Origin of the sequence: Candidatus Fermentibacter sp., from assembly GCA_030373045.1 — a bacterium.
Classification (GTDB): domain Bacteria; phylum Fermentibacterota; class Fermentibacteria; order Fermentibacterales; family Fermentibacteraceae; genus Fermentibacter.
Map to the genome: position 1 here is coordinate 1 of JAUCPW010000039.1, position 41,615 is coordinate 41,615.

Here is a 41,615-nt window from a genome sequence, read left to right on the forward strand (position 1 = left end):
TCCAGCACGGTGAAGCGAACCGTGCTCCGTATCCCGTCCGACCTCCCGACCGCCAGATAGACGCCCGGGGAAAGCTCTCCGGGCTGGATATCGTGATAGCCCGCCTGGTACCCGGCCGGTCCTGTCCGGAACACCACCCGTCCCGCGAGATCGTACACCGAGAGTTCCACGGTCGCCGCCGACGGGACGCCGAAGGTGATCGACAGCGCTCCGTGGGCTGGATTCGGAGAGACCGGAAGGACGGTGAAGGAAACCGGCGGCTCCTCCTCCGGGGTGCCGAGGTTGTTCCACGATATCGTGACGTCATAGAGTACGGGGACGACGCCGGAGACCGTCCTGGAGAGTATTGCCCTGTACTGCACGTAGCTGTCGCAGTCCTCGAGAATGCCGGAGAGGCTGCACGGGGTCGCGATCGGACCGGACCACTCCCCCATGTCTGTGAAATCGTCGGAGGACCTCACCTGGAAGGAGACGGACGTGCCGGACGGGGTGACGGCCGTCCATGTGATGCCTGTCCAGTCCGGATCGCAGCCGACATAGAGGATGCTGGATTCGAGCGATGCCTCGACGGAACCGCCCAGCAGCCGGAACCACTTGAGCGAGCCCTCGTACAGATCGCTGACGAGCGCATCCTCGATGCCGTCCGAGTCCATGTCTCCCGTGCTCACGAATGCCACGCCAGTCGGCTGGACTTTGAAAGCGTGCCAGGAGGAGCCGCCGTTCCTCACGATCACGCTTCCATTTTCAAGAGACATCTGCCGGGAACCGCATGCCGCATCGGCGTCGCCATCTCCGTCGAGGTCAGCGGCGGCGATGGATCGCGGCATGTCGATCAGCCCATAGATGAGGTGTTCCTGCCAGGAAGCTCCCTGGCCGTCCAGGTTCTCGAACCAGAGCATGTCGTCGTACTCGACATTATTCGATACGAGATCCATGTCGCCGTCGTCGTCGACATCAAGCACCTCGACCCTTTGCGGGTCGGACGTAGCGGATACCGTATTCATGGCCCATATATCCGTGTCACCGTTCTCGTACCAGCACAGGCATCCATATCTGGCACCCGCAAAATCAGGGTCTCCGTCGCCGTCTATGTCACCGACGGAACCGCCGAGGCATCCCGTCGAGTTGAGCGTTTCCAGATCCCAATCCAGCCCCGATCCGCCGAGGTTCACAGCGATGTAGAGCGGATCGGTCGAGTCGCCGAATAGGATGATATCCTGATCGCCGTCAGGTTCGACATCGACCGTTGCGAATTTCGGCGTCCAGGGGATCGTGCCGGGAAAGCCGTGGTCGGACCATGAACCGCCCTGCCCGTCCTCGTTCTCGAACCATAACAGGTAATATGCACCCGCACTGTTGCTGAACAGGATGTCCTGATCACCGTCGCCGTCCAGATCGGAGCAGGTCAGGTCCGAGGACATGGTTTCATAGCAGATGTAATGACTCTCCCATTCCGAGCCCGAGCCATTGTTCTCGAACCAGTAGAGCTGATCGTAGCCCCCGAAGCCGTGTATGAGATCGTTGTCTCCGTCGCCGTCCAGATCGCCGGCTACGGCTTCTCCATACCCTCCGCCACTCGGGAACACCGTATGCTCCATCATTTCAAGAAGGCTGACGTATCCTGACTGGCACTGGCATTCCGGCGAGCTCTCGGAATAGCTGTCGCCCCAGGAGCCGACCGGCCCCGGGACACCCGGGCCTCCGATCCATGATGTCTGGGTTGCCGAATCGGCGAATGCCGGTACAGCCAGGAGCAGAAGCGGGATGCAGATGGCGGATGCTGTTCTCATGGCGACCCCCTTGCCTCGAGAATTGCATGCAGGCCACATTCCGTCCCGATGATAATTCGTCGGTTGCACGGGTGCAAGAAAACCTCCGAAGGTCTGGCGCCATGCGGATCCGCGCTCGATATTCGAAGCGAGGTGAGAAATGGATCTGCTGATCCCGGTTGTATTCCTCGCGCAGTCCGTCACCATGGACGTCTACCCGGCGCAGTGGGCGGGATGGGTTCCCGACAGGCTCCTCTCCTCGGGCGACGAGATCACGCAGGACGTATCCCTCCCCGGGCTCCCGGCCCTCGTCGCGCAGACGGGCGTCCCGCTGCTGCGCTGGGGCGGCATCGCGGCCGAGTACTGGGACTGGGAGGGGTTCGGGTACGAGGGTGCATCCTACGTCGACTACTTCGGGTCGGGCATCGTCGTCGTCCCATCACCGTGCAGCATCGACGACATCCTGCAGTTCACGGAGGAGGCGGGCGCCGAGCCCGTGCTGACCGTCAACCACCAGATCGACGACCCGGCAAAGGCCGCGCGGCTCGTCGAGTACTGCAACGGAGGAACCGGGACCCCTATGGGCGCGCTGCGCGCGCAGCGAGGCCACCCGGAGCCATACGACGTGACGCTCTGGTGCATCGGGAACGAGCCGGACATAGCCGGCGGCACCTATCCGACGCCGTTCGGCACGATGACCTTCTACAGGCACTTCGGGATCCCCTTCGAGAGCTGGGGCTGGACCGACTCGGTGTTCTGCACGCCCGGCCAGTTCTCGGATCTCGTCGGAGAGTACGCAGACGCCATGAGGGCCGCCTCGCCCATCCCCATCGAGATCGGGGGCCTCTCCCTCTCGGGCGACCTGTCGTGGATCGGGCCGGTCATGGGGCCGAATGCATCATCCGTCGACTGGATGGACGCCCACTACTACCCCGTCTGGGTCTGGGAATCCGACAGCACGATGTACCACGACCTGCTCTGGAGCCCCGACAGCTCCTCGATCCCGCTCGAGGCCCGCTATTCACAGATAAGGGCCACCCTCGACGCAGTGCCGGGGTGCGCCGGCATCCCCCTGTGGATGATGGAGTACAACGTCGCGGTGATGGCGGAGGACCCGGCCTGGTGGAACTACCTCGACGGACTGGTCGTGGCCGACTGCATCGGGCACCTTGCCCGTGCAGGCGCCCCCGCTGCCGCCGTGTACTCCATAGCCGAGGGCACGGAAGGCGAGTTCCCGCTGTTCGGGCAGATCAGGACGGACACCCTCTCGGCCAGGATGGGCGCCCATGTGCTGAGGCTCTATTCGGAACGATTCGGGGGGACCCTCGTCGAAACGGACTGCGCGGCTGCGATGGAGCACGGGCTCGAGGCCTGGAGCAGCCTGACGGGCGATGGATCGGTGTCGGTCATGGCCCTGAACCGCGACCTGGATGAGCCCGTGGAAGCCTCGGTCGAGATCCATGGATGGGTCCCGGGGACCTCGTTCGAGGCGTGGTCGATAACATGCGATGCATCTCTGGAGGCTCCCTGGAACGGCACGTCGGGCATCCGGTACGAAGGTTCCTTCCCATGCGGCGCATCCGGCATCGACTGGACGTTCCAGCCGGCATCCGTCACCTGCATCGTAGTGCACCCGACGGCTTCGGTGGAGGACGACGGGTCCGATGCCGGGGCCATGCTGCGCGTGCTTCCCAACCCCTCGTGCGGTTCGGTGGATCTCGCATTCGCCGTCGAAGCGCCCGGCACTCCCCTCGTCGACATATACGACAGCTGCGGCAGGCTCTTGACCAGGCTCCAGGGGCAGCCTGTCGACAACGGAGCATGCGTGGTGTCGTGGGACGGGCTGCAGGCCGATGGCAGCCGCTGCCCTGCCGGAGCCTACAGGGCAGTTGCGACCCTGCCGGGCGGAAGTGTCGTCACCGGGGAGTTCGTGCTGCTGGACTGACCACGGAGAGATCCCGACAGTACTCCCCTGCCGTCAGATCATTCCATGACGGTGAAGCGCACGGCCTCCCGGCTGCCGCAGGCCCGTACGACCGCGTGGTACACGCCCGGAACGAGATCGGCGAACCTCACGGAGTGCCAACCCGGCGTGTATTCCGCTCCGGTTTCGGAAGCTGCGATCCTCCCTGCCAGGTCGAGGATGGTCACGTCCGCCCGGCCTCCCTGCGGGAGCCCGAACTCGATCGACATAGTCCCTGACGATGGATTCGGCGACACCACCCTGAGTTCCAGCCCCGCCGGGGGCTCCTCCTCCGGGGTGCCGAGGTTGTTCCACAACACGGTGACGTCATTCAGGAGCGGCGTCTCATCCGGCTCGGAGGATGCCAGCAGCGCCCGGTACTGCAGGTAGCTGGCGTTGTCCGCGAGGATCCCGGAGAGGCTGCAGGGTGCACTCAGCGTGCCCGACCAGGCTCCCATCTGGGTGTGGTCGTCCGATGCCCGTACCTGGAACGATACCGACGTTCCCGAGGGTGTCTCCGAATTCCATCCGATGCTGCCCCACCCCGGATCGCATCCGAGGTAGAGGATGCTGGATTCGAGCCATCCGCTTCCCGGATAGACCATGCTCCACCACTTGATCCAGTCCGGTGGGTACATCTTGCTGAATGCCAGTGCATCGGCTGTCCCGTCGGAGTCGATGTCGGAGGAGAGGACTACGGCTCTCGAGGAAGGGTCGAGAGTCGTCCCGATCCATCCCGTCCCGCTGTTCTCGTAGAACTTCAAGGGATCCTCGAGGTAACCCGCTCCGCAGATCACGTCACCGTCGCCGTCGCCGTCGAAGTCATCAGCGGCGACGTATTCAGGCAGTTCGAGGGTGGCATCGATCGTGTGCTCGTTCCACGAAGTGCCCGATCCATTCGCGTTCTCGAACCAGAGGACCTCGTTCTCGTTGACGGCCGTGGTCACCAGGTCCTGGTCGCCGTCCGCGTCGATGTCGCAGGCATCGACTCTCTCGGGATAGTTGAAGGTCGCTATTCCGCTTTTTGCCCACGAGTCGAGTCCGTCGTTCCTGTACCATCGCAGTTCTGCCTGCCAAGGTGACGTTGCGGCGAGGTCAGGATCTCCATCACCGTCGATGTCTGCGATGCAGCATGCCTCGCATCCTGTGGAATGGAGCACGTGCTCGTTCCAGAGAAGCCCGGACCCGTCGAGGTTCTCGAGGCATGTCAGATGGTTGTATTCGCCGTAGCAGTTGATCACATCGATGTCGAGATCCCCGTCGACGTCGGCCAGAGCGGAGTATCCTGGAGGAATGGCTGTATCGGAAAGGTCGTTGTACGACCACGAGAGCCCCGAGCCATCAAGGTTCTCCGCCCATCCCAGGTACACCGCGTCGCCTGAGACGAACAGGTCGATGTCGTTGTCCGAGTCCATGTCTGCAGCTTCCAACGTATTGGAGTACTGGTAGATCTCGGTCAGTGCAGGCACGGAGTGCATCGCCCATCCCGTGCCCGAACCCGCGTTCTCTAACCAGTACCCGTTGCCGCCCTCGTCTATCGCTGCCACATCGATGTCATCATCGCCGTCCAGATCGCCGCATGTGAATGCCAGGGTGGCAGCCGGGTGGATCATGCATTCGGGATATGCGAGAGAGAGAACGCCGGGTATGGACGAATACCCGATCGACGGCGAGGATGACTGGAACGACTCCGCCCACCCGGGCGGCATCCCGACCGGGCCCGGGACCCCCTGGCCGCCCGTCCAGCTGGTCTGTGTTGCAGAATCAGCGCCCGCTACCGCTGCTATGACGAGGAGAAATGCTGGTATGGAGAGGATTTTCGATCTCATGACGCCCCCCGTCCTGAGAAGACCTCTTCGTCCATGCCCGTTACGAATGTATGCAGTTCCACCCAGAGGAAGGCAAGCGGGCGGCGATGGATGCCCCGGACGATGACAGGCGCCCGGACCTTCATATCTGCTCGATGGTTACGAATCCCCTGATGTTCGGAGAGACGGCGGCGGACAGGGTGCCGATTGCCGGTACCCGAGGAATGGAGACTGCATGAAAGGATGCGGCGGCGGCTGACTGGTGATCAGTCGCCGCCGCCTGCTCGAAATGGGATCAGACGCCGGGAACTGCTGCTACGAAGTCGTCGATCTCGGCGCGGACGGCCTCCACCTCGCCCCTGACCTCGTCCATCGTGGCCGTGATGGACTCACGGACCTCGACAATCCTGTCGCGGGCGGTGACGGCCTCGGCGCGGTAGACCTCGAGCTCCTCGAGGATCGAGGCGACCTCGGGGTCGAGGTCGTTGAGCTCGCGCAGCTTCGCTGCGGCATCGTCTATGGCCGCCAGCTCGGGCAGCAGCGTCTCGAGATCGGCGACCGAGGCGCCGATGCCGTCGAGTTCGGTGGCCATCTCCTCGAGCAGTGCCACCCCCGGCACGTCGATTTCAGGCATCTCGGGGACTTCGGGCACCTCCGGTACCTCGGGGGTTCCGGGGACGCCGAAGGAAACGATGGCGGACACGAGCAGTGCGAAAGACAACACGGACCTCCCTCCATGGATTACGGATGCAATTCATCTCGCCGGAGGGAGGGCAAGTCAAGTGTCTAGTCGATGATCACGAAGCGCCGGGACGCCCTGAAATCCCCCGTCACCATCACAGCCGAATACACTCCGGGAGGAAGATCCCCGATCCCGATGCTGCTGCCGCCCTGCGCGTACTCCTGCGGCCCGCGAGAGGCAACCAGCCTCCCCGAGGAGTCGAACACGTCGAACTCCACCGTTCCCGGAGCAGGCAGCTCGAAGGAAAGGAATGCACGGCCGTGCGCGGGATTGGGCGAAACCGGGTCGAAGGCGATGCCAGCCTGCTCCTCCTGACCTATCCCAAGGGGATTCCAGGTCACCTGGACGTCGAAGAGGACGGGAGTGACCTGTGGCAGGGAGTTTGACGTCATCACGATCCGGTACTGGAAATACCTCGTTCCCTGGGGCACTACGCCGACCAGGGAGGACGGACTCCAGAGTGTATCGGACCAGGTTTCCGGAGAGTATGGTTGGTCCGTCGCCCATACCTGGAATCCGATGCTGGTTCCCGCCGGCTGGTCTCCCGTCCATGAGATGGAAACCCAGTTATTACCGGGCCATCCGGCGTCCAGGATGGACGACGTCAGGCTGCCGCTCGAAGATCGTCCCGTCATGTCCCAGATCACCGAGTTCTCCGAGCCGGCTGCCATGAGGTCATCGCGCCCATCCGAGGTGAAGTCGGCAGCCAGGGTGGTCCGGGCCTCCGTCATGTCCGTCGCTAGCCATGCGGACTCCCATGTCGTCCCTGTACCACTCAGGTTCCTCCACCAGACGACATCGTTCGTCGGGGCGATGGAGGCTCCAGCCACATCGCAGTCACCGTCCCCGTCGAAATCGGACAGGGTGACCGAGTGGGCGTAGTTGAACCCGGTGCATATCGTGTGCTCGTACCAGGACTCCCCCGAACCGTCTGCATTGGCCCACCAGGTGATGAGTCCATTGTAAAAGTTGAAGGAGGTGCTCGCCAGGTCGATGTCACCGTCCCCGTCTACATCTCCGGCTGTGATGCTCCTGGGATCGATATACGTCGCATCCACGACATGCTCGCTCCACGACGTGCCCGAACCGTTGCTGTTCTCCCACCAGTGGATCTCTCCGTTCTCGTACGTGTAGGAGCGCCGGGTGGCTGCAATGTCGAGATCCCCGTCGCCGTCGATGTCGGCGAGAACTGAAGCCCATGCCCCATCGAAATCCGGGTCGACGGTATACCTCGACCATTCCATGCCCTGGCCGGTGTTCTGCCAATAGACAACGTCATCGGAGAGCTCGATGCATGTCTGGATATCGATATCACCGTCGCCGTCGACATCTCCAGCGTCGAGCGTCCTGATGTTGGATCCGGTGTTCGCCAGTCCATGAATGGTCCATGCCGACCCGCCCGATGAATTCTCGTACCAGTAGCTGTTGCCGGTCTCTGAGGCTGCCGCGACGTCGCAGTCACCGTCGGAATCGAAATCGCCGACCGTGAGGCCCTCCGGTTCGATGCACCCGGCTATCACATGCTCCATCCAGCCGGTACCCCCGGACAGATTCTCCCACCATACCACCGCGTTGATCCAGTTGCAGGAGGCTGCCGCATCAAGGTCTCCGTCTCCGTCGAAATCGGCAGCCCCGATCTGGCAGCAGCCCGATCCGATGTCGTACTGTCTCCCATGGCCGAGGAGAAGAGAACCAGGCGACCCCCACCAGTCGGCGGCGATCTCGTCTTTGAAGGAATCGTACCATCCCCCGACAGGCCCGGGGGTGCCGGGCCCGCCCGACCAGTCGGTCTGGATTTCAGAGTCGGAGAAGGAGAGAGTGGAGAAGAGAAGAAGGATGGCGGCTAGTCTGCCCATCGCGATCCCTCCTGTCTGTCTGAACACGAATGGATGATGACGGGTATGCCGCGAAGGGTCAAGGATATGGAGCTGATGACGAAAAGGCGGGGCGGCACTGGCCGCCCCGCCTGGGATCGTGCCGTGTTCCCGGTCTAGAAGGCCGACTTCACCTCGGCCCAGGTGGTTCTTTCGAGGCTGAGGGCGTCGTCGTAGTAGGTGCGGAACGTGTAGTCGAAGCCGGCGAACTGCATGAAGCCGGTGTTCGCGTAGACGCAGCCGTAGGGATAGGGATTCGCCGTGTCGCCGTTGATGCCGAGGGTCGTGTTCCCGGTGAAGACGAGGAAGTAGGTGGTTGCGGGAGTCACGGGAACGGCCGTCCAGAAGACGTCTACCCATTCGCCGGCGGTGCCCGTGGCGCTGGCTTGGGTCAGCATCGTGCCGCCGGCATTGGGAAGGTCCGTCCAGAGCTGGATCGTCACGTTGTCACTGGTGCCGGAACCCGAGTACAGCATTATGCCGGCCCCGGAGATGTTGGCATTGGTCTGCTGGAACGACTGCGCCAGGTCGTACTGTGCGAAGGCGGCCATGTAGACTGTGGCGCTCGGCTGGTTCTGGTCGATCACATTTGCAAAGGGCATGCAGATCGGCTGGGAGGACTGGGCCAGGTCTACTGCGGGCACGGCGGCAAGGCTGTGCAGTACGCCGCTCATGGTGGCGGGCATCTCCGCAGCCTGTGCCGGTATCGCCGTCAGGAACGCCAGGGCAAGCAGCACGAAGAACCTTCCGGAGTGCATCATGACCCCCTACTGTTGCGCCCGGTCAGGGGCTCGAGGCTGGCAGGCGGCAGACCGTCATGGCGCGCCGTCGACAAGCTGGATGCAAGATAGATACAAGCTCAGACGGCGTCAAAGGCCTGCGTGCCCGGCCGTCACTCTCCTGCCCGAGCCGGATGGAACCAGCCCCTGGTCCTCAGACAGATCCGCACGAGCATCAGCATGACGGGCACTTCGATGAGCACGCCGACCACGGTGGCGAGGGCGGCCCCCGATGACAGGCCGAACAGCATCGTGGCCGTGGCTATCGCGACCTCGAAGTGGTTCGAGGCCCCGATCATCGCAGCGGGCGCCGCGTCCTCGTAGCGCAGCTTCAGAAGACGTGCGAGCCTGTAGCCCAGCCAGAAGATGAGGTTCGTCTGGATGAACAGGGGGATCGCTATCCACAGGATCGTGAGCGGATTGGAGAGGATCGTCTCACCCTTGAAGCTGAAGAGCAGGATGAGGGTGATGAGCAGGGCTGCGATGGTGACCGGGGTCAGCCTGTGGAGGAATCGCTCGCGGAACCACCTCTCGCCCCTGGCCCTGATGATGAGCTTCCTGGAGAGGTAGCCCGCTGCAAGGGGAAGGGCAACGTATATGGCGATGGAGAGAACAAGGGCCTGCCAGGGCACGGGCAGGCGGCCGACACCCAGCAGGAACCCGCCCAGCGGACCGTACAGGACCAGCATGGTGAGCGAGTTGATGGCGACCATCACGAGGGTCAGCCCGTCGTTCCCCCTGGCCAGGTATCCCCACACGAGCACCATGGCCGTGCACGGCGCAATCCCGAGTAGGATGCACCCTGCGAAATAGCTCCTCCAGAGAGGGACCTGGAGCATCTTCACGCCGCCTTCCATCACCACGACGCCCGCGCCGTGAGTGGAGCCGATCGGCAGGTCCAGGCCGAAGGGCATCCTGACGAGATCGACGGCTTCGACTCCGATCAGGCCGCGGAAGAGCACGCCCAGGAACAGCAGCGAGATCGCATACATCGTGAACGGCTTGACCGCCCAGTTCACGAACAGCGTCAGCCAGACCGGTCTGCCGCTGCCGCCCGCCCTGACGACCGACGCGAAGTCGATCTTCACCATGATCGGGTACATCATGAAGAACAGGCAGACAGCTATGGGTATGGAGATCACGGGCGCCCCGCCCGCGCGGATCGAGAAGCCGTCGAGCCTCGCCGCCAGGTCGGGGGCGAGCCTTCCCAGCAGGATTCCCGCTCCGATGCAGAGCAGGACCCATACCGTGAGATACCTCTCGAACGGGCTGGACAACCGCCTCGCGTCATGGCTGGATGAAACAGTGGTCACGACTCCCCGCCCTCCTCGTCTCGCCGCCTCGACATCATCTGCCGCGTGAACCCGGCTGTTCGCGACCCCTCCTCTGTCTGCGGCGATGTCACAGCGCTTTTCGCAGAAGATAGATGCCGGCCAGGATGACCAGTGCGCCTGCGATGCGACGCAGCCCCGCCAGCCTGCCCGACTTCTCGTTCCAGTTCAGGAACCTGCACACCGCGCCCGAAAACGTGCCGGCAAGCAGGATGACGCCGCAGTGGCCGGCGGCGAAGGCTCCCATCATCCCCGCGGCGAATGCAGGTCGGGATGCCTGCGCAGCAAGGATCACCCCCAGGAGCGGAGCTATGAAGGCGAAGGTGCACGGCCCCGCCGCCGCGCCGAAGACGAGCCCGTACAGGGCCGCTCCGGGAAGGCCGGACCGTACCCTACCAGGCATCGTCCGCGCGGGAGCGGGAATGGTGAAGACCTCCACGAGGTTGAGACCGAAGAGGATCATCAGCACCGACAGGATGATCCCGCCGGTGTGTCCGATGTCCCCTGCTATCCTGCCGGCGCCCAGGGTGATTGCTCCCAGTGCGGCCACCGCAAGGAAGACTCCGCACGCGAAGGAGGCCGATATCCTGAAGGCCTTCTTCGTGGACGCCTCCGGCTCCTTCGAGATGTAGCCCACCAGGAGGGGGATGCTCGCGAGGTGGCAGGGGCTCAGGGCGATGCTCAGGACGCCCCAGAGGAGGGCCGCGACGAGCCCGATGAAGGGCGCCGGGCTTTCGACCGCCCTCCCCAGGCCTGTCAGGAACTCATTCAACGGGCTCCTCCGGGATCACGTCGTATCCCAGCTCGGCCCACGCCGCGACCATGTCCTCGGCGGACAGGACGCCCTCGTGCCGCCACAGCTCCTCCCCGGTTTCGGAGATGAAGATCTGGGTCGGGATGACCCTGATCCCGTACGCCTGCGCCGCGGTCTGGTTCTCGTTGATGTCGATGAACTCGATGTCTATCGTGCCCATGGTCATGTCGGCGAGCCTGTCGAGCTCCGTCATCATGGTCTGGCACGGGATGCACATCTGCGAGCCGAGGTCCACCACCTTCGGAAGGGAGGTCGTGACCGGCTCCTCCGGCGCCGGTTCCGGGCCCTTGCCGCCTTCCCGGGTCAGTACGGCCGCTGCCGCAAGCCCGGCTACCGCAGTCAGGATCGCGATCCTGCCGATCATCTTCATTTCAACCAGCCTTGATGGTATTATCTACCGTCTTCCGGAGAGCATCGAAACGAGCTCGTCGACCCCCGGCACCCGGCCCGTCACCAGCACCTCGCCGTCGACTGCGAGCGCGGGGGTCATCATCACGCCGAAGGCCATGATCTCCTTCAGGTCCTTCACCTTCTCGACCGAGACGTCCGTCATCCCGGCCCGTGCGACGGCCTCGCGCACGTGCTCCTCGAGCTTCGCGCACTTCGGGCACCCCGTTCCCAGGACCTGGATCCTCATCACGACCTCCCGTCAGCCCGCGATCGAGCCGTAGATCAGGCCGGTGACCGTCGAGAGCACGACCACCAGTGCCACATAGACCAGCGTCTTCCTGAAGCCCATTATGCTCCGGAGCACGAGCATGCTCGGCAGCGACAGGGCGGGGCCTGCAAGGAGCAGGGCGAGGGCCGGACCGCTCCCCATCCCCGATCCCATCAGCCCCTGCAGTATCGGAACCTCGGTGAGGGTGGCGAAGTACATCAGCGCTCCCGAGGCAGATGCGAACAGGTTGGCGGAGATCGTGTTCCCGCCGACCGCCCGGGCGATCCACGCCGAGGGGACCATGGCCTCGTGGCCTGGGCGACCGAGCAGGAATCCAGCTACGAGCACGCCGCCCAACAGCAGGGGGATGATCTGCCTCGCGAATCCCAGGGTGGCGTCGAACCACTCGCGGAGCTGCGGCCCGCCGGTTGCGGCAAGGAATCCCACCGCGCCGATCCCGGCCGTGAAGGCATAGACGGGCTTGCCGGGCAGCATCAGGGCCAGGACCGCCACCGGGATGCAGGCCGGCAGCACCCTCCTCCAGCCTGCCCCGAAGTCGACCGCCAGGATGACCGCGAGCAACAGCGCGAAAGCCGATGCGATCCACCACTTGATCCGGGCCACGAACACCCAGAGGGGTGCCGCCCCTTCGGGGCTCCCCCAGTTGGCGAAAACGAGGATGCCGACCATCGAGGCGAAGAAGAGGACGGTTCTCCACAGAGGCCGCACGGGAGCGGAGTGGCTTCCGGCCCTGCCTGTCCTGGCGAGCTCGGACTTCGACTTCCTGAAGAAAAGGCTCATGAGCAGGCCTATCACGATGCTGAAGACGACCGCGCCGATCGCCCGTGCGATCCCGATCCCGATCCCGAGGACCCTTGCCGTCATGACGATGGCCAGGATGTTGATGGCCGGCCCGCTGTACAGGAATGCGGCCGCCGGGCCCAGCCCCGCGCCCATCGTGTAGATGCCCGCGAAGATCGGCAGCACCGTGCACGAGCACACCGCGAGTATCGTGCCAGACACCGAGGCCACGCCGTAGGCCTTCAGCCGGTTAGCGCCCGGACCGAGGTAGGAGAGCACGGAATCCCTGTTCAGGAAGACGCCGATCGCCCCGGCTATGAAGAGGGCCGGCACGAGGCAGAGCAGTATGTGGAGCCTGGCGTACTCGTTGAGCATCGCGAAGGCTTCAATGAGAGACGCATCGAACCGGGGCGATCCGACGGGAAGGAACCATGCAGCCAGCACCAGTGCTGCGAGGAAGAGGATAGTGCGGAGGTCGCGCGTCATCCATCCGCCTCCCTGCCGCACAGGGGAGCTTCGCACTCCCCTCCTCCGAGCACCCTCTCCACGCAGGCGAAGAAATCGAGCACGCACGGCGCGGCGAGGGTGTGGTACACCCTGGTGCCCTCCCTGCGGTCGCGCACCAGCCCGGCGTTCCGCAGCTTCTCGAGGTGCCTCGACACAGTGGATATGTCGAGCCCTACGGCTTCCGACAGGTCTCCGACGGTCCTGCCTCCGCCGGCCAGGAGGTCGACGATATGGAGGCGGGCAGGATTCGCGAGCGCGGAGAGTATCGAGGCCCTCCGCCTGTACGCGTCGTTTCCCTCTGTCACGTCATCCGTCCCTTCTTGCTTTGTTGGGCAACTATGCAGATATTGCCGGGATGGTGCAACCCGTGCATCGTTCCTGCAGCAGTCAGTGAGGAGTCATCGCATAGACAGAGGAGGGTCGATGAAGCACCTGCTCACGGTTCCGATCCTGTTCGCGCTCGCCGGTGCGGCCGACGTGGTCGTCGGCAGCCAGGGCATGCCGTCCAGCGATCCCTGGTGCGGTTCCTGAAGCGCCCAGATGCACTACCAGGTGGTGGTGCTCGACAGCGAGACCAACGGCGCCATGCAGATAACCTCACTAGCCTGGCAGAGGGCGCCCAACGGCGACGACCAGGGACACTACTACGACGTCGAGATCTACATGGGTCTCTGCGCGGAGGACGTTCTCGGCTCCACGTTCGAGGAGAACTGGGTACCCGGGACGAAGACGCTCGTCTATTCAGGATCGGTTCTCGATCTGAGCGCGGCGGCCAGCGAGTGGGAGCCGGTGACCCTCTCCACCCCTTACTGGTATGGCGGCCAGCAGAACCTGCTGATCGACATCCAGTGGGCCTCGGCCAACACCTCCTACAGCTTCTATACCTGGAAGTGGGAAACTGGCGCGGCCCGCTCCGTGAAGGCCGGCAGCCTTTCGTCGGCCACCGGGGTCCTCTCCACGCAGATGTCCGAGCTGATGTTCACAGGCACGCTCGCGCTCGACGGGTCGACCTTCGCCGAAGTGAAGACCGCATTCGAGGAGGGCTTCTGATGCCCCGGCGGGTTCCATGGCTCCTCGTGACGCTTCTTGCAGCCATCCCGGCCGCATCTGCAACGCTGACCATCGGCTCCGAGGAGCTCTCGTCGGGCGAACCGCTCTGCGTCTCTTGAATCGAGTCGCTGCACTACCAGGTGGTGGTGCTCGACTCCGAGATGGGCGGGGCTTTCGGGATCGAGACGCTGTCCCTGAAGAGGCACAGCTCCGGCTCGACGCCGGCCGGCACGAACTACACCGACTTCCAGATATGGGCTGGGCTCACCGACTCGGACGTCATGACGTCGACCTTCGAGAACAACATCATCCCCGGCACCAGGACGCTGCTGTTCAGCCGCGACAGCCTCTACCTCGAGGCTCTGCCGGACTCCTGGATTCCGTTCGACCTGGACACGGCCTACTGGTACGGGGGAACGCACAACCTCGTGATCGAGATCATGTGGTCGGACGGCGAGGAGATCGGATCGGAGTGCGTGTACACCTGGCAGTGGAACACCGGCACGATGAGATGCGCCTCCGGGCCGTTCGCGGCCTCGTCGGGCAGCCTGACCAGCGTGATCCCGGTTCTGGAGTTCGACGGCGAATCGGCGCTCGAATCCGCCACCTTCGCGGAGATCAAGTCCGGTTCCTGAGCCGTGCTTCAGGATTCGCCGCTCCGACATCAACGTGAACCGCCTTGCAGCCTTTGCGCCTGACCGGGGTTCGCGTATGCTATTCACGTTGTGGTTTCACATCTGGAGGGAGCCGCCATGAGACATGCTGCTCTGGTGACTGTGATGGCAGCCTCGTTCGCCTTCGGCGCGGGCGGCATCCTGCTCGACCACCCGCTCTACATCCCGGGTAACGACGCACAGATCTCGTACGACGACGGATCTGCCTACTGGCTGTCCTGGTCCGGGCTCTACAGGGGAGTGTGGTTCCATCTCGACGACTTCGGTTACTCGGGCTGGGTCGCCACACACTCGGAACTCTGGTTCTACCACCATCCCTCCTATCCCTGGGACACCGCGAGCTTCTACAGCCTGCTCTACGACGGGGGATCCTCCGGCCCCGGCATGCTGTTCGACCAGACTTCCGTGACGGCCCTGCACTACGCACCCTGCATTGTCACCCTGACTCCTTCCGTATACTTCAACGACGACTTCTGGGTGCTCATGAGCTCCGAGATGTCCACCGGCGGATGGCCGTCGATCCTCGAAGACTACTCGGCAGGCGCGACGGACCACAGCTTGCAGAGCGACGACTTCTCGACATGGGAGCCGAGCCCCCATGGCGACTACTTCATCCGTTCCACCTGGTACGACGTGCTCGACTCGAAGACCTGGGGGGCGATAAAGGCCCTCTTCTAGGATCGGGAGATCACGGGCGCCTGCCGCCGGTTCTGCACCAGGCAGCCTTCATAGTCAGCCCTTCCTCGACCTGAGCTTGCATCCGCACTGCCCGCGCAGTTCGAAATCGGGGTCCTTCCTGACGGGAAGCCCGTCGCGTTCCCAGTCCACCATGCCGCCCGTGAGGCTCGCAACAGGCCCCAGCCCGGCTGCCGACAGCGCCTCCGCGGCAGCCCTGGAGTGCAGCCCGACCGAATCCGCGACTATGAGCAGCCTTCCCTGCGGCAGATCCCCTGCCCTCTCGGCGATCTCCCCCCTGGGGATGCAGATCACTTCGGGCACGTCGAAGACCCTGTAGCTGACCTCGTGCTCCGGCCTCATGTCGACGATCAGGGCCCCGGAACCCGAGGCCGCCTCGTAGGCCTCCCGGGGCGACATCGAAGCCACCGCCATGATCTCCTCCGATCGGTGCCGGCTCTCCCCGTGCCGATGACAACCGCCGTCAGATATGCCAATTCCCGGTCGGGGCGAGTACCCCTCGGAATGCACCGCTCCATGCTCCCGGCCTTACGGCAGGAGGCCTCCACCTCGGGGAGCGCTTGACAAGGCGGGCGGCGCCGGAGATCGTCCGCGCATCGATCCATTTCGGAGGTATCGTGGATATGCCTGCAGATGCGGGTGATGCCGTCCAAGGAACCGGAGGCGCCGGAGACGGTGAGTCGGAAGTGGATCTCGACAGCGTCCGGGACGGGATATGCAGGGCATTCTCGGGTGTCCGTCTCGGGGGCGGCGTGGGCCTCCGTGAGGCACAGGGCCTGGATGGCTACGAGGACGAGGCATCCCGGGCGGTACGCCGCCGGGATGACGAGAAGGACGACTGGCGGATCATCCGCCCGGCCGACCTCAACAGGTGCAACAGCAGCCTGAGCTTCTTCGACGCCGAGGGCATGAGGTTCCACCTCCCCGCATTCCTCGTGGCCGACCTCGACGGAGTCTACGAGTTCGGCATGGCCTTCCACCTGACCCATCTCGACTCCCACGGGATCGGGCAGTACTCGCTCCTCTCCACGGAACAGAGGGCGGCCGTGCGCAGATATCTCCAGTACATCTCCACCGAGGACGACTACGCTTTCGAGCGACCCGCCATCCTGAGGGCACTGGTCGAGTTCTGGACCTGAGGCCGCAGGGTTCCCCGGCTTGGTGAAGGCTCCGCGGAAATGTATTGTCGGGCGACGGGACCGGCCGATGCCCCGGACGGCCCCGACCGGCGCGCGCCGGACGGATCGAACCCTGGAAGGAACGTGGATGGACGATCTGATCTACCTCGACAACTCCGCGACGTCGTTCCCGAAGCCGCAGGTCGTGTACGACTTCATGAAGGAGTTCTACCAGTCGCACGGGGTGAGCCCCGGCCGCTCGGGTTTCGACAAGGCGCTGGAGGCCGAGAACATCGTCCACGGAACGAGGAAGCTGCTCACGGGCCTGTTCAACGGCACCGACCCCAACCGCCTCACGTTCTGCTACAACGCCACCGACGCCCTCAACAGGATCATCATGGGCATGCTCTCCAGGGGCGACCACGTCATCTCCACGAACCTCGAGCACAACTCGGTGCTGCGCCCGCTCAACCACCTCGAGCGCGACGGCGGCGTCGAGGTCACCTGGATCCCGTTCGACTCGAAGGGCTACGTCGATCCCGGCGACATCGAGAAGGCCTTCAGGAAGAACACCAGGCTGGTCATCGTCAACCACTCGTCCAACATCATCGGCACCGTGCAGCCAGTGGGCGAGATAGGCCGCCGCTGCAGGAAGGCCGGCATCTTCTTCGCGGTCGACGCCAGCCAGAGCGCCGGCGCCGTGCCCATCGACGTCCAGGCCATGTGCATAGATCTGCTGGCCTTCACCGGCCACAAGTGCCTGATGGGCCCCACCGGCATCGGCGGCGCCTATGTCGGCGAGGACGTGCCGGTGCGCTGTACGATCTTCGGCGGCACGGGCGTGCGCTCCGCGCAGCCCTTCCACCTCGACGAGTTCCCCTACCGCATGGAGGCCGGCACCCTCAACACCGTAGGCATTTCGGGCCTCAACGCCGGCGTGAAGTGGGTTCTGGAACAGGGCATGGACAGGGTCCACGACCACGAGATCGCCCTCTGGGACAGGCTGCGCCGGGGTGTGCAGGCCGTCGATGGCGTGACAACCTACTGTGCTGACGACACCGACAACCAGAATCCCGTGCTCAGCCTGAACATCCGGGGCTTCGAGGCCGGAGACGTGGGCACCATGCTCGACGTCGACCACGGTATCGCGGTGCGTACCGGGCTCCAGTGCGCCCCCAAGGTGCACGGGCAGCTCGGCACCGACAGGATCCACGGGACCGTTCGCTTCAGCGTGGGTCCGTTCAACACCGAAGAAGAGATCGACAAGGCGATAGTGGCGGTGCGTGAGATCGCGTCGCTCAGGAAGTGACCGAACACACAGACAGCCGGAGCAGCATATGGACAGCATCAGGATAGGCGACGCGGAACTGAAGGTCGACGGCGACGGGTTCCTGCAGGACCCGCGGCTCTGGAGCGAGGCGGTGGCGGCCGAGTTTGCACGGCTCGACGGCACGGGCGAACTCACTCCGAAGCACTGGGAGGTCATCAACTACATCAGGGGCTTCTGGAAGGAATCCGACATGGCCCCGACGGTGCGCGGCCTCTGCAAGCAGAGCGGGCTCAAGCTGCAGGAGCTCTACGGTCTGTTCCCAAAGGGCCCCGCGAGGGGCGCCTGCCGGATCGCGGGGCTGCCCAAGCCCGACGGCTGCGTCTAGCCAGGAGGATCTTCGACAGTCAGGGGCGTGAGGTCCGATAGCGGCCCGCGCCCCTGATCCTTTCCACCAGGTCCTCGCGAGGCACGGTCGAGATCGAGGCCACCTCGGCCGGGTCGAACCCCATGCACACCGCCAGGAGCTGGTTGTAGTCGAACACAGGCAGCGGGACGAACGAAGGGTCCTTCTTCGCGAGCTCGGCCTGCATCCTGTCCATGTGCTCGAGGCATGTGATGCACGAGACGACGATCATGCCGGCGTCGGTCTCGGCCCTGAGCGCCCTGAGCTTCCTGAAGGCGTACTCCGAGGCGCCCGCGAAGCTGCCCTTCACGAATCCCCCGGCCCCGCCGCAGCACTGGAGCTCGCGGCTGTAGGGCCGGACGTTCGCGCCGAGGGCCTCCACCAGGCCGCGCAGCATCCGCGGCTTTCCCGAGGATTCCTCGAATCCCACGATCTCGCTGGGGTAGAGGGTGTGGCAGGGGTACTGCACCACGGCGGACATCCCGTTCAGCGGGAATTCCAGGGATTCGCGTATCCTGTCGGGGCCGATGTCGTTGAAGAGCACGTCGGTGATGTGCCTCACCTCCGCGGTGCCGCGGAACTCCCTGCCGGCCTTCGTGTGCAGGAGACCCTGCACCTTCGCCTTCAGGGCCTCGTCCTCGTGCAGCCTCCGAAGCGCCATCCGCAGCGAGCTGTAGCACGAGCCGCACTGCGTCACCATCGGCACGCCCAGATCCTCCGCTATCGAGAAGTTCCAGGCGCTCACCGCGAGCGATGCGGTTTCGTCGGCGGAAGGGAACGAACCGAAGGCCGGGCAGCAGACGCTTCCCTCGAGGTCGGCCATCTCCGCGCCCAGCCGCGGCATCGAGAGCCTTATCGCGCGCTCCACGTCGGGCCTCACGGCCGGCACGTTGCATCCGAGGAACAGGCCGTACTTCATCCCGTCAGCCCCTGAACATGAATTCGTTGTTCTTCACCAGATCGGTCTCCCGCAGCATCTCGCGGAACTTCTCGAGCATCTCCGGGAACCTCGCGATGGTGGGCGGCACCTCGTCCAGGCCCACGGCGCGCCTCTTCTCGCGCACCCTGTCCACCGGCTGGGTGTGCCCGGTCTCGAAGATCTCGGCCACCGACGCAGGGATGAACGACTCGTCGTTCCTGGCCTGCCAGCGCCTAACCGCGAGGCATGCCTCGAAGGGCTTCACGCCCATCGGACACATCTCCTCGCATGCCGAGCAGGTGACGCACAGCCACGGGGTCTCGTCCTCGAGCAGGCTCTCCTCGAGACCGAGCAGTACCTTCCTCACCAGGTCGCGCACGAAGAGCGGGGGGCTGGCCTCGGCGGCAGGGCATCCCGCCACGCAGGTGCTGCACGTGAAGCAGTGCCTGATGTCGCCGCAGCTCTCCACCACCTCGCGCCAGAGCCCGGCGTTCACCTTCGAGAGGTCTATCATCTGAACTCCCCCGGCAGTCCGCGCAGCCGTTCGAGGCTGTACACCGGGCCGTCGGTGCACACGTAGGAACCGCCGATGCCGCACCGGCCGCACTTGCCTATGCCGCACTTCATCTTCATCTCCAGCGACAGGAATACGTCCGCGGGCGCCAGGCCCAGGTCCGCGAGCACCGGCAGCGTGTAGCGGATCATGGCCGGAGGCCCGCACACCAGCGCCGCCCTCCCCCCCAGAACGCTTTTAACTCCTTTAACTTTCTCGACGGCAGCGGGCACCGTCCCGGTCATGCCGGTCCATTCCTCATCCGCCCGGTCCACCGTCACGACCAGGTTCATGTCGTCCCGCGAGGCCCAGTCGCACAGGTCGTCCCGGTAGAGGAGGAGCCCGGGGTTCCTCGCGCCGTAGACCACCGTGATCCCTCCGAAGTTCCCGCGGTTCCCGGGGTGCAGGGCGTAGTTCGTGAATGCCCTGAGGGTCGAGAAGCCGAAGCCGCCGCCTATAACCAGAAGATCGCGCCCCGAGAGCTCCTCGACCGGGTAGCCGTTGCCGAGCGGGCCCCTGAGGCCCACGCTCTCGCCGGGCTCGAGGAAGTGGAGCTCGGTCGTGACAGTCCCCACGCGGGCAATCGTGAAATCGAGCATGTCGGAAGACATGGGCGACGAGGCGATCCCGAACGGGGCCTCCCCCACGCCGAGTATCGAGAGCTCCGCGAACTGACCCGGCACGAACCCGAAGGGCGCCGTGCCATCTGGGAAAGAGAGCGAGATGGTGCGGATCGAGCCGTCCTCTGTCTCCGTGACGCTCTTCTCCACCCTCATCGGGATCGGCGCGTACGGATTGCTCACTTCCCCCCTCCGAAGGCATCCAGGAGGAGCCTGATGTCGAGGTTCACCGGGCAGGCCTCGACGCATCTTCCGCAGCCCGTGCACCCCGGCATGCCGTAGCTCTCGATGCAGTAGCTGAACTTGTGCATCAGGCGGTGCCTGTACCTTTCGGCTCCCGTGGGCCTGGGGTCGTGCCCCGAGGCCTGCCTCGTGAAGGTCTTGAACTGGCACGAGTCCCATATGCGGCTGCGCACGATCCGGCCGTCCTCCTCTCCGTCGACGATGTCGAAGCAGTGGCACGAAGGGCAGATGAACGTGCAGGCCCCGCATCCCAGACACTTCGCGGTCAGAGCCTCCCAGCGCGGGTCGTCGAATGCCTTCTCCAGGCGCTCGCGCAACACGGCAAGGTCGCGGGGCTCCCCGGCCATCGGCGATACGGCGGGGTCGGGTACTCTCTCATCCGGGCTCTCGAGACCCGCTCTCCCGGCGAGCGAGGCGCCCTTGTCGGTGATGACCCTGACGATCCACCCCTCCCCCGAGGGCTCGAGCAGGATATCGGAACCTTCCCGAGAGAGCGGTCCGCCCCCGGTGGAGGTGCAGAAGCAGGTGGCGCGGGGCTCGCGGCACCCGATCGAGACGATCGTGAGCGCCTCCCTGCGGGCGGCATAGTAGGGGTCGATCCGGTCGCCGCCGGCGTAGACGCGGTCGAGAAATGCTATGGCGCGGGAATCGCAGGGCCTGGCCCCGAAGAGTATCATCGGTTCCGGTGCCGGAACGCGATCGACAGTGCTTCCGTCCGGCTCCACCGTTAGAAGAATCTCGGTCATAGGCGCGAGGATCTGCCTGGGCGGCCTGACGACGCCGGAACAGTCCAGCAGCGCCTCGGAAGCCGATCCGATCCGTCCGAAGGCCGCTCCGTCGCCCTCGGCAACGGGCGCGTACACGGTCACACCCGGCATGGCCAGGATACCTTCCAGCAGGCGGACGAGGGATTCGCGGCCTTGTACCATATCCGTCATTCCTGCTTCCGCCCGGGATCGAGAATGAAGTCCTGCGGATCCTCCATGGAGGAGGCCGCGAGGGGCTGCGGCGCGTTCTCGTCGAGGCCGGCCCTGCATCCGAAGAGCTCCGATACGTCGGAGGCGAGCCTGCGGTTCAGGATCGAAAGGTCCACCCCCGTGGGGCAGGCCCGCGCGCACGCCCCGCACTCCACGCAACGCCCGGCCAGGTGCATAGCGCGCATCACGTGAAAGGCCATGACGTCCTCCGGGTGCGCTCCCCTCCCCACCCATTGCGGCTGCGACGAGTCGGCGAAGCACGAGGCGCATGTGCAGAGCGGGCATGCGCTCCGGCAGGCATAGCACCGGATGCATTTAGCCATCTCCGCCTCCACCCGCACGCGTCTCTCATCGGCAGGAAGGGAGGCGAAGGCCTCCACGTCGGGGAAGCCGGGATCGATCTCGGCTACGGGGTCCCCCATGGGGATGTCGCAGACGACCGGATTCCGCTTCGCGCACAGCCGGCAGCCTGCGTGCAGCACCTCGTCGAGGGGGACCGACACGGGCCCGGGGCCGCCGTGGATGACAAGCATGCCGTCCGATTCCTCCACCGCCGTCACGCGGAGCCCCGGGAACCGCCTCGCGATCGCCCGCGGGTCGGCCATGCCGGTGCACGGCACGCCGATCACGACGATGTCGCTGCGCTTAAGGCGCCTCTCCTTGACGAGCTCCACGATCGCCCGGGAGTCGCAGCCCTTTGCCACTATCGCGGCCTTCCGTCCTGGTTCGAGATACTTCGCGAGGTTGTTTGCGCAGAATGCGTTCCACACCAGGCGCCCGGCGTCGGACGGGTCGGTGACGAGGCATGGCGTGGCGCGCATCGGGATGGAGCCCTGCTCGAAGCCTATGACGACCTCTGCCGAGCCTTCCGAGAGAAGCCGCGAGGCGGCCTCCGCGATCCGGGCAGACAGCCCCGCGCCGCTCACCGTGCGCCTCCCGCATTCCTGCGGACCGACCCCAGCTCGCGAACCCGTGTCGTGACGGTCTCGATCACCTCGGCGAACCTCCCGCCCTCGGAGGCGGACACCCACGTGAAGTGCAGCCTGCCCTCCTCGATTCCGAGGTGCCCGAGCAGGCGCGCCAGCAGTGCGAACTTCCTCCGCGCGCCCAGGTTCCCAGAGATGTAGTGGCAGTCGCCGGGATGGCAGCCAGAGACGAGCACCCCGTCGGCGCCACTGCGGAAGGCCGACAGTATGAAGAAGGGGTTGATCCTGCCCGCGCACGGCACGCGGATCACGCGTACCGAGGCGGGGTACTGCATCCTGCCCACGCCGGCCGAGTCGGCCCCGGCGTAGCTGCACCAGTTGCAGAGGAACGCTACGATCCTGGGCTCCCAGCCCGCGTTCGCGTTCGTTCCAGTCACGGCGCCCTCCGCGTCCCGCAGCCTATCATCGCGTGTATCTCGCGGTCGGTGAAACCGAGGATGTCAGCTGCGCCGCACCTGCACGAGGAGGCGCAGAGCCCGCAGCCCTTGCACAGGGCCTCGTTCACCGCAGCCTTTCCCTCGGCCTCGTCCATCTCGATGGCGCGGAACGGGCAGAGTGCTGCACAAGTGCCGCATCCAGAGCATTTCTCGGAGTTGATTCTGCAAACTGTCCCACCGGCCTCGATCGAATCCCGGGAAAGCACCAGTGCGGCCCTGGAGGCCGCAGCCCCAGCCTGTGCGATGCTCTCGCCGATCGTCTTCGGGCCATGGGCCAGGCCGCACACGAACACTCCCTCGGTGGCGAAGTCCACCGGGCGCAGCTTCACGTGCGCCTCCATGAAGAAGCCGTCCTCGTCGAGCGGTACCTTGAAGAGCCCCGCCAGCCTACCGGCATCCTCCGAGGGCGTTATGGCCGACGCGAGGCCCACGATGTCGGCGTCTATCGAAACCGTCTCGCCCAGAACCAGGTCCACGGCCGTGATCCTGACCCGCTTCTCGCCGCCTTCATCCACGATCGCGACATAGGGCCGGCTGTTTTCATCGTGCCTCAGGAACCGCACTCCGCGTTCGCGGGCTTCCGTGTACTTGCCCTCGCGGGCCCCGTAGGTGCGGATGTCGCGGTAGAGCACGTAGACGTTGATCGAGGGGTCCATATCGAGGAGTTCGAGTGCGAGCTTCACGGATTCGCTGCAGCACGTGCGGCTGCAGTACCGCCTTTGCTCGTCGCGCGAACCGGCGCACTGGATTAGCACCACGTTCCTCGCCGGCGAGACCAGGGGGCCGCGCCTGCCGATCTCCTCCTCGAGCTCGCGCAGGGTCATCACGCGCGGGTCTTCCCCGTATCCGAAGCCTTCGGCCACGCGCGTCCCGCCGCCCGATGCGATCACGGCCGCACCGTGGGCGACCTCGACCGATGAGCCGTCCTCGTGCCGGATCGTGGAAGTGAAGCTGCCCACGAACCCGCTCACGTCGCTCACCTGCGAGATCATGTGCACGGTGATGCGCGGGTCGGCGAGCACCCGGCCCTCGAGGTCGGCAAGGAATGCGCCGACATCGGAGCCGTCGAGCGTGGTGCGCATGGCGCGGGCGTTGCCTCCGAGCTCGCCCGAGCTCTCCACCAGATGCACCCCGAAGCCCATCCCGGAGAGCATCGCGGCGCAGCTCATGCCCGCCACCCCTCCCCCGACCACCAGGGCGTTCCTGTCGACGGGCAGCTCGGCGCGCGAAAGCGGCTCGAGCAGCCTGGCCTTCGCAACAGCCATCCCCACCAGGTCCACAGCCTTCGCAGTGGCCTTCTCCGGCTCGCCCTGGTGCACCCATGCGCACTGGTCGCGGATGTTGGCCATCTCGAACAGGTGCCGGTTGAGCCCGGCCTCCCTGAGAGTCTCCTGGAACAGCGGCTCGTGAGTCCTGGGAGTGCATGCCGCGACCACCACGCGGTTGAGCCGGTTCGCCGCGATGCTCTCCCTGATCCTGCGCTGGGTGTCCTGCGAGCAGGTGAACATGGCGTCCTCGGCCACCACCACGTTGGGCAGCCCGCGCGCCCTATCCCTCACCGCGGCCACGTCCACCACGCTGCCTATGTTGATCCCGCAGCTGCACACCCACACGCCGATGCGGGGCCTTGCGCCCTTCGCCGGCAGCTCCTCCGGATACTCCTTCTTCGTCGCGAGAGTGTTCCGGGAGCCCGACAGGAGGGCTGCAGCCTCCGCCGCCGCCGCGCTCGCGCCCGTCACCGTCTCGGGTATGTCCTTCGGGCCGGTGAACGCCCCCGCGGCGAAAACGCCCGGCACCGGGGTCGCCGACGGTGAGAAGGCCCCGGTTTCGCAGAAGCCGTGCTCATCGAGCGCGAGACCGAGCCGGGTCGCCATCCCGCGATTGGCGTCGCTCTGCACCATGCCCACCGACAGGACCACGAGGTCGAAGACCTCCTCGCGTATCCGCCCGTCCTCGGGATATCGCAGGATGAGGCTGCCGTCGGCGTTCTGGAGGATGCGGCCGGTCTCGGAGCGCACGAATCGCACACCATGCTCGTTCCTGGCGCGCTCGTAGTACCTCTCGAAGCCCTTGCCGTGTGTGCGGGCGTCTATGAGGAAGATCGACGTGCCCAGGTCGCCCGAGGCGTGCTCGCGCGCGACCACCGCCTCCTTGATCGCGTACGTGCAGCACACCGATGAGCAGTAGCCGTTGTCCACCCTGTGGATGTCGCGCGAGCCCACGCACTGGATCCACGCGATGTTCCGCGGCTCGCGGCCGTCGGAGGGCCGTACGAGCCTGCCGCGTGTCGGCCCCGATGCGCTCAGGATCCGCTCGAACGCGATGCTCGTGATGACGTTGGGGAACGTCCCGTAGCCGAATGCCGGGAGCCTCCCGGCGTCGAAGGGCTCGAAGCCCGGGCAGGCCACCACAGCCCCTACGGCGAGTTCGAGCGTGCGGGGCTTCTCGTCGAGGTCGATCGCCCCGGCGGTGCACTTCCTGGCGCACAGCCCGCAGCGCTTGCAGATCGCAGGATCGATCTGGAACGCGGGCGGATAGGCCTGCTCGTAGAGCCTGTAGATCGCCTTCCTCTCCCCCATGCCCGAGTTGAAGGCGTCGGGGGTCTTCACCGGGCAGACCTTCGCGCAATCCCCGCAGCCCGTGCACTTCTCGACCGAGACGAACCGCGGGTTCTGCAGCACGGTGGCCTTGAACGCCCCGGGCTCCCCCGCAAGCGAAAGAAGCTCTGCGTTCGTGATGATCTCCACATTGAGGTGCCGCCCGCACTCCACGAGCTTGGGCGACAGGATGCACATCGAGCAGTCGTTCGTGGGGAACGTCTTGTCCAGGCCTGCCATCGTGCCGCCGATGGCGCCCTTCCGCTCGACCAGGTAGACCTTGAAGCCCGAGTCGGCCAGGTCCAGCGCCGCCTGGATGCCCCCGACCCCTCCGCCGAGGACGAGTACGGCTCCGGTGGTATCTCTCGATGTCATCGGCGCCCGGCTCTCCTCAGCTATGGGTGTGTTGGTTTGCTCATCGTCCCGGAGCTTGGAAGATAGCGATTTCGGCCGGGATCGGCCCGGGCCGGAACCAGGTGGGTGGAACCATGCATCAGCTCTCTCAAACATGTCCGCCATGGGATTCGGATGCATGAAGCAGTCGATACGATGCACTGCTTTCACGATGCTGCGCTGAAGTCCAGCATTCCAGACCGCTTTAGCTTTCGGTCCCAACTCGACGGATAACCAGGATCCTCCTGGAGTGAGAACCGAGAGAAAATGCTGCTGTAGAGGGATGTACGCCTCTGGTAACCGGCTTGCAGGAATCATCCGGGAGTGGGACAGAGAGTAGGAGGAACGCCTACTCCATCACCACCAGCCGCTCCGAGGCCCGAGAGACCCCCGAACGAGCGACGACGAAGTAGACACCGGGCGGGAACTCCCCGAGAGCGACCTCGTTCCACCCCGCGTCCAGTTCCATGCCGGACCTGATCGAGACCTGCCGACCCGCGAGATCGTACACGGTGAGTTCGACCGTCCCGGCAACAGGCATTCCGAGGAGAATGAAGGCTTCCCCGTGCGCCGGATTGGGCACCGGTACCAGCTCGAACAAGGCAGGCGGGTGGTCACCGGCGATGCCCAGCGGGTTCCAGGTGAACGTGACTTCCTCGAGTACCGGCGTGGTGCCCGGCTCGCTCCGCGACAGGATCGCCCGGTACTGGACGAAGCTGTCGTAGTCATCCAGGATGCCGTCGAGTGAGCAGGGTACAGTCAGCGTGTCCGACCACTCCCCCATCTGGGTGTAGTCGTCGGACGCCCTGACCTGGAAGGTGACCGCGGTGCCGATCGGCGTGTCAGCCGTACATGAGAGGCCGAGCCAGTCTGCGTCGATCACGTAGACGACGCTCGAAACGAGATTGCCGATTGTCAGCCAGTCGTCTGGATCCCATTCGTTGGTTTCCGTTCCATCAGATACGACGAACTCGGCTTTTCCGTCGGAATCGAGATCGCAGCCCACGACTGCCTGAGGAAAGTTCAGAAAGATGTTGCTCTGCTCGAGGATCTCGACTTGCCAGGAGGTCCCCGCCCCGTTCATGTTTTCGAATACCCAGAGACCATAACCCCCTGAAGCGACGACATCCGTATCGCCATCCCTGTCGAAATCCGCCAGACAGGCGGAACTCGAGCCTTGGAAGCCCGCCGTGATGTCGCAGCCTACCCATGGTTCGCCAAGGTCATCCGGGTTCGACCGCCAGCGTATGTACGATCCCGGCCCCTCGGCTCCGAGCAGATCGGGATCGCCGTCGCAGTCGATGTCCCCTGCCTCGAGGATGGTCCCGATCGCATCGTTGACTATTTCATACCTTGCCCATTCGTCGCCGCCGTCCGTGTTCCTGTACCACGCCGTATAGTCACCTGCGCCGAATACGGCAGCGATGTCCTCCCAGCCGTCCCCGTCGAAATCGCCGCAAATCGCGTCGAGGGGACGCTCGATGGTCGAATCGACGGTATGTCTTGTCCAGGTCGTCCCTGGAAAAGGATTCTCCCACCAGACCACTTCGTCTGCCCACCACAGCTGCCCGACCAGATCGGGATCCCCGTCATGATCGATGTCGGACACATCGATGCTGCCCGATCCATACTCCGGGGAGATGTAATCTATGGTGTGACTTGACCATCCAGACCCGCCCGATCCATTCTCGAACCATGTCACGGCGGGTTTCCCGACGACGGCATCGCAGTCGCCATCCTTATCGAAGTCCCCGCAGTCGATCCCATACGTGTAGTTTTCGACGGTCGCGATCGCATGAACCGCCCACGCCCTCCCTGTTCCGTCGGTGTTCTCCCACCAGCTTATCGTATCGGTGAAATCATCGAGGACGATCATGTCCGGATCTCCGTCGCCATCCACGTCGCCAGGAACGGCATCGGTGAAACCGCCGGGAAACGCGCACACGAAGTACTGCGAAAGTGACAGCAGACCATCCTCCCACCAGATCGATCCGATCTCCGATGAGAACCTGTCAGTGAATCCCGTCAGCGGGCCGGGCTCTTCTGGCCCTCCGGACCAGTCGGTCTGCGTTGCGAATTCTGCGTGAAGTGGCATGGCGAGAAGGGTTAGAATGGCAGCGGCATTCCTCATGACAGTTCCTCCCCCCAAGGAATAGTCATACTGGATACTGAATAGCATGCCTCGGCCCGGGGGTCAACGGCTGCCCGATGCCACCCCCTCCTCCAGACCGCCCCTCCAGACCGCTTTAAACTTTCGATGCCTAACACAACTGCCTGCCAGAATCATCCTGGAGTGGACTCCGAGAGATAGAATGCTGATGTAAAGGGATTCACGGCCAACCAACCGGCTTGCCCGAATAGTCCGGGAGTTGGGACCGGAAAGTAAAAGCGGTCTGGGGTCAGCGCACGCGGTGGCCTACGCCTCCCGTGGAGCCGCCTGCAGAACCGGGATCGCCCACGCGGTGTCCCTGTCCGCCGGTGGCGCCTTCGTCGCCGCCCACCCTGGTGCCCCGGCCGGCCGCCGGACCCGTCACCGCATCCGCGAGGGCGCTGCGGAAACCCTGGATGTCAGCAGTGTACAGCACCATGTCGTTCAGGTCGGTCACCTCTCCGGTGCGGCTCAGGTCTATGGCAAAGCCGATCCCTTCGATGGTCTCGTCGCTCGTGCCCCAGGTGTTGACTCCGATGCAGTAGTAGAGGCCGTCGCGCTCGACCATGAGCGGGCCGCCGCTGTTGCCGTGGTTGAGAGCCGCATCGAGCTGGATGACCGGGATCCCGTCGAGATCCCGGAAGGCGCTGATGCGCCCGAAGGTTACGGTGCCCTGGTAGTAGGTGTAGTCGTCGGCAGGCGAGCCCGATGCGGCAACCTCGTCGCCGACGCCCAGGTCGTCACCCTCGTAGACGGGGACGATCGTGTAGTCATCCCCCTCGGCGAGGCCCGCCGCAGGAACAACCAGCACGGCGAGATCGACTCCCCTGAAGAACCCGCAGTAGCTCACCGGCGCCATCTTCCCCGACTGGAACTCGATCAACAGCCCGTACTCGGAGAGACCTCCGCTCCTTCCGCCGCCGGCCACGAGATCGTCGATCCCGAGGCAGTGGCGGTTCGTCACCATCACGAGGGAATCGCCGAGGACGCCGACCACGAAGGCCGTCCCCATCCAGCCCTGCGTCTCCGACGACCTGCCGGCGGTCTCGTAGACGCCCAGGATGGTTGCCGAGCAGCCCGAGAGCTGGTCGATGGTGAGCCCGGGCTCCTGTTCGTCCGCTGCCTGCCTGTCTGCAGCCAGCTCCTCCGTGGCCCGCCCGTCGGAAAGCCGCGGGTCGGGCTCGGTGCTCCTCGGGGGCCCGGCCCAGGATGTCGATGCAGCTAGGATAAGAGTGAACACGATCGGTGACATGCGAAGGATTGTGCGGTTCGACATCGACATCCTCCAGTCAGGGCGTTCCGTTGCTATCCATCGCAGATACGATGTGTCTGACGCGCAGGCGGGGCAAGGCTGCGGGAGGACTTCCCGAGAACCGTATCTCGAAACCCGTGCAGTCTTTCGAGAGACCATCGCCGTGGTTATCTTCACCGAGGCCTGTCAGAGAGGAGCCCTGGAATGGAAGGGTTCGGGATCGTCACTGCGGTACTTCTCTCGGTGCTCTCGCAGCAGCCGCCCTCCGAGAGCTCCCGCGAAGAGTTCTTCACCACGGCTATCGGCGGCCCGGGGATGACCGTCCGCACCACCGACGCCGAGATCCTTCCAGACGGCTCGATAGCTCTGGCGGTTTCGGCCGCTGCGGGCGACTTCTGGTTCGGGTATCCCTGGATCCTGCTGCTGGACGGCTCGGGCGGTGTCACATGGACTGACGCCTGCGGCGAGGCCGGGATCCCCGGCGTCTCGCGGGAGCTCGAGGCGGGCGGCTGGCTCGAGTTGCTGGCCGACGGTTCGCTCCTGCTGGCATCCTACGCCGAACCCAGGGCCACCGGCGTCGATGCGGAGGTCGCCGTACTGCACGTCACACCTGGCGTCGGCACGGAGACAGTAGCCGTGATAGGGGCAGATGACGAAAAGGCGTACTGGGCCATCGGCATGGAAGCGCTGCCGGGCGGTTCCTTCACTGTGATCGGCCGCACCTGCAGCACCGAGGACGTGCCCTTCGAGTTCACGGGCGACACCGCTGGAAACGGCGCAATACGCCTCGATACGTCGGAGGGCCTCTACTACTTCGTACAGGCCTTCGATCTCACGCCCGAAGGTACGGTCCTGGCCTGCACGGACTCGAACGAGGAATGGCTCGTCTCGATGGACGCCTCGGGGGACACGCTGATCGTCACGGATCCCGTTCCGGTCGGTTCCGAATCGTACTTCTCGATCCTGAGATGCTCACGGGACAGGATACTCCTCGCAGGCGCCCGGTACGGCTCCCCCTGGGTGGCCTGCCTCGACCTAGGTTTCAACACGATCTGGGAGACGACTCTGCCGCAGTTCCTGTCCGGAGTGCAGGGGATGTCCGAAGGCCCCGACGGGAGCCTCACGATATGCGGGTTCTATGCCGATCTCGAAGGCGTGGACGGCGGCGGGAACACGGTCCTGCCGGCAGTCTGCAGGCTCGACGCCTCGGGAGAAGTCGAGTGGACCAGGATGTACGAAGGCGTGGAGGGCCTCTGGATCAACTCGGTCGACACGGCGCCGGATGGCACGATCATCCTCGCAGGCAGCGCGAGGATTCCCGACGCAGACACATCTCTCGCCTGCGCCTGGGTGGCGAGGCTGGACCGGGACGGGCTCCTCCCCGGTGCAGGCCATGGTGAGGGCGACACGGTGCAACTCCCCGATCCCGCCCGGCAGTTCGTGATGAAGCCCCCCCTCGGCATGATTGCCGCCTGCGGCGCCTTCGACTCCGCGAGCGATGCGGTGGCGCTGGCCGAGCAGCTGTCGGGCCTGGCAGGCAGTTCGGAGTACGGCTGGGAGTATCCGACCGGCGTCACCTGGATCCCCGACTGGGCATCCCTGTCCGGCGCCGAGGCATGGCTCGCCTACGTGGGCCCTCTCTGGACGAACGACGAGGGGATAGACGACATGATGGAGCGGATCGGCTCCCTCTGCCCGGATACCTACCTTGTCTGGGCGGGCAACTGCCGCTCCAGGGTGACCTTCTCCCCCAAGGAGGTTTCGCGGCCCGTCCTGCCGCCCGACTGGGACTGACCGGCCGGTTCCCGGTTCCGGATCCTTCAGATGCGCCGGAAACCCGGCGCCGGTCCCGGGATCGCCCCCTGTTCACTCCGCTGACCGATCGCCGGCCTCCGACGCCCAGCGGGAGAGGATCTCCGGAAAAGCGGAGATGCGAAGCAGGTTCCCCGGGAATGCCACGAAGGGCCTCACATCCTCCTCGAGGATCCCCATATCCGTCCGACCGATACGATCCATGACGCACCCGGCGACTTCCTGTGGCGTCGAAAGCCCGGACTTCTCCTCGATGTATCGCAGATCAGGAGCGGTCATCCCGAAGAGGTAGGCAGCATCGTAGAGGTCCCTCCCCATGAGCCTGTTCCTCTCCAGAATGGCGATGAGCTTGTTGGAGAGCAGCAGCCCGGCGGGCAGCACCGGCACTCCGCAGATGACGTCCAGCCTGTTCAGGATCTCCACCTCGGCGGGGCAGTCGTATTCCTGCGGCGCCGCATCGAGCTTCAGCCGGAGGATCTCGTCCTTGTGAGGAGTGAGCTTCCAGGCCTGCAGGATGTCACCGAAGCGGAGGGTCGCTGTCGAGGCACCGCGCGGAGCCTTCACCGTACATTCACACGCCACTCCTTCCAGCCTGAACTCCCGGGCTACGGCACCTGCGAGATCCGCATACAGGTCACCGGTCAGCCCCCTGTTGTCGAAGTCCAGATCCTCCGAGAAGCGGTCGGAACCATGGAAGATGTGGATGCATGTGCCACCGGTGAAGACGAGTCCGGAAGCAGACAGCCTTCCGAAAATGAAGTCCAGCGCCTTCAGTTGGAGGTATTCGCGGAGGATGGCCCGCCTGTGGGAGGGCCCCGAGCCCGGGAATGCACGGTACACGATCTCAGGCTCGAGCATCGCTCATCACCTCGCAGAGAGCGTCAAGCCTCGCCTGGAGGCTCGCCTGACCGAATCTGCGGCAGTACGAGTCCAGGCGCCTCCTCGACAACAGGGCGAAGGCCTCCGGGGCGATGCGCAGCTCCCGCAGCTCATCCGGTCCGTTGTAGGACGGATTCAGGTAAAGGAAATCCAGGATCGCCTTTTCAGGCCGGGCCATGAGATAGGAGTGTCTCGTCCCATTGATCGGCAGGTATCCGAAGAAAAGATCCGGGCTGACTGACCTGTACCGGAACGAACCAGCGGGAGAATCGACACGGCGCGTCTTCCTCGTGCACACCGAAGTGATGATCCGGACCGTCTCTGGGATCAGGCCGAAAGAGGAGAGAGCTGACTCGAGTGATACGTAGGATGGACGATAGATGGAGTTGGCGGCAGCATAGAGATCCGTCTCGTCTCCGAGCGAATCGGGGAATGCATAGTGCCCGGGAGCCAGCATCACGATCCGGCCCGACGACTTCCACCTCGACAGGCTCTGCTGTGCGAAACCAGGATCGAAGAGCCTAATGGTGCCAAGCCCGAATGTGGGGAACGAGTTCAACGCGCTCTTCGCCTCGTGGATGGTCATGATCAACTTTCCATTCAACAACATCATCGTTGTTCTTTAGAATTATCATTCCCAGGTGTATCGGAGTCAAGCAGGCTGTGCCTGCAGATAAGTCTGACCGACGCTATCGAGGCGACAGATGTGCGCCTACTCGATGACCACGAACCTCTCGACGGCGCCGGTCTCCCCGGCGGTCAGACTGACGATGTAGACGCCCGACGGAAGCTCGCCGAGGTTCTCGGAATGCCACCCGGCGGAGCAGTACCCGGGTTCCGTTGCAGCCACCACCCTTCCGGCCAGGTCATGCACCGTCAGGGATGCCTCCATGCCCGAGGGCAGGCCGAATTCGATCGAGGGGGATCCGACCGAAGGGTTGGACACGATCCTCAGCTCGACTTCGGCAGGATTTGCATCTTCTTCCAGTCCGAGCGAGTTCCATGTGAAGGTGACATCCTCGAGGGTGGGAGTGACGGAGGGATCGGAAGTGCTCAGAATCACCCGGTATTGGAGATAACTCTCGTTGTCGGCCAGGATCCCGCCGAGGGAGCCGGGACTGACGATCGGTGACGACCAATCCCCCATCTCTGCAGGATCGTCCGAAGCTCTGACAATGAATGATACTGACGTTTGATCCGGTGCCTGTTCGTTCCAGGCGATCCATGTGTAGTCTGGATCGCATCCGGTATAGAGGATGCTCGATTCGAGCCAGACCGGGGATGCGTAGTACGGCATGGCACGATACCAGCTGATCTCGCCGTTGTAGTCCATCGTGACGAGGAAGTCGAGCATCCCGTCGCCGTCGAAGTCACCCGTCCTGATCGATGAGTAGTAGCCGATGTACCTCTCGATCCAGGACGAACCCCCTCCGTTGTTCTCCCACCAGTAGACGGAGTAGTATCCGCTTCCCAGGATATCGAGGTCGCCATCCGCGTCGACATCGCCGAAGGTGAAGTCGACCCCGCCCTGTTCGATCGGCCCTACGCCATGCTGTTCCCAGCTCGTTCCGGAGCCGCTCAGGTTCTCGAGCCAGCAGATCTCGTCGGAAGCAGGTGAGCCTGTGATGACGTCCAGGTCGCCGTCACCGTCGATATCTGCGCCGACAGCCCTGCTGACTCCGTCCATGCCGCTCCAGAGGGTATGACTCTGCCAGACGTCGCCGCTGCCCGATTCGTTCTCGTACCATCGGATGACATCCTCGTTGTTGCTCGGATGAAGGATGTCCAGGTCTCCATCCCCGTCGATATCGCATGCATTCAGCGGTTTGAGGGAGAAGACGTCTTCCTTGATGATGTGGCAGGTCCAGGAGTTCCCGGTCCCGTCGCTGTTCTCCCAGAACTGGACCTGTCCCGACTGGTAGGCGACGCATAGCACATCGAGGTCGGCGTCTCCGTCGACATCCGCCGGTATCGCGCTGAGAGCGGATTCTATCGTTCCACCGATGTTGTGCCTTGTCCATGTGCTGCCGCTTCTCTTCCACCAGGCGACCTCGTCCTCGAAGTAGGCTGCGGTGACGATTTCCAGGCTGCCATCCCCGTCGATATCGCCCGGGAGGATGCTGTGGACGAGGTAGTCGGTGGCGATCATGTGCTTGGTCCATGTCGAGCCGTTCTCGTACCAGAAGACCTGGTCAGGGGACGGAGCGCCCCCCAGGACATCCTGGTCTCCGTCGCCGTCGATATCGCAGCCATAGGTGCAGAAGGTGTTCGGCACGCCGTAATACGTAACCGGATGCCGCTCGTAGGCATACTGTACGCTGATGATCAGACTGCCGGGCGATTCCCACCAGTTGGTGAGCAGGGCACTCGAGAACTGGCTCCCCCAGGAGGGAACCGGGCCGGGGACACCCCATCCTCCGGTCCAGTCGGTCTGGGCAGAGGAACCTGCGAGCACAGATGCCGGGACGAGCAGCGCAAGAGCGAGCTTGTTCACAGCCACCCCCGATCACAGCCGCACGCGTGATGTGCCAGGCAATGCATGCCGGGATTTCGCACAGAATGTGCCCGTCTCACCATAGGAAACGAAGATCTGCAGTGACAGACCCGGAAGGATGGTCTGATGCTATGGCGGGATAGCCGGGAAGGGTCGAGTCGATTCATCCTTGCCGGCGTTGTATCACCATCCGCCTGTCCGGATCAGGTTGTCGCAGCAGCCCGGGGTCGAGCGGTACCGCGGCACGTCGAAGACAGCCTTCACCTGGGCCCATGTGTCGCTCTCGAGCCCCACTTCACCATATGCCGTCATTGTCAGCGGAAAAACCGTCCAGGAGAGGAAGGCAGTCCCTCCAGGGCCGTATCCGGCCATTGTGTCGAAGTACAGTGAGACCGGCTGCCCGCACGTGAACGGAATGCTGGCATGAATTGTCTCCGACCAGGTGGTGTCGGCGTTTCCGAAGTGCCTGACCCATAGATCATGCCACACTCCCTGGGAAATGTACCTGAACCTCGCATCCCCCGAGCCCCAGTCGATGTAGGCGAAGATCGTCACGGAGGTCTCGATGACGAGGGAGTCGGTTCCGTAGGGAATCGGGACCATGTAGGAGTTCATCATCCCCCAGTAGTCGGGAATGCTCTGGGGGACCTGGATGTTCGCACATCCGCCGAACGTCCATTCTACCGGGCCGGTAAGCGTCCAGTAGGGTGGAAGTGAGTTGAAGTCGACGTCTATGAGAACCTGGTCGGCATTCGCGAGGCAGAAGCTGATCAAGGAAGCAAACACGTATCTCATCATGCTCACCTCCAGGCCGGCAGATGGCCTGAAGATCGGTGCAGCTGAACGCAGTGTTCGCCGGCCCAGACAAGTATCGAACACTCATGCGCAGCAGTCAACGATTGCTCCTGGAAACCCGGCCGGCTCCTGGCTTGGGATTCTTCATTTCCGTTGACGCGCAAATGACCGTGCCGGACCTGCTTGTTCCTGCGGACGCAATAATGAGGGCTCGCCGAGGTCCTGGAACTCTACGGCGATCCGGTCGCGCTCCAGAAGGTTTCGCTCGTTCTGATGAAGTAGTCGCAGCATCCCGGGGTCGCGCGGTACCGCGGGATGTCGAAGAGGGTCTTCACCTCGGCCCATGTGGTCCGGGCGAGCCCTACGGTCGAGGGTACCCATGGTTGCCAGATGATGAAGTCGTCGCTGTAGAAGCTGTGGTCGACACCCTGGGATGTATTGTCGCTCAGGAGCGACGGCCAGCCGCCGGTCGAGAGCTCGGTGTCGACTATGACCCAGAACTGCTCGTCGCAGATGAGCGGCGTGGAGTAGTTGGCGTATACCGCTGCATAGTGAGTGGCGGTGACCGAGGTCTGATCCAGCTGGGTCATCGGCCCGGAGGCGTCGCCATTGTAGACCTCTGCATAGAAGCAGGGGGTGTCCCAGGGATAGCTCGAGTGGTGGTAGAACCAGAACTCGGTGTTGTCTGCATCCCATTCGCCGGAGCCTCCGAAGTCCGCCAGGTTGAACCAGACACCCCTGTAGAGACCGTGCCAGGTCAGCCAGTATGCGGTGCCGTCATCGTATGAGATCTGAGCGTGGGAAGCAGGAATGTAAACGGGCTCGTCGAGGCGGACCTGGCCCGAGACCAGAGCGGCAGGCATGAGCAGAGCAACAGCACAGAGAGTAGTCATCGTGCACCTCCCTGTTTCATCCCTGTTCATTCTGCATAAGCCGGCCCCGGGTGTCAACATAGCAACCCTGCGACGAAACTGCCCATCTGGCAGCTTTTCGCCGATCCCGCCACCTCCCGGAATTGTTCACGGCATACGGTTCCGCCTTTTCTGGAATCGTTCCAGAACGAAAAGAAGGCCATCCCTGCAGGTCGAGTCCTCTGTTCCTGAACAGGAAGGCGACAGGACGAGATTGTTGAGGGCTCTGACTTAACCGAGCCTTATGAACCGACGATCGCTTCGGTATGTTCCGGGAGCTTGCGAGACAGGACCGTTCCTTGGTGGTATTCGTGAAGAACCTGCTTCTGACGATTCTAGCATCCATGGTTCTGGCGGCCGAGTCTTCGTCGGAATCGATAACTATCGGTACACCGGAGTATCCTTCCGGTCTGCCCTGGAGCAGCGGTTGAGGCGATCCCTGCCGCTACCAGTTGGTAGTTCTCGAATCCGAGATCGGTGGCGCGATCGAGATGGAGGCCCTTGCCTCCCCATCCACCCTCATACCGGAGATCAGGCTCATCGGGCATTCGATCCCGCGTTGATCGGGATCCCGGGCCGACCGCGCCTACGGCAGCGACCATGAGCGTGGCCAGGCGATCGGGTCGCCGGGTGTCGATTCATCCATTCCTGGCAAGGTCAGCCGAGGGCTGGTCGGGCGCATAAATCCCGAATCCCTTTATTCACTATACTGGATTCGAACTCCCAGCAACAGCTGTCGTTGGCATTGCGTGATTCTGATAGTCCCGCTGGATTGAGCCCGATGGGAGGATCATGAATCTGCCGGCCCTCGAAATGCTGTGCTGCCCTGCCTGCCACGCCACCTTCGACCTGGAGCGCCGAAGCTCTTCAGGAATCATTCTTCGTTCCGCGGATCTGACCTGCACCGGCTGCCGGTGCGATTTCCGCATCTTCCATGGAAGGCCGCTCCTGGTCAGGCATGACGGGATACACGAATGGAAGGCCCCTATCGACGAGGTACTCGGAATCCCTGACCTCACGCCTGTCGAAGGGCCTCTCTCGATGGGCAGGCTCGCACGGATGGGGGTGGACAGTGCCATCGACCTGCTGAAGTCTCCCGGCAGGCTGACCGGCTGCATCCCAGGCTCGAAACCAGGATCTGCCGCGATCCCGGAAGGACTCGACGGACAGGTCGTATACCGGATGAGCGGGAGGTGGCTCGGCAGCAGGGGCAGAAAGGAAAAGCTCGAAGCATCGATCACAGCCATGAGACGATCCGTGAGAGCATTCGTCGATGCTGCCATATCGGCAGATGCAGATACGATCCTGGACATCGCCTCCGGCGGGGGAAGCGGGATCTGCTGCATCGCGAGCGTTCTCACCGGAGATCAAAGGATCTTCGCGGCCGAGAGGGACTACAAGTGCCTCTGGGCGATCCAGAGCAAGTTCGAATACCTCGGCAGAGCCTCCTGCTGCGAAGCCGTGGGTGCAGATATCCTGCAGCTACCCTTCCGGGACCGATCCATCGACCTGATAACGTCGCTAGCTGCACTTCCGGAGATCATGGGTATCAGCAGAGTCCTCTCGGAGATTTCCCGCATTCTCACGCCCGGCGGGCGATACGTCGCCCTCTACAACCCCGATCCCGACACCTACGGGATCCTGCCGGTCGTGGACTATTCGAGGTTTGCCCGCGAGGCGGACCTGTACTCCGGGCACGATGACTTCCTCCGGACCGCAGCAGGCTCAGGCCTCGTTCCGGTCGAGGTGGACGAGTTCGACGAGGACTCGAGGAGGAGGGTCCTGACGATCTTCCGGAAGCCTTGAGAATAGTCATTTCGTGTATCATCCCGGTCCGTCACCGCCTCCAGTATGTCTTGCGCGGCTGGTCTCGGGCGACCGCCCGGGATGTTGCGATCCGGGCATTGACCCCGTCGGGCCGCGGCCCGATTGTGCAGGGTCGATCAAGGAGCGAAACGCCTTTGTGAAGGAGCCTGTCCATGCCGGAATGCCCCTCCTGCGGAGCCGACGAGCCGACCGGTACGGGTTACTGCAGCTACTGCGGCAGGAAGCTGCCGAGGCCGACCCCCGTGCCCCCGCCCGAAACGGCGGATGGCGACCCATACCGGCAGCCTTCCCGAGCCCCGGTGTATCCCCCGGGACAGCCTCCGATCAAGAACTGGTTCATCGAATCGCTGCTCGTCACGATCCTCTGCTGCATGCCGCTGGGCATCGGAGGCATCATCAACGCCGCCAGCGTCGACAGGCTCGCATCTTGCGGCGACTTCGAAGGTGCCAGGAGGGCGGCCTCGCGCGCGAAGAACTTCGTTCTGGCAGCGGTCGTCACCGGGGTTCTGTCGACCCTGGCGTATGTTGCCATGCAGTTCATCGTATCAGTCGGAGAGCGCTGAGTTGACTTGCGCAGGCGCGCCCGGCACGAGGCTCCGGGCTCTGATCACTCTTTCGATGCTTGCGTCACTCGCTGCCTTCATGCTCTTCACCGGGCCCGAATCTCACTGGTGGATTCCCGGGTGCCCCTTCCACGAGCTGACTGGCCTCTTCTGCCCCGGCTGCGGTTCGATGAGAGCGCTGGACCTCCTCGTCGCGGGAAGGCTCAGCGAGTCACTCCGCTCGAATGCACTGCTCACTCCATCGCTAGTGCTGATACTGACCGGCCTCGCGGCAGAAATAGTCCATCCTGGCAGAGCGCCCTTCCGGGTCGGCTGCAGATCCTCTCTGATCGTGGGGAAAGCCTTTCTCATCGCCGTGGTGGTTTTCACGGTCATCAGGAACCTGCCTCTCGAACTGAGCAGGTGGCTTATCCCCGCCTAGATTATCGGCCACATGGGCATGATATGGCCGACATCATGCCCTTGCCGGCCAGCTCCCGATGTCAGGCCCGGAAACGTGTCAGTACTTCGACCGGAGAAGTGCAAGAAGCCTCGTGAACCTGAATACGGCCGCCTTACGGCCTGCGCCGGGCGCGATCTCCTCGACCGTCCCCTCTGAAGACAGGAAACCCACGAATCTCCGGAGCGTCCTCTCCGGGATGCCGGACATGCCTGCGATCTCCGGGACGGTGAAGACGGGCCTGCTGAACATCGCGTCCACGGCCGGGACCGGGACGCGGCCCCCGTACGCCGCTGCCATGGATACGAGCAGTTCCTCCCGCAGGTCGATCAGGGATGTGATGAGTTCGATGTCGGCATCTGCCTGGATCCTGAGCGCCTCGATGAACCACGAAGTCCAGCCGTTCCAGTCGCCAGAGCGGGAGATCCCCTGCAGGCGCAGGTAGTATTCCTCCCGGTTCGACTCGAGGTGCCGGCTGACCATGGGGAACGGCCTCCGTACCGCTCCCCTCGCCATCAGGAGGATGGGCACGAACATCCTCCCTATCCTCCCGTTGCCGTCCCTGAAGGGGTGCACCAGTTCGAATCTCGCGTGGAACAGCGCCGCGGCCACCAGGGGATCCACATCCGCCCTGCCGGCCTCGCCGATCGCCCTTTCCAGGAGTCCCCGCACATCTTCGGCCGGTGGCGGGACATATGTGGCGTTCTCGATGGTTCCTCCGCGCCCGATCCACACCGGCTCGGTCCTGAGCATCCCGGGTCTGGCCCTCCCGCCCCGGCCGCTCGCCTCCATCAGGACCCGGTGGGCTTCCAGCAGCGCCTCGAGGTTCAGGCCGTCCGTGCAGGCCATCTCGGCGCCCGTCATCGCCGCGAGATAGGCCCTGGCCTCCAGGTCGTCGTCACTGGACCCTGCCGAGGATTCCAGCATCGAATCGAGCGTTGTCCGGCTGCCCTCGATCCTGGAGGAAAGCATGGCCTCGCCTATCCTGAGCGGAGCCAGGAGATGATCCGGGCACGGCATGAGCGAGACGAAGGCGTCGAGGCGACCAACAGCCCTCTCCGCGGAGCCGATGAGCGGCGACAGAGCCCCGTGGTCGAGCCGCGGAGGGGCGACGATCCAGGCGAACTGTGATCTGGTCATGCCCTAAGATGACCTTGTCGGCCAGATCAGGCAAGCATGGCCGTTATTGCCGGTTTGCCGGCCAGATCATCGATTTCGCTATGCGAAGTCGCCGCGAAGCGCAACAGGAGTATCCCTCAGGGAAATTGCGTGTGCGTGCCGTGTCTACCCCGAGGCGGATCAGGATGCCACTTCTCGACCGGAACGAAAGAAGGCTGCCGGAGAGTCTTCCGACAGCCTTCGTCCAGTATGGCTCCCTCTGATCGACACTCTCATGGACTGCGGGGAGTCTCCTCCAAAAGCTACTCTATGACCACGAAGCGCTCGCTGCCTCGAACTCCCAGACCCTCATTCGCACGAAATAGATGCCCGTGAAGAGGTTACCGAGCTGGATCGAGTGCCAGCCCGGCTGGAACTCCGCAGCGATGACGGCCTTCACTATGCGGCCCGACATCTCGAAGACAGAGAACTCGACGGCACATGCATCAGGCAGGCCACTGTACGCCTGGCCCGACAGACCAGAAATGCTGTGTTGCGGAACCAGTCGATGCTGACGAGAGAATGAGAAATGAGGCTAGTATGAACAGCTTCATGAACGCCTCCCTGCCGGAGAATCCGAAGCCATTCTCCGAGATGCATTGCAGCGACCAAGCAGGAGAGCCAGTCACTATGGAACCGGTATCTGAGCTCGAGGTGCAGCTATGCCCGCACGTCGTGCGTTGACCTTTCAGATGGAATCATGTCGAACAGGATGGCAGCAGCGATGCCGAATGCATTTGCCAGGTAGTCGAATGGATCGTAGACATTCGACATCACTCCGAAACCGTTGGTCAGCTCAAAGGTCTCGACAACGGCCAGGGCAACCCCTGCGATCGCCAAACGCCCGAGTTTCACGCCAAAAGCCATACGGACGAGGTAGTAGACCGAGAACGAAGCTGCCAGGTTGCCGAAGTAGGAGAGGGTGATTTCGCCGAGTGCCGGAGAAAGCCACTTCTTCGCCAGAAGCCCGGCTATCCCTGCGAGAACCAGGAGTACATCATGAATCCGAGAGCCCGCACCTGTTCCACCAGTTCTGCTCCGCACTCCAACCCCTCCAGGCCCGAGAGACGAACTCGGAGCTCCAGGATGACATCGCATCGGATCACTGCAATTGCTCGAACTTTGTAGTTTGACCTGCCCCTGAGCCGTTCCCATGCATGGATCGATGATGATAGTCGACCTGGGCCAGGGCAAGCCGGATCCCGATTGCGGAGGCGTTCCGTTACCGAATTTGCCACCCATGATATAGCTGAGGAATCAGGCGGCGCTCGTCCTGTTGACTGCAGGACGATGATGACATGAAAGACCAAGGCCGCCGATTCTTGAACCGGCGGCCTTGTCCAGTATGGTACCC

Annotated in this window: 40 protein-coding genes; 11 read left to right on the forward strand and 29 right to left on the reverse strand. The window is 64.0% G+C overall.

All coding sequences use genetic code 11. The annotated features are described in order from the left end of the window. On the reverse strand, window positions 1-1,790 hold a 1,790-nt coding region (locus QUS11_06995), incomplete at its 3' end, for an FG-GAP-like repeat-containing protein (GenBank protein MDM7993045.1). A gap of 139 nt (window positions 1,791-1,929) precedes the next feature. On the opposite strand from QUS11_06995, the gene QUS11_07000 reads away from it, so the two are divergent. Next, window positions 1,930-3,714 (forward strand): FlgD immunoglobulin-like domain containing protein, encoded by a 1,785-nt coding sequence (locus tag QUS11_07000; protein MDM7993046.1) that lies wholly within the window; start codon window positions 1,930-1,932, stop codon window positions 3,712-3,714. Window positions 3,715-3,752: 38 nt separating this feature from the next. On the opposite strand, the gene QUS11_07005 is transcribed toward QUS11_07000, so the two are convergent. The 10 genes from QUS11_07005 to QUS11_07050 all read right to left on the reverse strand — a co-directional run bounded on the left by QUS11_07005 (window position 3,753) and on the right by QUS11_07050 (window position 13,351). Beyond that, window positions 3,753-5,561: an FG-GAP-like repeat-containing protein gene (locus QUS11_07005; protein MDM7993047.1), complete on the reverse strand. Its 1,809-nt coding sequence runs from the start codon at window positions 5,559-5,561 to the stop codon at window positions 3,753-3,755. A 274-nt stretch (window positions 5,562-5,835) separates the two neighbouring features. Further along, window positions 5,836-6,261, reverse strand: coding sequence for a hypothetical protein (locus QUS11_07010; protein MDM7993048.1), 426 nt, complete (start codon window positions 6,259-6,261; stop codon window positions 5,836-5,838). Window positions 6,262-6,326: 65 nt separating this feature from the next. Continuing rightward, entirely contained in the window at window positions 6,327-8,138 is a 1,812-nt protein-coding gene (locus tag QUS11_07015) for a T9SS type A sorting domain-containing protein (protein MDM7993049.1), read from the reverse strand. 134 nt (window positions 8,139-8,272) lie between these two features. Continuing rightward, window positions 8,273-8,917 carry a hypothetical protein gene (locus tag QUS11_07020; GenBank protein ID MDM7993050.1) on the reverse strand — a complete coding sequence of 215 codons (645 nt, stop codon included), beginning with the start codon at window positions 8,915-8,917 and terminating at the stop codon, window positions 8,273-8,275. A gap of 131 nt (window positions 8,918-9,048) precedes the next feature. Further along, entirely contained in the window at window positions 9,049-10,248 is a 1,200-nt protein-coding gene (gene arsB / locus QUS11_07025) for an ACR3 family arsenite efflux transporter (protein MDM7993051.1), read from the reverse strand. Between the two features lie 88 nt (window positions 10,249-10,336). Further along, window positions 10,337-11,038, reverse strand: a complete 702-nt coding sequence (locus QUS11_07030; GenBank protein MDM7993052.1) for a cytochrome c biogenesis protein CcdA — start codon at window positions 11,036-11,038, stop codon at window positions 10,337-10,339. After that, a complete protein-coding gene (locus QUS11_07035) occupies window positions 11,031-11,450 on the reverse strand; it encodes a thioredoxin family protein (GenBank protein MDM7993053.1) in 420 nt (139 codons plus the stop codon). The genes QUS11_07030 and QUS11_07035 overlap by 8 nt, the downstream gene beginning before the upstream one ends. A 24-nt stretch (window positions 11,451-11,474) precedes the next feature. Continuing rightward, window positions 11,475-11,717: a thioredoxin family protein gene (locus QUS11_07040; GenBank protein ID MDM7993054.1), complete on the reverse strand. Its 243-nt coding sequence runs from the start codon at window positions 11,715-11,717 to the stop codon at window positions 11,475-11,477. A 12-nt stretch (window positions 11,718-11,729) separates the two neighbouring features. Further along, window positions 11,730-13,025: a permease gene (locus QUS11_07045; GenBank protein ID MDM7993055.1), complete on the reverse strand. Its 1,296-nt coding sequence runs from the start codon at window positions 13,023-13,025 to the stop codon at window positions 11,730-11,732. Beyond that, a complete protein-coding gene (locus tag QUS11_07050; GenBank protein MDM7993056.1) occupies window positions 13,022-13,351 on the reverse strand; it encodes a metalloregulator ArsR/SmtB family transcription factor in 330 nt (109 codons plus the stop codon). Before QUS11_07050 ends, QUS11_07045 begins: the two co-directional genes overlap by 4 nt. Window positions 13,352-13,586: 235 nt before the next feature. On the opposite strand from QUS11_07050, the gene QUS11_07055 reads away from it, so the two are divergent. The 3 genes from QUS11_07055 (at window position 13,587) to QUS11_07065 (ending at window position 15,448) form a co-directional block, all read left to right on the forward strand. Continuing rightward, on the forward strand, window positions 13,587-14,096 hold the full coding sequence (locus QUS11_07055) for a hypothetical protein (GenBank protein ID MDM7993057.1): 510 nt from the start codon (window positions 13,587-13,589) through the stop codon (window positions 14,094-14,096). Between the two features lie 140 nt (window positions 14,097-14,236). Next, a complete protein-coding gene (locus tag QUS11_07060) occupies window positions 14,237-14,731 on the forward strand; it encodes a hypothetical protein (protein ID MDM7993058.1) in 495 nt (164 codons plus the stop codon). A gap of 117 nt (window positions 14,732-14,848) precedes the next feature. After that, complete coding sequence (locus tag QUS11_07065; GenBank protein ID MDM7993059.1) at window positions 14,849-15,448, forward strand: hypothetical protein; 600 nt, start codon at window positions 14,849-14,851, stop codon at window positions 15,446-15,448. A 54-nt stretch (window positions 15,449-15,502) separates the two neighbouring features. On the opposite strand, the gene QUS11_07070 is transcribed toward QUS11_07065, so the two are convergent. Next, entirely contained in the window at window positions 15,503-15,880 is a 378-nt protein-coding gene (locus tag QUS11_07070; protein MDM7993060.1) for a rhodanese-like domain-containing protein, read from the reverse strand. A gap of 209 nt (window positions 15,881-16,089) precedes the next feature. Between QUS11_07070 and QUS11_07075 the strand changes: the two genes are divergently transcribed. The 3 genes from QUS11_07075 to QUS11_07085 all read left to right on the forward strand — a co-directional run bounded on the left by QUS11_07075 (window position 16,090) and on the right by QUS11_07085 (window position 18,239). Further along, complete coding sequence (locus QUS11_07075) at window positions 16,090-16,605, forward strand: hypothetical protein (protein MDM7993061.1); 516 nt, start codon at window positions 16,090-16,092, stop codon at window positions 16,603-16,605. Window positions 16,606-16,732: 127 nt separating this feature from the next. Further along, window positions 16,733-17,893, forward strand: a complete 1,161-nt coding sequence (locus tag QUS11_07080; GenBank protein ID MDM7993062.1) for an aminotransferase class V-fold PLP-dependent enzyme — start codon at window positions 16,733-16,735, stop codon at window positions 17,891-17,893. A 28-nt stretch (window positions 17,894-17,921) separates the two neighbouring features. After that, entirely contained in the window at window positions 17,922-18,239 is a 318-nt protein-coding gene (locus QUS11_07085) for a TusE/DsrC/DsvC family sulfur relay protein (protein ID MDM7993063.1), read from the forward strand. Window positions 18,240-18,258: 19 nt separating this feature from the next. Here the strand turns inward: QUS11_07085 and QUS11_07090 are convergent, their stop codons facing one another. The 9 genes from QUS11_07090 to QUS11_07130 form a co-directional block, all read right to left on the reverse strand. Further along, window positions 18,259-19,176, reverse strand: coding sequence for a CoB--CoM heterodisulfide reductase iron-sulfur subunit B family protein (locus tag QUS11_07090; protein MDM7993064.1), 918 nt, complete (start codon window positions 19,174-19,176; stop codon window positions 18,259-18,261). Window positions 19,177-19,180: 4 nt separating this feature from the next. Further along, the gene (locus QUS11_07095) at window positions 19,181-19,690 is read right to left on the reverse strand and encodes a 4Fe-4S dicluster domain-containing protein (GenBank protein ID MDM7993065.1); all 510 of its coding nucleotides are present in this window, start codon (window positions 19,688-19,690) and stop codon (window positions 19,181-19,183) included. After that, window positions 19,687-20,532, reverse strand: a complete 846-nt coding sequence (locus QUS11_07100) for an FAD/NAD(P)-binding protein (GenBank protein MDM7993066.1) — start codon at window positions 20,530-20,532, stop codon at window positions 19,687-19,689. The genes QUS11_07095 and QUS11_07100 overlap by 4 nt, the downstream gene beginning before the upstream one ends. After that, window positions 20,529-21,530 (reverse strand): 4Fe-4S dicluster domain-containing protein, encoded by a 1,002-nt coding sequence (locus QUS11_07105; GenBank protein MDM7993067.1) that lies wholly within the window; start codon window positions 21,528-21,530, stop codon window positions 20,529-20,531. The genes QUS11_07100 and QUS11_07105 overlap by 4 nt, the downstream gene beginning before the upstream one ends. After that, window positions 21,527-22,495, reverse strand: a complete 969-nt coding sequence (locus QUS11_07110; GenBank protein ID MDM7993068.1) for a 4Fe-4S dicluster domain-containing protein — start codon at window positions 22,493-22,495, stop codon at window positions 21,527-21,529. Before QUS11_07110 ends, QUS11_07105 begins: the two co-directional genes overlap by 4 nt. Beyond that, complete coding sequence (locus QUS11_07115) at window positions 22,492-22,932, reverse strand: hydrogenase iron-sulfur subunit (GenBank protein MDM7993069.1); 441 nt, start codon at window positions 22,930-22,932, stop codon at window positions 22,492-22,494. Before QUS11_07115 ends, QUS11_07110 begins: the two co-directional genes overlap by 4 nt. Continuing rightward, a complete protein-coding gene (locus QUS11_07120) occupies window positions 22,929-25,964 on the reverse strand; it encodes an FAD-dependent oxidoreductase (protein ID MDM7993070.1) in 3,036 nt (1,011 codons plus the stop codon). Before QUS11_07120 ends, QUS11_07115 begins: the two co-directional genes overlap by 4 nt. Window positions 25,965-26,331: 367 nt before the next feature. Then, a complete protein-coding gene (locus QUS11_07125; GenBank protein ID MDM7993071.1) occupies window positions 26,332-28,113 on the reverse strand; it encodes an FG-GAP-like repeat-containing protein in 1,782 nt (593 codons plus the stop codon). A 268-nt stretch (window positions 28,114-28,381) separates the two neighbouring features. Continuing rightward, entirely contained in the window at window positions 28,382-29,407 is a 1,026-nt protein-coding gene (locus QUS11_07130; protein MDM7993072.1) for a S1C family serine protease, read from the reverse strand. Between the two features lie 180 nt (window positions 29,408-29,587). Between QUS11_07130 and QUS11_07135 the strand changes: the two genes are divergently transcribed. Continuing rightward, window positions 29,588-31,177, forward strand: a complete 1,590-nt coding sequence (locus QUS11_07135) for a hypothetical protein (GenBank protein MDM7993073.1) — start codon at window positions 29,588-29,590, stop codon at window positions 31,175-31,177. Window positions 31,178-31,249: 72 nt separating this feature from the next. Here the strand turns inward: QUS11_07135 and QUS11_07140 are convergent, their stop codons facing one another. From QUS11_07140 to QUS11_07160, 5 genes are all read right to left on the reverse strand, one after another. Beyond that, window positions 31,250-32,053, reverse strand: coding sequence for a nucleotidyl transferase AbiEii/AbiGii toxin family protein (locus tag QUS11_07140; protein ID MDM7993074.1), 804 nt, complete (start codon window positions 32,051-32,053; stop codon window positions 31,250-31,252). After that, a complete protein-coding gene (locus QUS11_07145) occupies window positions 32,040-32,660 on the reverse strand; it encodes a hypothetical protein (GenBank protein MDM7993075.1) in 621 nt (206 codons plus the stop codon). Before QUS11_07145 ends, QUS11_07140 begins: the two co-directional genes overlap by 14 nt. Before the next feature lie 126 nt (window positions 32,661-32,786). After that, the gene (locus tag QUS11_07150; protein MDM7993076.1) at window positions 32,787-34,568 is read right to left on the reverse strand and encodes an FG-GAP-like repeat-containing protein; all 1,782 of its coding nucleotides are present in this window, start codon (window positions 34,566-34,568) and stop codon (window positions 32,787-32,789) included. Window positions 34,569-34,751: 183 nt separating this feature from the next. Beyond that, on the reverse strand, window positions 34,752-35,363 hold the full coding sequence (locus QUS11_07155) for a hypothetical protein (protein MDM7993077.1): 612 nt from the start codon (window positions 35,361-35,363) through the stop codon (window positions 34,752-34,754). A gap of 230 nt (window positions 35,364-35,593) precedes the next feature. Continuing rightward, window positions 35,594-36,256 (reverse strand): hypothetical protein, encoded by a 663-nt coding sequence (locus QUS11_07160; protein ID MDM7993078.1) that lies wholly within the window; start codon window positions 36,254-36,256, stop codon window positions 35,594-35,596. Window positions 36,257-37,066: 810 nt separating this feature from the next. On the opposite strand from QUS11_07160, the gene QUS11_07165 reads away from it, so the two are divergent. The 3 genes from QUS11_07165 to QUS11_07175 all read left to right on the forward strand — a co-directional run bounded on the left by QUS11_07165 (window position 37,067) and on the right by QUS11_07175 (window position 39,085). Next, entirely contained in the window at window positions 37,067-38,080 is a 1,014-nt protein-coding gene (locus QUS11_07165) for a methyltransferase domain-containing protein (GenBank protein ID MDM7993079.1), read from the forward strand. A 173-nt stretch (window positions 38,081-38,253) separates the two neighbouring features. Then, window positions 38,254-38,664: a CD225/dispanin family protein gene (locus tag QUS11_07170; protein MDM7993080.1), complete on the forward strand. Its 411-nt coding sequence runs from the start codon at window positions 38,254-38,256 to the stop codon at window positions 38,662-38,664. Between the two features lies 1 nt (window position 38,665). Further along, window positions 38,666-39,085: a DUF2752 domain-containing protein gene (locus QUS11_07175; GenBank protein ID MDM7993081.1), complete on the forward strand. Its 420-nt coding sequence runs from the start codon at window positions 38,666-38,668 to the stop codon at window positions 39,083-39,085. A gap of 78 nt (window positions 39,086-39,163) precedes the next feature. Here the strand turns inward: QUS11_07175 and QUS11_07180 are convergent, their stop codons facing one another. From QUS11_07180 to QUS11_07190, 3 genes are all read right to left on the reverse strand, one after another. Then, entirely contained in the window at window positions 39,164-40,243 is a 1,080-nt protein-coding gene (locus tag QUS11_07180) for a Fic family protein (protein ID MDM7993082.1), read from the reverse strand. 286 nt (window positions 40,244-40,529) lie between these two features. Then, window positions 40,530-40,676, reverse strand: coding sequence for a hypothetical protein (locus QUS11_07185; GenBank protein ID MDM7993083.1), 147 nt, complete (start codon window positions 40,674-40,676; stop codon window positions 40,530-40,532). A gap of 245 nt (window positions 40,677-40,921) precedes the next feature. Beyond that, window positions 40,922-41,305, reverse strand: coding sequence for a hypothetical protein (locus QUS11_07190; GenBank protein MDM7993084.1), 384 nt, complete (start codon window positions 41,303-41,305; stop codon window positions 40,922-40,924). Window positions 41,306-41,615: the final 310 nt, after the last annotated feature.

Excerpts from the sequence above, each read along its gene's own strand:
- QUS11_07105 (MDM7993067.1), bottom strand. The coding sequence starts at position 21,530 with ATGACGGATATGGTACAAGGCCGCGAATCCCTCGTCCGCCTGCTGGAA.
- QUS11_07120 (MDM7993070.1), bottom strand. The coding sequence starts at position 25,964 with ATGACATCGAGAGATACCACCGGAGCCGTACTCGTCCTCGGCGGAGGG.
- QUS11_07155 (MDM7993077.1), bottom strand. The coding sequence starts at position 35,363 with ATGAGATACGTGTTTGCTTCCTTGATCAGCTTCTGCCTCGCGAATGCC.
- QUS11_07165 (MDM7993079.1), top strand. The coding sequence starts at position 37,067 with ATGAATCTGCCGGCCCTCGAAATGCTGTGCTGCCCTGCCTGCCACGCC.
- QUS11_07185 (MDM7993083.1), bottom strand. The coding sequence starts at position 40,676 with ATGTCGGGCCGCATAGTGAAGGCCGTCATCGCTGCGGAGTTCCAGCCG.
- QUS11_07075 (MDM7993061.1), top strand. The coding sequence starts at position 16,090 with ATGCCTGCAGATGCGGGTGATGCCGTCCAAGGAACCGGAGGCGCCGGA.
- QUS11_07070 (MDM7993060.1), bottom strand. The coding sequence starts at position 15,880 with ATGGCGGTGGCTTCGATGTCGCCCCGGGAGGCCTACGAGGCGGCCTCG.
- QUS11_07040 (MDM7993054.1), bottom strand. The coding sequence starts at position 11,717 with ATGAGGATCCAGGTCCTGGGAACGGGGTGCCCGAAGTGCGCGAAGCTC.
- QUS11_07045 (MDM7993055.1), bottom strand. The coding sequence starts at position 13,025 with ATGACGCGCGACCTCCGCACTATCCTCTTCCTCGCAGCACTGGTGCTG.
- QUS11_07080 (MDM7993062.1), top strand. The coding sequence starts at position 16,733 with ATGGACGATCTGATCTACCTCGACAACTCCGCGACGTCGTTCCCGAAG.
- QUS11_07020 (MDM7993050.1), bottom strand. The coding sequence starts at position 8,917 with ATGATGCACTCCGGAAGGTTCTTCGTGCTGCTTGCCCTGGCGTTCCTG.
- QUS11_07015 (MDM7993049.1), bottom strand. The coding sequence starts at position 8,138 with ATGGGCAGACTAGCCGCCATCCTTCTTCTCTTCTCCACTCTCTCCTTC.
- QUS11_07035 (MDM7993053.1), bottom strand. The coding sequence starts at position 11,450 with ATGAAGATGATCGGCAGGATCGCGATCCTGACTGCGGTAGCCGGGCTT.
- QUS11_07125 (MDM7993071.1), bottom strand. The coding sequence starts at position 28,113 with ATGAGGAATGCCGCTGCCATTCTAACCCTTCTCGCCATGCCACTTCAC.
- QUS11_07085 (MDM7993063.1), top strand. The coding sequence starts at position 17,922 with ATGGACAGCATCAGGATAGGCGACGCGGAACTGAAGGTCGACGGCGAC.
- QUS11_07170 (MDM7993080.1), top strand. The coding sequence starts at position 38,254 with ATGCCGGAATGCCCCTCCTGCGGAGCCGACGAGCCGACCGGTACGGGT.
- QUS11_07055 (MDM7993057.1), top strand. The coding sequence starts at position 13,587 with ATGCACTACCAGGTGGTGGTGCTCGACAGCGAGACCAACGGCGCCATG.
- QUS11_07090 (MDM7993064.1), bottom strand. The coding sequence starts at position 19,176 with ATGAAGTACGGCCTGTTCCTCGGATGCAACGTGCCGGCCGTGAGGCCC.
- QUS11_07145 (MDM7993075.1), bottom strand. The coding sequence starts at position 32,660 with ATGACCATCCACGAGGCGAAGAGCGCGTTGAACTCGTTCCCCACATTC.
- QUS11_07140 (MDM7993074.1), bottom strand. The coding sequence starts at position 32,053 with ATGCTCGAGCCTGAGATCGTGTACCGTGCATTCCCGGGCTCGGGGCCC.
- QUS11_07135 (MDM7993073.1), top strand. The coding sequence starts at position 29,588 with ATGGAAGGGTTCGGGATCGTCACTGCGGTACTTCTCTCGGTGCTCTCG.
- QUS11_07095 (MDM7993065.1), bottom strand. The coding sequence starts at position 19,690 with ATGATAGACCTCTCGAAGGTGAACGCCGGGCTCTGGCGCGAGGTGGTG.
- QUS11_07065 (MDM7993059.1), top strand. The coding sequence starts at position 14,849 with ATGAGACATGCTGCTCTGGTGACTGTGATGGCAGCCTCGTTCGCCTTC.
- QUS11_07160 (MDM7993078.1), bottom strand. The coding sequence starts at position 36,256 with ATGACTACTCTCTGTGCTGTTGCTCTGCTCATGCCTGCCGCTCTGGTC.
- QUS11_07130 (MDM7993072.1), bottom strand. The coding sequence starts at position 29,407 with ATGTCGAACCGCACAATCCTTCGCATGTCACCGATCGTGTTCACTCTT.
- QUS11_07000 (MDM7993046.1), top strand. The coding sequence starts at position 1,930 with ATGGATCTGCTGATCCCGGTTGTATTCCTCGCGCAGTCCGTCACCATG.
- QUS11_07005 (MDM7993047.1), bottom strand. The coding sequence starts at position 5,561 with ATGAGATCGAAAATCCTCTCCATACCAGCATTTCTCCTCGTCATAGCA.
- QUS11_07180 (MDM7993082.1), bottom strand. The coding sequence starts at position 40,243 with ATGACCAGATCACAGTTCGCCTGGATCGTCGCCCCTCCGCGGCTCGAC.